This is a genomic window from Leptolyngbya sp. AN10 (assembly GCF_050565645.1).
Lineage (GTDB): Bacteria > Cyanobacteriota > Cyanobacteriia > Leptolyngbyales > Leptolyngbyaceae > Leptolyngbya.
This window is the reverse complement of sequence record NZ_JBNXVP010000004.1, coordinates 57,672-115,342: the sequence shown is the minus strand read 5'-3', so window position 1 is coordinate 115,342 and position 57,671 is coordinate 57,672. Positions and strand designations below refer to the sequence as shown.

At 47.0% G+C, this 57,671-nt stretch carries 47 protein-coding genes (2 of these 47 cut by a window edge); 26 read left to right on the top strand and 21 right to left on the bottom strand.

From position 1 onward, the window contains the following. The 5 genes from ACQ4M5_RS06975 to ACQ4M5_RS06955 all read left to right on the top strand — a co-directional run. Positions 1-833, top strand: partial view of a type IV secretory system conjugative DNA transfer family protein gene (locus ACQ4M5_RS06975; protein WP_430674859.1) — the final stretch only. It extends 1,066 nt beyond the left edge of the window; 833 of the gene's 1,899 nt are visible here — the last part of the coding sequence; its start codon lies beyond the left edge, outside the window; it ends in the stop codon at positions 831-833. 9 nt (positions 834-842) lie between these two features. Then, entirely contained in the window at positions 843-1,913 is a 1,071-nt protein-coding gene (locus ACQ4M5_RS06970) for a hypothetical protein (protein ID WP_430674858.1), read from the top strand. Between the two features lie 63 nt (positions 1,914-1,976). Next, positions 1,977-2,297 (top strand): hypothetical protein, encoded by a 321-nt coding sequence (locus tag ACQ4M5_RS06965; RefSeq protein ID WP_430674857.1) that lies wholly within the window; start codon positions 1,977-1,979, stop codon positions 2,295-2,297. 9 nt (positions 2,298-2,306) lie between these two features. After that, positions 2,307-4,310, top strand: a complete 2,004-nt coding sequence (locus tag ACQ4M5_RS06960; RefSeq protein ID WP_430674856.1) for a hypothetical protein — start codon at positions 2,307-2,309, stop codon at positions 4,308-4,310. 30 nt (positions 4,311-4,340) lie between these two features. After that, a complete protein-coding gene (locus ACQ4M5_RS06955) occupies positions 4,341-6,344 on the top strand; it encodes a spermidine synthase (RefSeq protein WP_430674855.1) in 2,004 nt (667 codons plus the stop codon). Positions 6,345-6,437: 93 nt separating this feature from the next. Here ACQ4M5_RS06955 and ACQ4M5_RS06950 read toward each other — a convergent pair whose 3' ends face one another. Beyond that, positions 6,438-6,905, bottom strand: a complete 468-nt coding sequence (locus tag ACQ4M5_RS06950; RefSeq protein ID WP_430674854.1) for a hypothetical protein — start codon at positions 6,903-6,905, stop codon at positions 6,438-6,440. Positions 6,906-7,117: 212 nt separating this feature from the next. Between ACQ4M5_RS06950 and ACQ4M5_RS06945 the strand changes: the two genes are divergently transcribed. The 7 genes from ACQ4M5_RS06945 (at position 7,118) to ACQ4M5_RS06915 (ending at position 22,130) form a co-directional block, all read left to right on the top strand. After that, a complete protein-coding gene (locus ACQ4M5_RS06945) occupies positions 7,118-7,399 on the top strand; it encodes a hypothetical protein (RefSeq protein WP_430674853.1) in 282 nt (93 codons plus the stop codon). A 19-nt stretch (positions 7,400-7,418) separates the two neighbouring features. Further along, the gene (locus tag ACQ4M5_RS06940; RefSeq protein WP_430674852.1) at positions 7,419-7,859 is read left to right on the top strand and encodes a hypothetical protein; all 441 of its coding nucleotides are present in this window, start codon (positions 7,419-7,421) and stop codon (positions 7,857-7,859) included. 16 nt (positions 7,860-7,875) lie between these two features. After that, positions 7,876-10,170: a hypothetical protein gene (locus ACQ4M5_RS06935; protein WP_017291919.1), complete on the top strand. Its 2,295-nt coding sequence runs from the start codon at positions 7,876-7,878 to the stop codon at positions 10,168-10,170. Positions 10,171-10,176: 6 nt separating this feature from the next. Next, positions 10,177-10,677, top strand: coding sequence for a hypothetical protein (locus ACQ4M5_RS06930; protein ID WP_430674851.1), 501 nt, complete (start codon positions 10,177-10,179; stop codon positions 10,675-10,677). Positions 10,678-10,741: 64 nt separating this feature from the next. After that, positions 10,742-21,241, top strand: a complete 10,500-nt coding sequence (locus tag ACQ4M5_RS06925) for a hypothetical protein (RefSeq protein ID WP_430674850.1) — start codon at positions 10,742-10,744, stop codon at positions 21,239-21,241. 214 nt (positions 21,242-21,455) lie between these two features. Continuing rightward, positions 21,456-21,737, top strand: coding sequence for a hypothetical protein (locus ACQ4M5_RS06920; protein ID WP_017291915.1), 282 nt, complete (start codon positions 21,456-21,458; stop codon positions 21,735-21,737). A gap of 102 nt (positions 21,738-21,839) precedes the next feature. After that, positions 21,840-22,130 carry a hypothetical protein gene (locus ACQ4M5_RS06915; protein WP_017291914.1) on the top strand — a complete coding sequence of 97 codons (291 nt, stop codon included), beginning with the start codon at positions 21,840-21,842 and terminating at the stop codon, positions 22,128-22,130. A 249-nt stretch (positions 22,131-22,379) separates the two neighbouring features. On the opposite strand, the gene ACQ4M5_RS06910 is transcribed toward ACQ4M5_RS06915, so the two are convergent. From ACQ4M5_RS06910 to ACQ4M5_RS06900, 3 genes are all read right to left on the bottom strand, one after another. Beyond that, positions 22,380-22,628: a hypothetical protein gene (locus tag ACQ4M5_RS06910; RefSeq protein WP_144056453.1), complete on the bottom strand. Its 249-nt coding sequence runs from the start codon at positions 22,626-22,628 to the stop codon at positions 22,380-22,382. 152 nt (positions 22,629-22,780) lie between these two features. Further along, a complete protein-coding gene (locus ACQ4M5_RS06905; protein ID WP_036047167.1) occupies positions 22,781-23,071 on the bottom strand; it encodes a hypothetical protein in 291 nt (96 codons plus the stop codon). A gap of 12 nt (positions 23,072-23,083) precedes the next feature. After that, positions 23,084-23,665: a hypothetical protein gene (locus ACQ4M5_RS06900; protein ID WP_017291911.1), complete on the bottom strand. Its 582-nt coding sequence runs from the start codon at positions 23,663-23,665 to the stop codon at positions 23,084-23,086. Positions 23,666-23,778: 113 nt separating this feature from the next. Between ACQ4M5_RS06900 and ACQ4M5_RS06895 the strand changes: the two genes are divergently transcribed. Then, entirely contained in the window at positions 23,779-23,904 is a 126-nt protein-coding gene (locus tag ACQ4M5_RS06895) for a hypothetical protein (protein ID WP_263970855.1), read from the top strand. Positions 23,905-24,004: 100 nt separating this feature from the next. On the opposite strand, the gene ACQ4M5_RS06890 is transcribed toward ACQ4M5_RS06895, so the two are convergent. Continuing rightward, entirely contained in the window at positions 24,005-25,705 is a 1,701-nt protein-coding gene (locus ACQ4M5_RS06890; RefSeq protein ID WP_430674849.1) for a hypothetical protein, read from the bottom strand. A 349-nt stretch (positions 25,706-26,054) separates the two neighbouring features. Continuing rightward, a complete protein-coding gene (locus ACQ4M5_RS06885) occupies positions 26,055-28,187 on the bottom strand; it encodes a helix-turn-helix domain-containing protein (protein WP_430674848.1) in 2,133 nt (710 codons plus the stop codon). 209 nt (positions 28,188-28,396) lie between these two features. On the opposite strand from ACQ4M5_RS06885, the gene ACQ4M5_RS06880 reads away from it, so the two are divergent. Continuing rightward, positions 28,397-28,771 (top strand): hypothetical protein, encoded by a 375-nt coding sequence (locus ACQ4M5_RS06880; RefSeq protein ID WP_430674847.1) that lies wholly within the window; start codon positions 28,397-28,399, stop codon positions 28,769-28,771. A 30-nt stretch (positions 28,772-28,801) separates the two neighbouring features. Further along, complete coding sequence (locus ACQ4M5_RS06875; RefSeq protein ID WP_017291907.1) at positions 28,802-29,167, top strand: GIY-YIG nuclease family protein; 366 nt, start codon at positions 28,802-28,804, stop codon at positions 29,165-29,167. 91 nt (positions 29,168-29,258) lie between these two features. Here ACQ4M5_RS06875 and ACQ4M5_RS06870 read toward each other — a convergent pair whose 3' ends face one another. Beyond that, positions 29,259-30,119 carry a hypothetical protein gene (locus tag ACQ4M5_RS06870; RefSeq protein ID WP_430674846.1) on the bottom strand — a complete coding sequence of 287 codons (861 nt, stop codon included), beginning with the start codon at positions 30,117-30,119 and terminating at the stop codon, positions 29,259-29,261. A 167-nt stretch (positions 30,120-30,286) separates the two neighbouring features. Here ACQ4M5_RS06870 and ACQ4M5_RS06865 point away from each other — a divergent pair, with 167 nt between their 5' ends. The 6 genes from ACQ4M5_RS06865 to ACQ4M5_RS06840 all read left to right on the top strand — a co-directional run bounded on the left by ACQ4M5_RS06865 (position 30,287) and on the right by ACQ4M5_RS06840 (position 35,473). Continuing rightward, entirely contained in the window at positions 30,287-31,438 is a 1,152-nt protein-coding gene (locus ACQ4M5_RS06865) for an ISAs1 family transposase (RefSeq protein WP_430674845.1), read from the top strand. 164 nt (positions 31,439-31,602) lie between these two features. Beyond that, positions 31,603-32,031: a hypothetical protein gene (locus tag ACQ4M5_RS06860; protein WP_430674844.1), complete on the top strand. Its 429-nt coding sequence runs from the start codon at positions 31,603-31,605 to the stop codon at positions 32,029-32,031. A gap of 936 nt (positions 32,032-32,967) precedes the next feature. Then, positions 32,968-33,534, top strand: a complete 567-nt coding sequence (locus ACQ4M5_RS06855) for an SMI1/KNR4 family protein (protein ID WP_430674843.1) — start codon at positions 32,968-32,970, stop codon at positions 33,532-33,534. A 576-nt stretch (positions 33,535-34,110) separates the two neighbouring features. Then, positions 34,111-34,512, top strand: coding sequence for an ArsR/SmtB family transcription factor (locus ACQ4M5_RS06850; RefSeq protein ID WP_430674842.1), 402 nt, complete (start codon positions 34,111-34,113; stop codon positions 34,510-34,512). Positions 34,513-34,547: 35 nt separating this feature from the next. Then, positions 34,548-35,192, top strand: a complete 645-nt coding sequence (locus ACQ4M5_RS06845) for a cation diffusion facilitator family transporter (RefSeq protein WP_430674841.1) — start codon at positions 34,548-34,550, stop codon at positions 35,190-35,192. A gap of 2 nt (positions 35,193-35,194) precedes the next feature. Beyond that, positions 35,195-35,473, top strand: coding sequence for a cation transporter dimerization domain-containing protein (locus ACQ4M5_RS06840; protein WP_430674840.1), 279 nt, complete (start codon positions 35,195-35,197; stop codon positions 35,471-35,473). A 43-nt stretch (positions 35,474-35,516) separates the two neighbouring features. On the opposite strand, the gene ACQ4M5_RS06835 is transcribed toward ACQ4M5_RS06840, so the two are convergent. Beyond that, a complete protein-coding gene (locus ACQ4M5_RS06835) occupies positions 35,517-35,879 on the bottom strand; it encodes a hypothetical protein (protein WP_017292294.1) in 363 nt (120 codons plus the stop codon). Between the two features lie 301 nt (positions 35,880-36,180). Between ACQ4M5_RS06835 and ACQ4M5_RS06830 the strand changes: the two genes are divergently transcribed. Beyond that, the gene (locus tag ACQ4M5_RS06830) at positions 36,181-36,939 is read left to right on the top strand and encodes a tetratricopeptide repeat protein (RefSeq protein ID WP_144056483.1); all 759 of its coding nucleotides are present in this window, start codon (positions 36,181-36,183) and stop codon (positions 36,937-36,939) included. 12 nt (positions 36,940-36,951) lie between these two features. On the opposite strand, the gene rppB is transcribed toward ACQ4M5_RS06830, so the two are convergent. The 12 genes from rppB to ACQ4M5_RS06770 form a co-directional block, all read right to left on the bottom strand. Continuing rightward, complete coding sequence (gene rppB / locus ACQ4M5_RS06825; protein ID WP_430674839.1) at positions 36,952-38,337, bottom strand: two-component system sensor histidine kinase RppB; 1,386 nt, start codon at positions 38,335-38,337, stop codon at positions 36,952-36,954. Continuing rightward, the gene (rppA, locus tag ACQ4M5_RS06820; RefSeq protein ID WP_430674838.1) at positions 38,327-39,085 is read right to left on the bottom strand and encodes a two-component system response regulator RppA; all 759 of its coding nucleotides are present in this window, start codon (positions 39,083-39,085) and stop codon (positions 38,327-38,329) included. The genes rppB and rppA overlap by 11 nt, the downstream gene beginning before the upstream one ends. An 81-nt stretch (positions 39,086-39,166) precedes the next feature. Next, on the bottom strand, positions 39,167-39,940 hold the full coding sequence (locus ACQ4M5_RS06815) for a CemA family protein (protein ID WP_430674837.1): 774 nt from the start codon (positions 39,938-39,940) through the stop codon (positions 39,167-39,169). Between the two features lie 12 nt (positions 39,941-39,952). Beyond that, the gene (locus ACQ4M5_RS06810; protein WP_430674836.1) at positions 39,953-41,059 is read right to left on the bottom strand and encodes a M23 family metallopeptidase; all 1,107 of its coding nucleotides are present in this window, start codon (positions 41,057-41,059) and stop codon (positions 39,953-39,955) included. A 254-nt stretch (positions 41,060-41,313) separates the two neighbouring features. After that, positions 41,314-41,814, bottom strand: coding sequence for a hypothetical protein (locus ACQ4M5_RS06805; RefSeq protein ID WP_430674835.1), 501 nt, complete (start codon positions 41,812-41,814; stop codon positions 41,314-41,316). Positions 41,815-41,854: 40 nt separating this feature from the next. Then, complete coding sequence (locus ACQ4M5_RS06800) at positions 41,855-44,995, bottom strand: efflux RND transporter permease subunit (RefSeq protein ID WP_430674834.1); 3,141 nt, start codon at positions 44,993-44,995, stop codon at positions 41,855-41,857. Further along, positions 44,988-48,122 carry an efflux RND transporter permease subunit gene (locus ACQ4M5_RS06795; protein WP_430674833.1) on the bottom strand — a complete coding sequence of 1,045 codons (3,135 nt, stop codon included), beginning with the start codon at positions 48,120-48,122 and terminating at the stop codon, positions 44,988-44,990. The genes ACQ4M5_RS06800 and ACQ4M5_RS06795 overlap by 8 nt, the downstream gene beginning before the upstream one ends. 35 nt (positions 48,123-48,157) lie before the next feature. After that, entirely contained in the window at positions 48,158-49,822 is a 1,665-nt protein-coding gene (locus ACQ4M5_RS06790) for an efflux RND transporter periplasmic adaptor subunit (protein WP_430674832.1), read from the bottom strand. Positions 49,823-49,984: 162 nt separating this feature from the next. Then, on the bottom strand, positions 49,985-50,938 hold the full coding sequence (locus tag ACQ4M5_RS06785) for an RNA polymerase sigma factor, RpoD/SigA family (protein ID WP_430674831.1): 954 nt from the start codon (positions 50,936-50,938) through the stop codon (positions 49,985-49,987). Between the two features lie 174 nt (positions 50,939-51,112). After that, positions 51,113-51,586, bottom strand: a complete 474-nt coding sequence (locus ACQ4M5_RS06780) for a DUF2808 domain-containing protein (RefSeq protein ID WP_026149163.1) — start codon at positions 51,584-51,586, stop codon at positions 51,113-51,115. Between the two features lie 55 nt (positions 51,587-51,641). Further along, the gene (locus tag ACQ4M5_RS06775; protein WP_144056481.1) at positions 51,642-51,971 is read right to left on the bottom strand and encodes a hypothetical protein; all 330 of its coding nucleotides are present in this window, start codon (positions 51,969-51,971) and stop codon (positions 51,642-51,644) included. Positions 51,972-52,219: 248 nt separating this feature from the next. After that, on the bottom strand, positions 52,220-53,122 hold the full coding sequence (locus tag ACQ4M5_RS06770) for a cation diffusion facilitator family transporter (RefSeq protein ID WP_026149162.1): 903 nt from the start codon (positions 53,120-53,122) through the stop codon (positions 52,220-52,222). A 204-nt stretch (positions 53,123-53,326) separates the two neighbouring features. Between ACQ4M5_RS06770 and ACQ4M5_RS06765 the strand changes: the two genes are divergently transcribed. Next, positions 53,327-54,148, top strand: coding sequence for a C39 family peptidase (locus tag ACQ4M5_RS06765; protein WP_036047277.1), 822 nt, complete (start codon positions 53,327-53,329; stop codon positions 54,146-54,148). A 14-nt stretch (positions 54,149-54,162) separates the two neighbouring features. After that, complete coding sequence (locus ACQ4M5_RS06760; protein ID WP_017292278.1) at positions 54,163-54,981, top strand: C39 family peptidase; 819 nt, start codon at positions 54,163-54,165, stop codon at positions 54,979-54,981. Between the two features lie 20 nt (positions 54,982-55,001). Here ACQ4M5_RS06760 and ACQ4M5_RS06755 read toward each other — a convergent pair whose 3' ends face one another. Further along, positions 55,002-55,730 carry a ZIP family metal transporter gene (locus ACQ4M5_RS06755; protein WP_026149160.1) on the bottom strand — a complete coding sequence of 243 codons (729 nt, stop codon included), beginning with the start codon at positions 55,728-55,730 and terminating at the stop codon, positions 55,002-55,004. 382 nt (positions 55,731-56,112) lie between these two features. On the opposite strand from ACQ4M5_RS06755, the gene ACQ4M5_RS06750 reads away from it, so the two are divergent. Beyond that, the gene (locus ACQ4M5_RS06750; protein ID WP_017292276.1) at positions 56,113-56,493 is read left to right on the top strand and encodes an ArsR/SmtB family transcription factor; all 381 of its coding nucleotides are present in this window, start codon (positions 56,113-56,115) and stop codon (positions 56,491-56,493) included. 72 nt (positions 56,494-56,565) lie between these two features. Continuing rightward, positions 56,566-57,671: the 5' portion of a heavy metal translocating P-type ATPase gene (locus ACQ4M5_RS06745; protein WP_017292275.1), read on the top strand. 919 nt of this gene lie beyond the right edge of the window; only the first 1,106 of its 2,025 coding nucleotides appear in the window; the start codon lies at positions 56,566-56,568; its stop codon lies off the right edge, out of view.

The window sequence follows — 57,671 nt, the reverse complement described above, 5'->3', positions numbered from 1 at the left end:
TGAGTCCAACAATCCTGAGCGTGTTTTGCGGCACATCGACAATTCCGCTAACGCTTTCTGGAAAGCAACTGTTAATTCTTGGCATGGACCAAGAACGCCGCGATGTGGTAGCACCGCTGCTTGCCACAGTTCTACACATGATTGTTACCAAAAATGCGAACCCGAACCGCAAAGATCCGCTCGTGCTTGCACTCGATGAGTTGCCGACTCTCTACATTCCGGATCTGGTCAAATGGATTAACGAGTTTCGCGAGTATGGCTTATCGTGTCTGCTTGGCTTTCAAAACCTAGCACAGCTTGAGAAAGTCTACGGTCGCGAGACGGCGAGGGCAATCTTTGGGGGGTGTGCTGGAAAAGTCATCTTTAATCCCCAAGAATACGAGTCGGCTGATGTCTTCTCGAAGTTCCTTGGCGAAGAGCATTTGCAATACAAAGGTCGATCGCGCAGCATCGGCGGAAAAGGGGGGGCTAGTACGAGTATTTCACAACAGGAACGAACCCGTAAGCTGTTCGCTCCCGAACAGTTCCTGCGATTGCCGCAAGGAACGTGCATTCTGCTCAATCGAGGATACAGCAACAAAGATGAAATTTCTCTACCGCTTCGCTGTACCATCAAGATTCCAAAAGCGGATACTCAGCGAATGGAGATGAGCCAAGCAAAGTGGCAGAAAGTAAAAGCGCGACTAATCAAAAAGAGTTCACAAACACGAATTGACGATGCCGCAATGCGGTTGCGAAAAGAGTATTTTCTAGAGACTTACCCGTTAGAGAAAAAAGTTGACCCGAATGTTGAAGAAACAGCAGCCTGGGCGATCGCGGCTGGATTGTTGTAGGAGGGCGAGATGGCAGACGTATTTATCGACAAAGGTGACGCGCAATCAGCAATTAATAGCTATCTGCATATGTGGGAACGCATTGCAGAAATTCTGCTACTGCTGCGCTTTCTTCAGTTACAGGCACAATCGAGATCCACCCAAATTGGTGTAAAAATCGAAGATGTCCCTCCGGAAATCGAAGTGCGGCATGAATCTCCAAACGAGCTTGCTGGAACAGCGCCCCACTTGTTGAGGGCAGGAACAGCACCAGCCATTCAGATTGAAGGCGGTTCTGAACCGATCGCACTGCCACCTAGAGTAACAGCCGCACTGCAAGAACTTGCTGGAACGAATCCTCATTTGCTAGAACCGAGAACAACGGTGGGTCAACTGACAGGAAGCGTCCCCCCTGCACTCTTGCCTTCCCTTACAGCCGCAATTCAGCCTCAAGTCCTACCGACATCAACAGAACTCGAATACTCAAAACACCGAATTCTTGCAGATACTGTTGCAAAACTTACAAACGCCTATGGAAGTGAAGGGCATTATGCTGCTGAGAACTATACTATTTCTGTAGATCAGAGTATATATACTATTTGCAACGAAGAAGGTCATGAGGTTCTTGTCTTTCAAGTCGGCGACAACGGCGAGTATCACGTCATCAAGAATGACCTCTCGTTCTCGCAAGAGCATGACATTATTGCTTCGCGTCTTAACATTGAGATACATGGACTTGATTCCATCACAAGCGATCGCACGTTCAGCGAACAAACACAAAATTTAGGCGGTCTAGCACCACGAGGAGCAAAGGCAGCCTATATTGCGAACTATCTGCTCGATGGCTACCATACTGACAATTTTAGCCGCCCGAACAGCAAATATAGTATTAGCCGTGATGCTCACGGAACGTTAACGATTACGCGCAGTGAAGACGGCTACTGTTTGCTCAAAGCAAAAGACGGAGAAATTTTAATTGCAAATCTCACCCCAGATGAACAGCAGGGCTTTAGTCAAATTTATCAGAAAGCGCGTGAGAATCCGGCAATTCAAAAACAGCGCCCCGTACTTTCATCTTCGGTATCCATTGAACGGGAATGAGTTTTCGCCTGAATCAAATCTGTTTTAATGAAGTCCACCTTGTCAAGCTCAACAGTAACCCCTATGAATTTATCCTTTCAAGCTCTTGCCGTATTAACAAAAGAACCAGAAATTCTTGCTGAAGTCACAGAAGCAAACAATCAGTTGCCCTTTGCGCCTGACTATCAACCAACCCACATTCAGATCCGCTTTGATGATATTCCGTGTCTTGAAGTTGTTGATGGAGTTGCAACCGTACTCGTTAATTGCCCGGTGAACTACAAACCTCCGTTTACTGCATTCTATTTTGACCACTCGCTCGCACTGTTTCTCATCAACGGCGAAGCGATCGTCGATCGCACTCACGCAATGGCAAATCTCGATCTTCAGTTAAACCCAACCTAGCAACTTTCTATGAGCAGCGAACAAGATATCTCTCCACTTGAGCCACAACCGGCTGCTGACTCTATCAGTAAGACTTCGATCGACGAACTTGTTCGTAATTTATCTGGACGAGCAGGAATTGATTTCGAGCCAGGAGAACTCAGAATTCAGCTAGGGCGAAGAGTCGTCTACGGAACGGTCGGTAAAGAGCAACGCAGTGATCTTGATGAGGCTAGAATTGTATTGCTCAAAGCGGCAATCATGAAGCCTGTATCAACCGAGCTGAATTCGAGCGAAGCGGAAGCTGGAACTCCATCTACGATCAAAATCAGCGTTGGTAAGACTGTTCTATTTGAGCAGACTGGAGGTGTGGTCAAGATTAATGCGTTTGAACTTCCTGAGTTGGAGATTGCAAATCCTGAAATCTTGGAGCCTGAAACCACGACCGAATTGCCTAGTGCTTTTGAAGAAGCTTCAATCGAAACAGAACGACCTGTTATCAGCAGCACTCCGATCGATCTAAACGGTACAGATGAAGATAGAACACGCCAAGCAGTTTCACCAACACTTGTAGAACCGATTTCAACACCGTTGCAAGCACAGGAACCGTTAAATCTAGTGTTATCTGAAGTTCTATCGGAACAGTCACTTGACATCATCGAAGGCAAGCAGAGCAATCAAAGTCCCGAAGCCTCATTCTACCAAGTTGCTCGTGAAGTAAACGGATGGAAGAATTGGGCAGAGCAGCGAAGCCTGAGTATTGACGTAGCTTTACAGGACATACTTGATCGCGTGACCGCTACATTAGGTTTAAATTCGACTCAAACTGAAGCTGTGATTGATCGAGTTTGGCAAGAACCTGTACAACAGTTCTCGGACGAGCAATCGCTCCACGCCTGCTTGTCTGTGGTGAGTCAGGTTGCTGAGATAAGTCGCCCGATGGACGAGGTGATTGATAGAGTTTCTCCACTCACTGCTAATCCCACAGAACAAGAGACATTCAACCATCGACAAGCATTGTTCGATCAACCTGAAACTGTACTTGATCCAAGTAGAGATCTTAGTTCTCCTGAAGCCCCAGTGGAGATTATCGTTGAGTTAGCGATTAATCAAGTTGAACTTCAGTCGCCTCAAGCTTCCAGTTCGACAAATACTCTATTTCCAGAGAGTGAGGCATTAAAACCGTCCGCGCTCAATACGATCGCGATCGTCACTCAACAAATTGAGGCGCTGCCAACCAGTTCAACAAAGCAATTCTTTCAACGATTAACCGCAGATATTAAGCAGCAAGCGATCAAAGCAACAACCACTATTCAGCAGGGTCTAGAAAGCGAGCAGTTTCAATCACTCAAGGCAAAGGTTCAATCAAGAGCAAAAGCTGACACGGAAAAAACACTTCAAGCGATCGGGCAGGGCATTGCATCTGCTGGAAACTGGATTGCCTCGCTTCCTGAAGCAAAACGAGAGCACCAGGCTGCACAAACAGTGCTAGCACTCTATCAATATGGGTTTGACCGCACACAGGAGCGAGCATTTCGCTACGAAGGATTCCAGGTTCGCCTTGAAGGACGCAATCAATTTATCCTTAATGATCAAGCCGGAAATCTTTTACTCAAATTTAAGGCGGAAAAACCGTTAATCGGAACAGAGCCAAGAATTACGATTACTGGGAAATCTAACTCAGGTATTTCCAGGGCGCAGTACGAAGCACTAGAACTCGTTCAGCAAACACCCCAGGCTCTACGCCGAGGCACCAATGAGGCTGAACAGCAGTATGCACAGAAGGTTCAATTTGTTGTTGGTGTGGTGCGAGAACTTGGACCCGGAAAAGGCAATCACTTTGAAGTCAAGCAGGAAGACGGAGGAGCATTAACCGTTCAGGCACTAGACGGACGCAAATATAGTGAAATTCTGCGTCTTGAGCCGACTGGTCGAGTCGAATCTGCCTTATTGAAGCGTGATGTTGAGCGCTTCATTGCTGCTCATCAGAAGCTAGCGAAATCGAAAGATCAATCGTTGGAAGCTGTCCGTTAAGTTAATAACAACCTTGTTTAGGATTAAGCCGTGATTATTAAGCTTTTATTCTCTACAACCGTTTTCCTAAGTGCCTTTCTGCTCTTCTGGCTTGAGCTATTCTTTGCCAAATTGCTGCTACCCAACTTTGGAGGTGGATCTGCAATTTGGACCTCTTGCCTTGCTTGTTTTCAGCTACTACTCTTATTGGGGTATCTTTATGTACATTGGGCGAATCAGCGAAAGAAGCTGACTCGTCGATTAACACATTTAGTGTTGATTATTCTTTCGCTTTGGGATCTGCCAATTCATCTCAAGCCGTGGGATTTTGTCGGACACCCTTCGCTGCAAATCATTGGTACAATTCTTGCCTCGATCGGGTCGCCGCTAGTCGTGCTTGCAATGAGTTCCTCGATGCTACAGGGGTGGTTTGCCACACCTGACCGTAAGCCTTATTTTTTATACGGAATGAGCAATATGGGTTCTCTGGCTGCTCTGATCGCTTATCCATTTGCAATCGAGCCAACATTCACCCTGAGCTTCCAATCGATCGCGTGGTCACTATTGTTCGTTCTGTTCCTCGGACTGATGGAGGCTTGTCGAATCGTGAGCCGCAACAACCAAGCTTCAGCCAAAGTTACGCATCAGTCCGCTCCAAACCATCTCCGTATTCAGTGGCTGTGGTTCTCATTTGTGCCCTCAAGTTTACTCGCTGGGATAACAACTTACACTACCAGTGATATTGCACCGAGTCCGATCGTCTGGGCAATTTTTCTAGGGCTATATCTCACAACGTTTATTCTCGTTTTTCTGCCATCCCCTTTTCTGTTTCCGGCTGAAGTTAAACCAATTATCTTAATGATGGTGATTTTATCGCTTGGACTTTACTATATGAGCGGCTCTCGCATTTCACCTCAGCTTTTAAGCTTAAACATTGTGATTTTTCTCGGAGTCATTTGGTCATTTCATAGTGAACTTGCTCGGCTACGCCCTCCAGCCGCGCAACTAGCTGAATTTTATGTGTTTGTTGCACTTGGGGGATGCCTCGGTGGATTGTTTAATGCCTTGGTTGCACCATTGATTTTTCCTCGATTGATCGAGTATCCCCTGATGCTAGCAATCTCTGCCGCATGGTTGAGATTACCGAATGAGTGGGCAAAGTCGTGGTTCAACCCCCTCTGCCGAGTGCAAGCTTTGCCTGCCTTTCGATATAGCATTAGCATCTGTCTCGCTATGTTAGTTGTGATTCCAAGACCAGAGCCAAACTTTAATGTCACAACCGTTGTGCGAAGTTTTTATGGAGCTTATCAAGTCGGGCAAACTCCGACCGTTCGCATTTTGCTGCATGGCTCAACCATACATGGTGAGCAAAAGCTTGATAAATCGCTCAGCCAGGTTCCGGGCAGCTACTACAGTTCTGGAAGTCCGATTGATGATGTCCTGCAAACGATTAGTGATCGTGCTCATGTTGCCGTTGTAGGTCTAGGAGCGGGCGAAGTTGCGAGCCACAGCAAGCCACAACAAAACTGGACATTCTACGAACTTGATCCATTAATTGTTGAAATTGCACGATCGTCGTTTACATACTTATCTGAGATGCAAGCCAATCACCGAATTGTTACCGGAGATGGCAGGCTAGAACTTGACAAATCACCAGAGCAGTACGATTTGATTGTACTTGATGCGTTCTCATCAGATGCCGTTCCGATGCACCTGCTCACGATCGAGGCTCTAAAGCTATTTCAATCAAAGCTTAAACCAAATGGGACGATCGCTTACAACATCACGAATGGCTACATTGATTTAGAAAAACCACTAGCACAGTTAGCATCATCATCAGGACTTTTTGGCATGATGCGTCAAGACCGCAGAGATTTTGGAAATCAAGTTGAAGTTGGATCTCCCAGCGATTGGGTCGTATTAACTTCTAACCGAAACCAAGTTGCCACACTTAAGCAGCACAAATGGCGTGACCTTCAACGCGGAGCGATGGCAGTCTGGCGCGATGACTTCTCAAATCTCTACAGTGCAATGCGTCATCACAAGTCCAATTAGCGGCGTTTGTTCACATCAAGTGCTGTTTCCGAAGCGCTGTTGAAGCACGCCAGAAATCGGCGCGAATCTTGACAGTTATTTCCGATGCAGCAGTCATCGACAAGTTTTCCTCTTAGCAATAGTTTCGGAATGTAGTCTCTTCGCTGCGTGATTTGTAGTCCAACTGAGTGCCGCGCTAATGCCTGCTGATAGTCTCCGCGACGTTGATACAATTCCCCAGATAAGATAAGCTTTGTCGAGGTCTACATAGTGTGGAAAACGAGCGATGACCGCTTCGTAGCTCGATAGTGCCTTGTCGTCAGCAGCTCTGGAATTGAGACCTCGCAGCCATCCTCCTTTGTAGTAAAAATAGTCAGCTCGCTGCATCTGAGCTTCGGGCGTATTCATGTCTTTAAGTTCATCCATTCGACTGACTTCTGATAGCTCTTGAACTCCTGCTACAATCAGCGCGAATGGGAGCCATGCAAGCCCCAGCAGAACGATGCTAAGTACGCCAACGAGAGAAAGAGACGATCGTGGCGCGGAGTCCTTCAGAAGCAAGTAGAGCAAAAGTGAACGCATGGCAAGATGGGGACGATTGACCTTTCCATCATGTCCTCGAATTGGAGAAATGTCGATGTGATTCTGTACAGAAGTGGAACAATAACAAGTATAAAAACATAAATCGTTAGACAGGGCGCTGTCGCGTTGCAATCAGCATCATCGATAATATGAACATTCGTGTTGACGAATTTGTACAAAAATCATCTACACATTCTATGTGAATCGACAATATGAACAATTGTTCGTTGCCTGCATATGATGCTACTGATCAAGCTCTCGTCCTTCACCAAGTCAGCTTGATTCGCACATTGTCCATTCGCTTTGACGGAGTTGAAGTTTACCGGATTGTTGATGGAGTGGTAGAGGATGAGCGTAAGCTAAATCCTACCTATCAACCTTATAACATCACAATTCAAACCGATGCACGCGACGAGCCGATCGTGTTTGTATGGGACGCAACTCAAAATATCTCGGTTAACTCTTTATCACACGTCGCGATCGCTGGATTTTGAGCAGTCAGGAGAAGTTAAGATGTCTGATTCGTTGTGGCAACAAATTATGCAGCAGGTTCGGCAGCACTCCGCTCCTGAAGTGATCGAGCAATCCTTAGACGATCGCGATTGTGAATCGCTTAAGTTGCCAAGTATCTCTCAATCTGCGATGAGCGTTCTTGAACCTTATACCGAACTGGTTTGGGATCTCAATCAGGCTCGACAAAAGCCACCGTTTCCGCCTGCTTATGTCCCCAAATCAGTCACAATTTTGTACGAAGATATGCCGTTTATTCGGTGGGAAGATGGACAATTCACGCTGATCCGAAATTGTCCGAATGCCTACCACCCTCGATTTACGGAGATTCAATTTGACGATCAAACCGCACTGTTTCTGGTATCGGGCGAAGCAATCGTGAATCGAATCGGAGCAATGGCAACGTTTGCCGAACAGCTAGAGCAGGCAGTCGTTCAAGGATAGCATTTTGGAGGTTTCGATGAGTACGTTTGAAGACAAATTAGCGACTGGCAATCCGAATCAACCTGCAACTGATCGTGTGCTTGATGAAGTCGCTAAACGCCGTGGTGTAAGCCGCGACGACCTCAGCAATCTCAGAATCGAATATGGAAGTCGAGGAAGAGTCGTGTATGGTAATACAGTTCGGGGCGATCGCACTGGATCGCATAGTTTGATCGATGACACGATTGCAAACATTATTCTTGCCGCATTCAACAATTCGCCCGATACTAATGTAGTCAATCATCCAGGAAACCCATCAATTCTCATCAAGCTTGGCGATGAAGTTCTGCTGCGCGAGGAAAAGAGTGGTGCTACCTCAGTTAATCTACTTTATCAGCCTGAGCGTGAGTTCGAGCCTGCCATCCAGCAATGGATGACTACACTTTCTCCTTCAACACCTGAATTTCAAGCAAGCCGGGTGATTAACCAAATCGCACTGGCAATGAACACTGATCCGCAAGTGCTAGCGAATGAAATTGAAATTCGCAAAGTTGGAGAGGTTGTGTACGGGTCCGGCGGCGAGACAAATCACATTGACTCATATTATGCAAAGCAGCTTTTATCGCTTCTACAGCAAGACGTGAGTGCAACCCCTGCGAGGTCGGTTGGAACACTTCGCCCAGACTATCAGATTTTTCGCGGTGATGTACTGCTACTAGAAACTCAGTGGAGTCTAAGTGGCGGTGAAGAGGTATTGATTAACCAAACTGGATTGCAGCAGTCCATTTCTTCGATTCTTGAAGTTGATCGATCTGCACCATCGGATCATAATTGGGCAATCAGAGCCATTACTGAACTCGAACAAAAAACACTAAGCACTAAGCAAACCGAAGGAACAAGACACACGATTTCCATCTTGCGAGATACACGAGTTCGACTGAGTGAGCTAGAGCATCAAGATCGTGCTGTAGATGCTCAGGAACTACAGGAGATCGTCTCAGAAATCACAGCAGGCGCAGATGTAGAACTCGATCGATTAAATGATTACTTAGCCACGAATCAAAACGAACATGGGATTCCACTTTCAACTGATCAAATTTGTCAGATTGCAGATGATCTTCAATCGATCAACCTTGCGAAAGAAAGTTTAGCGGCGGACATCGATGCCATTCTCGATCAGAGATCGCAGAGCACGGTGCAAGCATCGCATCCTAGATCTGAACCCACGATTTCTGAAGTCGTTGAATCAGCCAAAACTCTTGTTAATCCCTTAAACGAGCAACCCTCAAAACTTCATCGGTTTGAGGTTGCAGGCTATACTATTTCACTGTCACCAGAGGGGGAGACTGATCGCTTAACGATCAAATACGGTGACAGAGTGCTTGTTGAAGCGATTGGTGCTCAGATTCTTTCTGAACCAGACACACCTCAAGCCGCACAAGAAATTCAAGGATGGACCCGTGACGCAGCAGGCGTGTTTCAACTGGAAACTCGAATCAAGCAGGAGCCTGTACCCAAAGAGCCACTTGGCGTAAACGTGCCAGCATTAGAAGTCACACAAGCTGAACTGGAGCGAATGCCCGAAAATAGTCCCAAGCGATTTGTCCAGTCGTTTGTTCAGTCGCTTCAAACGCAAGTTCAATCGATTCAATCGCAAATCGCACCGCTTAAAACAGTACAAACATGGCTCCAAGCTGGAAAAAACTGGTTCGCGACTCGCTGGCAGGACGCACAGAACTATCGGGCAGCCCAAGCAGCCCATCAGTTGTTTGTTCGCGGGTATGTTCGCACTGGAGAAGATCGCTATCGCCACAATGGATTTGCGGTAACTCATACCGGAAACAATGATTTTCGAGTTAACAATCCTGAAGGTGAACTAATCTTACGCTTTCGCATTGATGCAGCGTCTCAAGCAATCCATGTGACTGAAGTAGCAGCAGGAAGAATCAATTCGGAGCTGATTTCAACGCTCAAGGCAGTACAGCCGCTTGAAGTCGTGCGAGGCGGTGATGTAGCCGAACGGCTTCATTATGTCAACAGCTTGAAATTCGCGGCGATCGCAGAACGAAGCTTGCAGTTGCAGGCAAACTCGGTTTTTGACGGCAACTACTACCGGATCGAACGTAACGACGATACTCTTACCGTTACAGCCCAGCATCCACGCCCTGAACTTGATCAATCTCGAATTCTGCTCACGGTTCGGAAAGGGCAAATTGTTCACTCTGCTCTTTCGCAGCATGATTTTGAGCGGCTAGATATTACTCCACAACACAATCCTCAACGGCAGTCTTCTCAATCTACACGACAACGACAACAAGTTGAGGTTGGGTGAATTCCAATGAACGACATTGCTTTTGAACAGTCTCCGTATGAGTCATTTCTCAATTTTGGGACAGCTTGGTGTCCAACTTGGAGCGAGCGGAGCCGAGGCTTTCATTGGAACTTAGTGTTAGCACCCCCCCGCACCGTTAAGATTGAGTTTGAAGATGACTACTGTTTACTCTTAGTGCGACGAGTTGAATGGCATCTTCAAGATTGGATTGAGCAATATGGGGATGAGATGGGTGTTGATCCTCGCGATCGCAAAGCCGTTAAGCAAGCAACACTGCAACTCATTGAGTCTCGATTAGGCATTGAACAACTCGATTCAAGCATGAGCAATCGCGAAATTGCAACCGCGATTGTGAAGACAATCCAAACAGATTATAGAACCCATCTTTTTCCGCACAATCTGCTGTTCCCCGTTACAACGCTTACAGCTACGGAAAGTCGAGATTTCGCAGACTGCATTCGGTCTGAAATTACTTTTGACGGTTGGCTTCTCGAAGCCATTCCTTAACAATTCACTCGTTTAGAAGCTAGCTGCTGTGAGCTAGCTCGTTCTTCGTTTAGGTTGCTTCATTATGGTCGCCCTACAATCTCAATATGCTCCACGCAGCGAAGGAACAGGTATCGACACGGTTACACCTACCAATATGACCACGGCGCTAGCACTGAGCCTTGATCGTGTGGAGCAAGTCACTGGGTTAGATGTGGATACCTATGTTGCAATCAGGCTAGGAATCGATCGCGAAACTTTATACAAGCGATATGCTGCTGAGCAGATTGACACCTTAGCAATTACCTACCTCAATCTAGAGCGTGGCAAGGTTACGCTCATCGGTAACGATACAGGCACAGGCAAAGGACGGATTGTTTGTGGATTAATTCAAAGTGTGATCGCACCGATTGCACTGCCTGACGTATCGCAGCTCTCTGAATCAGAAAAAGAGCAAGCGATCTCTCACATCCTTGAGACCGCACAGACAGCAAACCAGAATCAGCAAATTGCGGTTTTTCTCACTGCTAAGCCAGAGCTATACGTAGATATGCTAGGGCGCGATATGGTAGATACGGGAATCAAAGATCGCATTCGTCCTTTCTTTACAAATGCAGGCTTAGATTTAGAGCTAAAAGCACCAGATGGTCAAACGCTGGGGTTTATTCGCACAGGCAGTTCAACTGAGCGATCGCGAGAAATGCAGCGATTGATCGATCAATTTCATAAAACTGGAAAGATTGGCGACTACAACGTAGTATTTACAACCTACGATCAGCTAAAGGAAAAAGGCTCAATTCGCCGTCAGTTTATCGAAGCGATCGCCCCTGCTGCAACATTCATTCTCGATGAGTGTGACTTGGGCGGCGGTGCGTCGGGACCTAAACCCGATTTAAACGCAAGCGAAAAACGGCAAAAAACTGTGGGCGCTGACTTTCGCACGACATCAGGATTTCTAACCGAAGTGGTTTTACCAAGCAGTCGCAACTACGCATTGCTATCTGCTACGGCATTCAAAGATCCCTATGTTTTAGCGCGGTTGCTTTATCCGAAGAGTGAAATTCAGCAAACAGGCTTATCCGATGAAGCGCTAGCTGCAACGCTCGTTCGGCAAGGTACGCCTGCTCAGCAAGATTTTACTTCTAAGCTTGCAATGGCGGGTGAACTCGTTCGGTTGGAAAAAAGCATGGAGGGTGTGGAGATTGCCAATACGCTTGTCACAGTGAATCTCGACAAGTTTCAGCAGTCGATCGAGGTGATGCGGCTGATTGTCGAGTTCGATCGCGCCAAGCGGCTCGCCGTTCAAATCCTCGAAGAAGCAGCTTATGTTCGTGCTGAACGAGTCAAAACTACTGATCCAAGCGCTGGCGAAGCTTCAGTGACCAGCACACTCTTTACTAGCACTGCCTACAACTTTGCTCAACAACTCCTATTTGCGCTGTCGAGCGAAGGCATTGCCAATAAAGCGATCTCCGAAATCGAATCCGGGCGCAAACCAATTATTGGCTTCTACAACACGATGCAGTCGGCACTAGAGTTTTATCTCGACGTTCAATACGGTGAAATTTTTGAAGCAATCAAAGCAGACTACCGAGAGCAACATTTCGATCGCATTCGCATCGAGCATCCCGATGTTGCTCCGGAGATTTGGGAAGAAATTTTTCAGAGCCAATATTACCCAGCCATTACCGCTGCAACAAAGCGCGAGTATCAAGCCTGGATTGCCTCCAACCCGGAGATCGATCTTCATTTCGGGGACTTACTACTATGGCAGCTTGAAAAGTGTCGCTGGGTGACAATTGGAGATGCTTACGGTGAGAAAAGTCGCTACCGCATGACCGACGATGAATTAGGGATTGGCGCGATCGAAATCGTGAATCAAATTCAGCGGCGAGTCGAAGCACTCGATTGGTCAGGCATTCCAATTTCGCCGATCGATGATATTTTGCACCGCATCACCCAACGCGGCTACTCGATTGCTGAGATGTCTGGGCGAAGTTTAGGCTTGGACTACAGCAGCGGCAGCCCTCGTCTGAAAACAGTGGACGCACGCGATGTACAAGTTCGCACCGATACGAAAGCCGCTTTCAACAATGGTACGTCTGACGCACTCATTACAAATATTACAACCGGATGGAGCGCTCACGCGAGTCGAACGTTTCAAGATCAGCGACAGCGCGTTTTGATTGTCGGACAAGCGCACCCGGATGTGAATAAATTTGTGCAGCTTTTAGGGCGAGCGAATCGTACCGGACAGCTTAACCCAGTAAAGCATCCGCCCGATCAAATCGTTGATGGACGACCGACTTGGGGACAGGTCACAGAGCGCTACGGAATTCCCGGTGCGTTCGGGCTGCCACGATGTGAACTGGTGGTTGCAGACGGCATTCCTTATGTTCAGCGCATTGTGTCTGAACTGAATCGCAAGATGGATTCGCTCAACGCAAATACGACTGGAAATCGACAGTCAGCTCAGTCGTTCGACGGTCCGAGCTTCTCGAACTCAGCAGGCGACACGGTTGCGGCTCAACTGGTCAAAGATGACGATGAATTGAATGAAGCGCTCGATTATCCGCTAGTCAATTCTGAATCGAATGATGGTGCCGCGAAAAAAGTGACTGGGCGTGCCATTTTTCTGCCGCTCGAAACACAAGCACGATTGTTCGCAACCTTAACCGAGCGATTCAATGCCTACATTACTCAGCAAGAAGCGCTCGGCGAATCTCCGCTCGAACAAAAGACGCTAGATCTCGAAGCACAAACCCAGGCAAGAATGGAACTCATCGAAGCCCAATCAACTTCACCCCTGTTTGGTGGACCCGTGACCGTCGAGCGAGTGTTAATTAAAGCCCTGCGAAAGCCATATTCTAGCGAGCAGATTCGTGCTGAGATTCACGATCGGTTAAACCTCGACGACGCGCCCACACAGTCCGACGATTTTGCCGCTGGATCAGCCCTGCGCGAAGCTGCACTTGAGCAAATTACGGTTCGCCTCGACGACGCTGACGAGCGAGTTACTCAGCAGATACAAAACTACGAGCAAAAACTCGATCAGCTTGCTGAACGGCTGTTGCCCAAAGCAGGACTGCTTCGAGAGCGCACACAGTTGGATTCAGATATTAAAGCGCTTTCTGGACAAACAGACGAGCTAGTAGACAAGGCAGTAAAACAGGAGATTAAACAGAAACAATCTGAATTAAAAAAAGTTGAGTCGAAACTGAAGAAGCTAGAAAAAATCGAACAGGAGCAAGCAACGCTGAGATCGCGCAAACAAGATATTGAGACCCGCTGGCAATCGGTTAGAGCACTGCTCTCGGATTACCCGCCAGGACAATCAGTTTCAATTCGGACATCGAACGGAGCAATGCTCGGAATTATGCTCGATTGTCAGCGCAACGAAGGAGTGAGATCTCCGGTTGCGGGGAGCGCTTGGAAGCTGACGATCGCGGTTGTCGATAGCAGTCGTGAACTTACTCTCATGATTGGCGACGTGCTGCCCCCGTCTGGACGTATCACGCTGCAAGCAATGGATTTTGGCTTAAGAACCGATCCAAACACCGGAGATATTGAACTATTGCCTGTGCCAGCGCTATTTGATCGAGCACAATCTGAGACGCATGAACTGCGCGAAATGCTAACGGGCAATTTGCTCAACGCCAAAAACGGGGGGAAGTACGTTAGCTTTACTACGGCTCAGGGTGTCGTTCGTCAAGGCATTCTGCTACCAAGAGAATCAAACGTTGAAAAAGAGCTTGCCTCAGCCCCGATCGTGGTCGGCAATTTTGCTCAAGCTCGACAACTCATCAGTGAAGGAGCGGTGTTACGAACCCCGGACAACTTAACGCTGCAAAAAACCAGCCGGATCATGGACGATAACACGCGCAGAGCCGGAGTGGAAGTCGCAGTTAGCGCGTCTCGTCGCGGCGGTGGACACTACTATACCGATGTCGAGCTACTGAAATGTACACTGAACCGCGAGGGCAAACCAGGATTTGCAAAGCACTCCGACAAAATGAAAGCCTTTGTTCCTGATGAAAATTTAGAAGCTTTTGTCAAGCTTCTATCCCAGACAGGCACACCGCTACAAGTGACTCAGACCGCGTTCAAGGAACGCGCTCGCGAAGTAACCGGACAGGAGTTAAAAACATTTGCAGCCATTAGCAACGATGACTTAGGCATGGCTGAATTTCAAATTCCAGTTGAGCAAATTCGCGCTGAAATCGAACAGCATCGTCTGAAAAACTCGACCCTCATTGCAGAGTCGATCGACGAGATCGGCGATGAGCGGTCCGACATTGACGTACTCATCGACGCTTATCAACAGTATTTCGCGAACGGCGGTCAGTTTCAAGATATCCGGCAGGCTCGGCAGTTTGGCATTGAACAACTAGAGCAGTTAGGACGCAGCACGAATTTTCTCGATCGCACGATCGAAGAATGTATCGAGAGCGGCATCGTGCAGCAAGCGAAGCAGATTGCCGGATCTCATCGTGCGAATCCCCTGGCTGCTTTTGACGCTTTAGTTGAACTCTATAATCGCCAACCGAACCTCACTGCTCGTACCAGTGATAGTATTTTGTTGCAGCAGTACAGTACTCCGGTTCCATTGGGGTTACTGGTGCAGGAATTAGCACAAATTCAGATGGCTCGAACAGTTTGGGAGCCGACAGCCGGAAACGGTGCATTGCTGACGGCAACGACGCGATCGACGCAAGTGTTGGCAAATGAAATTGATTCAAGCCGCGCAGAACGGCTACGAAGTCAAGGGTACGAAGTCACCGAGCGTGATGCGACCGAATTTAGATTACCGACTCAGGTAGACGTAGTAGTCGCAAATCCTCCGTTCGGCAAATCCGATGATCACATGGGAAGCCCGAAACAGTGGGAGGTTGATTTAGGCAATAACCCAGCACCAGGAACTCGTGCTTATCCGACCACTCAAATGGATCACGCGATCGCGTTTAAAGCTTTAAGCGCAATGAACGATCGGGGTCGAGCCGTGCTAGTCCTCGGTGCGCCAATGGATCAAAAAGTTGGTAGGAATCCTTCCAAAGCTTACAACGGCAGTGACAAGCGAGCCTTCTTTTTTACGCTGTACAACAACTACAACGTCACGCAGCACTTTACCGTTTCAGGAGATCTCTACGGCAAGCAAGGCACTTCATTTCCCGTTGATGTCGTGGTTATCGAGGGGCGAGGAAAATCCGCGCTACCCTTACCCGCTGCCCAAAATCCACCCGTGTATCGAGAGTGGGCACAATTAAGAGCGGTTTTGGCACAAGCGCTAGAACGCAATGGAACGATTGCCGCACCTCAAGTTACTCGCAGCAGTGAACGACCTCAAGCAACTAGATCTGCAAACATTGAGTCTGAAATCGTGCCATCGGATATAGCAGCACCTGAGCAAGAATCAGAGCAGTTGGACAATCTAGAAAGCAATCCAGGAGAGGAAAATGAGGCTGCGACAAGTTCTCCACACCGTTCGTCAAGAAGCCAACCGAACAATCCCACTCCGATCGATCTTCCGGTTCCAACTGTTTCAGAAAGTACAGCGATCGAGCCGCCAGAATCACTTCAGATTCCCCGCGAGCAACTGTCGCTATTAGAGAAACAAGCTGCAAGATTTTTATACGACTCTGGAATTGCAGAAGCAATTTTAGAGGGCGATCAGTTTAAGCTTGGTGTGGATCACGAAACTTATCAACCTCTAGCAATTCAATGTCAGGAAAATCGCTTGTCGTTCACACGCTGTCGAGAGATTGATGGTGATTTTATCTTAGATAGCGAAGCGGTGTTCCAAATTGAACCGACAGGACACCTCCGCTTTGTTGAAGTCGCATCGCCACTTCCCACAGGTCAAGTGGTGCGAAGCCCGGATCGTGCATTTGCAATGTCCCTGATTCGGGCATTGTACGACGGTGGTTTTGTCGAAGCTACTCAAGCCGCTTATGAGCGATCGCGCCCAGAAGCAATTGCACTGCGGCTCGCAAATTCAATCCTCAGTCTGCTGGGACGTGACATAAATACTGTGCTGTCCCGACAAGTCGAAATCGATGGTCTTGACTATGTTTTCGAGTCAGGACGGCTGCTTGTTCCAGGTAGCAGGCGATTTTACGACTTTATCAGTGTGATTGATATTTCAGAATCGCTTGCGCGTCCAGTATTTTCCGTTGAAGATATGGACAACCAGCCGATCGCGACTGTTTTTGATCAAACCCATCTCAGACGACTGCGAGCCGAAATCGAAAGCGAAGATTTTGTCGTATTTCTGCCAGGTGAACCAAATGCGCGATCAATGACGATCGAGGAACTGGTCGATAACAGTGCTGTTTTAGGGGCGAATCGCCTCAACGAGCTATCGATCGTCAGCGAAGCAGTGATTCAGTCGGCTGAAACGGCAAGCGCGGGCGAGAGAGAGATTGCTGCCAAAGCACATCAGCGAGTGCCAGTCATAGCGTTTGAGCAAACCCCTCAGCAAGTCGCATTAGATCGACTTTATCGTTTTCTTGCAGGAGACGACAGTAACGCTGTACTGCCATTGACAGAAGAGTTAACCGAGCTTGAGCAGCAGCTTGCAGCAGCATGGCGCGAAGACTGTGCAGACGTAGTTAAAAGCGTTGCCGATAAAGATGCGTTCCTAGATTTTAATCCGGCAGCATTACCTTATAGCCCGGAGGTTGAGCCGATTCTAGACCGCATCGAACGATTGATTGAAACTTTGGACTGGTCTCCGCCTAAGCCGTGGGCAACGGCACAAGGGATTAGAGGGTCTGACATCGCTCGTCAAGTAGCACGGCTCATCTATACTGCCGATCGAGACCAAGTGTTTTCACAGTCGTTTGATCGACTGCGTGAGTTTATGTTGAATGACCCTGTGCTTGGTATGCAGTCAAGCGTTTTAGCAGGAGCACCAGACTTAGAAACCGCGCAAGCCGTTCTTGAGCAGCGATTTGATCAGATCCTGAGTGATTGGCTCAGGGAGAATCCCGATCAGAATCAGCGCTACCATCGCCATCTACTGCTTCCAACGGAACAAGCAGCAGTTCGACAACAGCTACGTGAGGCGTGGCAAGACAGTATCGGAATCACGACCTCAACCCCTGTGACCAAAAGTGCAGATACAAATAATACGATTTCCGAGCGCGTTCAGCCAGTAACCACATTAGCTGAACTTCAGAATCGTTATCCTAGCTATACCTTTGATCAGAACCACAGCAGACTTGATCGCTATTCTGACATTACGCTGTTTGTATATGATCCTGATGGAGCGCTTGCCGCTCATGTCAATGTTTCGCAGTTTGGAAATGTGGCTTATGCTAACGCACAGCAGCAAATCGAACGTCATGAAATACTGCGTGCTACTGAACCATTTCCAGCGCTTAGAGCAGAGTTTCCAGCACTGCGCTTCGAGCAACGCCTCAGCACCGTTGGGATTGTAATTGATGCGTTTAGCAAGGAAACTCGCGAACGGGTGACGATCGGCAGGTTGACCGATAAAGATAACAATCCCACGCCTCATCAACTGGCTGAGTTTATTGAAAAGCTCCGCAATCTAGGCTACTCGACTGGCGTGAAACAAGATGCGACTGTCACAGATCCGGTCGCAGAAGTAACCTCGATCGTGCTCGAAGACAACATCCTTGAGGCACTGCGGAAAATCGAGATATTGCCGTTTCCGCTCAATCACTATCTTGAGGAGAAGATTGCCACTCCGGATGCGATCGTACTCATTCAAAATCCAGCACTCGGCTGCCACGAGTGTTTCGGTGAGATTGCAACATCTGTAGCTCGACTGACAGGCGGACAGATACGAACAATGGAGATTGAAGATCTAGAAGTTCCGTTTAGCCGATTCCCAAAGTCAAGACTCGATCAAGTGGTTGAGCAGTTGCAATTTCAACAAGAAGTGGTCGTTGTTCACGGGAAGCACGATCGCGACATATTCCCGATCGTGCTTCTAGCTCCGGAGGAGATGCCCTTACTGAGCGTGGATCAGCCCACGCTCAGATATGAAGGCGGCATTGTTGTTTTCAATCGGGAAGAAATTGCAGCGATCGCAGAAACATTCGCTCAACAACATCAGTATTCTCGTGCAGAACTGAGAGACAATTTAAGCCGCATTGTGTCTACTACGCTGCCTGCTCAACAAATCGAAGCTGCGGTCACAGCGTTGCTTGATGATGACTGTCGAGCAACGCAATTTTCACAGTCGTCACTCAACGTATCTACACCTAGCGCCGAGCAGCAAGAATGGGAGGCGTTTGTTCAGGCGAATACCAAAACGTATGGTCGTGGAGAAAAAAACGCGATCGAGCGCTTCGCTCAGATTCAAGCTCGCATCAGGCAGACTTTAATCCTGCCAGATACCCTCGATCACAAAGCGGTCAAAGTTTCACTACAAGCACTCAAAGAAGTGGTTGCAACAAAGCAAGGGCAACAGGTTCTTCGCAATCTGACGACAGGCGAAAATGCTCATGTTGATGGAAGCACTTTGGCTTCGCTCTTAGTTCAAGAGGCTTCTGAAATTCGTCGATCGTATGTTGAAGCAAAAATCAATGCGATTGAACCACTGTTACAGGATTTGCAAGCACGCTATTCTGAGTACCGATTTCATCGATCGAACTGGGCAAAAACCGAAGGCGAAGTTTATCCCTACATCAACATTTGCGATACCGCCGATCAGCGCGTCGCTTCAATTTACTTCGTTGAAGCAACGTCAAAGTCAATTGAGAACGCTGAAGCGAAACTTCAAGAACATCGAGCCACTGTTGTTCAATCGACTCCACAACGAGAATGCGATAAAGTACCTGCGGCTGCGATCGATCAAATCCGCCATCATCTCAATCAGCTCGCTGAGATCGTCACACGCATTGACGCAGCACAACAGAATGACCAACAGATAAACGCCAACGGTCGCTATGAATTCGAGGCAGTGGGCGGACAGCAGCGCGAGCAGATCGATCGCACGATCGCGATTGCCACTGCCGCGTTTGACCAATTCCGAAATCTCGCTCCCACTCGCAACATCGATGCTGATCGCGTATTTGCTGAACTCGGTGGAATTCCAACTGTACCTGCATTATCTGAACTATCACAGGCTTGGGCGCAACAGCATTCTCATGCCCATGAAATACCGTTAGAGCACCAAACTCTCACTCCAGGTTATGCAACGATTGAAACAACGTGGGGAGTATTAACAGCAACCGTTACGCCCCGCAACGACGACTTCTTGCAAGTTGAGGTCATTGGTTCGACGGCAAATTGGCATGAGTATCCGAGTGAAGTTTACATCGGCTATGTCAGCGTTGACGAGTGGAGCGAGATGGACAAGAATCTGAGTAATCTCAGCGCTTTCGCTCAGTTTGTGATCGAAGACCGACACACTCAGTTTCTCCATCAACTTGACCAAGAGCGCGATCGCATTCAATCTAACCTTGAGCGATGGCTTAATGGTCAGCCTGAAATTGAACTTGAATCTGTACTTGCGTCAGATCAGGCGCGTGAGGCTTTGATTGATCGGTTTCAATCGATTTATCCAGAGCGCGATCGCGTTGATTTAACGGTTGAGTTTCGTCGATTAGCGATTCTCTCGATTCTCGCGCCCGATCGTCTAGTTGAATTCATGCAATCCGCTTCGCTATCTACTGCATCAGATCTAGAGCCACAAACCACACTATTTACGTCTGTAGAGAATTCTAGCGAAGCAGCGCAGCCCGACGAGCAGCAATTAACCCTACTGTCGTTAGACCAATGGGCAATGACTGACCAATTCACCGATTGGGACGACCCAGCCACACTTCCAACTCCCGTCAATGAAGAAACTACACTCGCGCAGAATTCTGAGATACAATCGTCTGTTCTTTCGCCTGCGAATCTCAAAGAAGGCACAAACCCGACTGAGGAAACGGGTCCTCAAGGAACTGGAAGAAGTTCTGAAGAACTGCATTCGGCAACACAAAACACTGTAGAAATTGATCGGCAAATCACGTTGCCTGATGTTACCGAGCCTAAAGTTCAATCAACGTTATCTCCTGCCACTCAGACAGTTCTTGCAAGTCAAGTTGCGATCGAGACCATCAGCGCAATTAATCCAGAGGCAGCAAATCAACTGGCACCAATGCTACAAGCACATGATTCATCGCCGACGCTAGAGCAGATGCGGCAGTGGTGGAGACAAGCCCTCGAAATTGGTCGTCCACCTGAGCATTTGCAGAAAATTAAAGAAGTCGGGATTGCGGTGAAAACAGGCACTGGTCAGGCAACCACAGAAGATTTAAGCCAAATGCAGCGTGACCAACAGAAGTGGCAGCAAGTCAAAACGTTGGTCGATCAAGCACACCGATTTCTTGACCAGATTGGCAAAGACGAGTTCCAAAAAGATAACTATCGGATTCAGCGCTCTGGCAACCAACTGACCATTACAGACATTAAAGAAGGTCGGGGTGACATTGTTCGAGTGGATGGAGAAACACTCCGATCTAAAGTCATGAAGAAAGATGTTGAGCGATTCGCAACAGTTGATAAACTGTTGCAAAAGTTGCATCGAACAACTGCAAGTGCAGCGATCTCGGAGCACAGTTCATGAATTCTCTTTCATCGGTCTGTGATGCGCTTAGCGCTCCCTGTATTCAATCGCTTCGAGACGCAAACGCAGGAGGAATTTGTACAAATTTTTCCTGCTATCTTTACTGCAAATCTGAAGATGGATTTAATCTTAGAATGTTTTGGTGTTTTTGTACAAAAGTGCTAGCCTTGAGGGAAGAAGACCATTTTTCTGCTGAAGAAGCGAGGCAAGGCTGATGTACGGGAACAACGAGTTTTCCGCAGAGTACCAACAACTGATGGATCAGTTCGCGTCACAGATGAGCGACCTGGAGCGTGATCTGCTTCAGCAGATTCAGCGTTTGAACTACGAAAGCGCGAATGCTGCGATGCGTGAACGAGTTGCAGACGCTCAAATTCTGGCAGATTATCGGTTAGATCCACAGATCGGAGCGCGAACCGCAGCCTATCAAGCACGAATTCGCCAAAGTTATGTGAATGGCATTGATCGCGGTTATCAATCTGGCATGAGTCTATAACTCTAGCTCAATCATGAGTGATGAATGAGTATTCGGGGAAGCTGTTGAGCAGGACACGATCGATGCTGATTCACCACTCAACCTCCTACTCGCTTAAGCTATATGGATTTTCTTTGCGAAGTCTTTCTCGAACAGGACTGGGACGATGCTCAACAGGCACAGCAAAAGCGTGATCTGCGTGTAGCTGAACTCGAACATCAGGGCTGGCAATGTACGGTAGGATTGTTTTACAACGTCTTGACTGGGAGCCGCATTTATTTAGTAGAAGCGACTTTACCGCCTCCGCTCTCGTCAGAACTGACACAGCCCCAGTCTAAGCCTCGGTCTCACTCGCTGCGTCCTCAACGCGCAACGCCGACAAAGCCCCGTTCTGCTTCCTATGAGAATCGTTAGAGCTACTTGATCGCGAAAGAGTGCGAGCAGCGGTAGCCTCGCTTCCCGTAGGGTTCGCTGTGCCAGAAGTATCGCATCAATGCCGCTACGTTTGAGATATCTCAAGCTTCCCTCAAAGACCAGGCTTACTAGCGATCTAGTCTTCGGGGCAGGGACTACAATCTAAGCTAGAAGAAAATACAAACCCCATACCAATGTCGAGTGCCGTTCCAACGATCGGAACGGTTTTTTTGCTTAAGGAACAGCACTTCAGCCGAGATAAATTTCGCCTCCCTGCTCAATAATCTGCGCGATGCGTTCTCGAAGGGCAATTGCGGGCAGAACAAAATGAGCAATGGCATTCGGCTGGGGAGCATCGAATTGATTTTCTATCAGATATAAATAACCTAGCTCCTGGCTCTCACAAGCCGTCATCCAACCATATTCTGGATCTTTTATTGTGATTCCGGTATGAGTTAAACAGTACGCAACAGGCGGGGGCAACTGAGGAGACTTCATTAGGATGCGTGAAAAGGGCAATAAAACTATATTACCTAAGACCAAGGAGCAACTACAGCAGCGGTAACTTTGATAATTCTGCTGCATCTGTGAATCGATCGTACATCCAGGAAAACGCTGCCTAGACGCTTCGCGTCACGTGGACAAGCGGCTCAATCAATCTCTCCTAACGGTGTATCAAAGATTTGAATTCCTGGCTGTTCTAGCACAAACCCCACGTCGGTCAGTTCCCCCATTCTCCCCGTGATGATCGCCGTCCAATTTCGATACTGCTTAGTCCCCTCGACGAGGTTGTTCCAGATCCTCGGTCGTACACTCACGCTGATAATCGCACTGCCGGTATCGATCGTAAAACTGCGCCAGTCGTTCTCAACCACAAGCGCGTCGGGGAGTTGCGTGATTTTAATGGTTAAGGGATCGAGCGCACCCGGAATCGAGGGCATCATGCACCTCCCTTAAACTGTAGCAGGAGTGCTCAGCTTGTAGTGTGGCGGCTTGTCCTGAACCTTCTCGGCTTTGCCTGCTCGAATGGCGTGCATTAACGTCGCTCCCAAGGTTTTTCTCGCTCGCGGCAGGTCGGCTTCATCGAACTTGTCATAGAGGGCTGCAATCAAGTCATCGGTTGTATAAATTCGTGCTGGGTCTTGCTGCATGACTTGAACGACCGCATCACTAAGACTGATACCCTTAAACTTGCGCTTCAGTTGCTTGGCATCAAATGCTTGGGGTTGGCTTGACTTCTCTTTTGCTTCGGTCTTAGCTTTCTTCGTACTTGTTCTGCGAGAAGGTTGGGTCGGCGTTTCAGTTGCCGCCTGATCCAATAGTTTCGTCACAGATTCAACGATGTCCTTTGCGGGGACGACTTCGACTTTTGGTGCTTCCTTAAGCAGGGCATTCAGGGTTTGAATGGCTTGATCGACTTCAGCACTCACGGAAGATGCGATTCCTGACACGATCGTTTCTCGATCGTTCATCAGGCGCACTCGCTCTTGTTCGAGATGCTTTTTCGTTTCATCGCTTAACACTGCGTAAGACATAGCGGCTTGTTCAGAACTAGATTGGTTTGATTGTAGTACTAGGATAGTCAAAAGAATGACGGCGAACCATTAAGATAGTTGAGACCTTAACCGCTGTTATTACGCTAAGCCTTATGTCTGATTCATTCGACAGTGCCGAAGATGCAGAACTCGTCCAAGCTGTTCAGGAAAGTCTACAGCAGATGTCGAGCACGTCCCGTGTGCCAGAGGCATCGAGCTTGAACACCCGCAGGATGTAGCCGCAATTCAACAGCTTTATCAAAAAGCGCAAGGATTGCTCAGCCATCTTTCTCCTGATCCTCTGACCGTAGCGCGAGTGACTGGCGTATTGCTGGTTTATCAATTACCGGGAACAGACCCAGACGAAGTGACATGGTTTGAGTCTGAGCTACAAAACTCTTCAGACCTGGAATCGATCGAGGAGCTAGTGGATTCCATCTTCCGCCCTGATGCGCTGTAGTCTTGAAGAGCTTGCAGCCAGGAGATTGCTTCTGCTATCAAAATTGGATCACTAGATAATAGATAGCTGTGCATACGTTCAACCTGATGAGAAGTTGGCATTGCTGCTGAATCAGCGTGTTGTACTGCGCCTTGGATCACATCATGCCAAGCTTCAGCAACAATCGATCTGGGTGGAAGAACAGGACTGATTGCATCGAGCACGTTTCCGTGTGGCGCAGCTATCGCGTAAGGTGCTTCGTCCGAAGAATTACCGCCATTACCAGGTAATAAGCTTGGAGGGCTAATGCTCGTAGTTTCAACACAATCCTCTGATTGATTGATGCTCGATTCTTCAGTTTCCAGACTTAAGAACTGTGGATGCCAGAGATCTTTATGTCGATAAAGCGATCCGCCTCCAATGTGGTATTGCAGCAGTTTCTTAAATCGTTCAGTTGCTTTACTGGGTAGAGATTCTTTGTTCAACAAATCTGCGATCGCGTTCCGAATCTTTGATCGTGCAGATTCCGATTGCTGTTGATTCCAGTCTGGTAATTCACTGATGTGACGATCGTGGTTTTTGATCTGAGCTTTGTATTTTCCATTCGCATCGCCATAATGAAAGTAGTAACTAGCTTCGACACACCGCGCCCATTCTGCAGCTCGATGCTCAATCTCATGCTGATGCCGACACCATTCTTCGTATCCCGGCAGCGATCGTGCGACTCGCACAATTTCATCGATCAGGGCTTGTCCGCTCAACGGCTTGCCCCCTGCAATGACATGATGAAACACATACGATCGCATGGCAATCCGCCCCAAAAGTCGATTGGTTTGTCCATGTCCTGTCCAGCCAAGTTCAATTTCTGCATTCAAGTCATTCAGATACTTATCTGCCTTGCCAGAAATGCGAAATTGCTGGCGACGGAACTGCTTTAGGACACGCTTAATTGCGCCGGAGTTGATTGTGTTGCGCGATCGAGCAAAGTTCCAATGCTGTACAAATGTGGTGCGATCGCTCCAAATCGGTTGAAAGTCTGAATTTAACAAGTAGGAGCCGATTTGCAGGGGCAGCCGATGAGCGTTGAATAAACTGAAACTGCCATCGTTCCGATAGAGTTTAGGATTTGGAAAGATTTCAAGTTGTCCCAGTTTCACGATGAACCCTGCACTTTCAAGCAAAACGGAGATCGCGATCGCGCACTGCCAAGAGCTTTGTGGCTCCTCGAATGGAAGATAGATATGTAGTCCACCACTGTAGCTCGAAGTACAAACAAGATAACTGACCAGCCCCAGTGGTTCTAAAGCGCTGATCATGCGAGCGATCGCAAACGGATCTCGTTTCGGGTGATAAGAGCTGCCTGCATCGATGTCGAGCATCGCATATTGAGTTTTTGTCCCGAAGCGCACACCGTAGAGGTAAGACCCTTGAGCAATTTGGCGATCGCTCAAGGGGTGACGGCTTTGTGTCTGCCAATTTGGAGTGTGTGACGGCTCTGAATAAGTTGCCCAAATGTAGTCATAGCGATGTGGGAATAATCGCAGAAACAGATCTTCCGACTCTTGAATTGATTGAAAGATAGGTGAAGAAGTTGATAACACAGGACTGACGCAGAATGATACTGAAACCTGCAAGGCAAGCAGAACGACTGCGCGGAATTATGACAGATCCAATTTTTCGGCGTTTTAGTGCGGATCAGTCTTGATCAGACTGATCAGATGTCATAAAAGCCCCGAAAGCCTTATAGCATCAAGAGTCCGAAAAAAGATTATGGGAGGATTTGGGGTAGATCATGGGAGAATACGGAGCTAAATTGGGAGGATTTGGAGTCGTTTGTCATAAGCATCAAATGCCCGTGTGATGCGAGTTTAAGCTCGATTTTGACCGTTAAAATTTTTATGACAAGCTCGATTTATGACAATCAATTGAGCGTAAAAATCTGGCAATTAGTCATAACTCCAATACGCGCCGGAGGGCAGTTTCAAGCTCAGGTGTGATCGGACGCTTACTCGACTCGATTTTAGCGATCAGACTTTGATCCACATCGATCGTTCCCGCTAGCTTTGCCTGAGTCCACTTTCTGGCTTTGCGAGCTGTTTTCACTTCAGAGCCGGTCAGTTTTTCCGTCGCAGAATTGCCGCCTAACTGCTTCTGTCGAGGCTGCTTTGATTGAGTCAGTGCTTCCATGCGTTGAGGAATCGGATTCGGTGGCTTAATCACCAGTTTCTGCTCTAACCATAATTCAACCCAGCCCTTTGGTTTACGTCGCTTTTGATCTGGATTCAACCATTCTGGAAAGGGTTTCACGTAGAACATGGGGGTTGTGTCTGGTTGTCCACTTGATTCTGGTGAGTAGTCTTCTGGATGCCAGCCTAGATTCAGGAGAAGTTTGAGTGCGTGATTCCAGCGATCGAACAGCGATCGTGATTTTTCGCTACTTTGTCGGGCTTCTCGAACTGCACTTTCGGTGAGAACGGCTTCAAGCAGCGATCGGACTTTATATTCATATGGGTTGCGATCTCTGGCTCGAATCCGAACATCTAACGTCAAATGAATTGCTAAACGTAGCGTTAACTCATCGTGATAGGGATCAAGTTTGAGAATGTTCAGCGCAAGATAGCCGAACTGGTACAACGCTTCCTTTGCTTTACTTCCAGCTTGATTCAGGAAATGTGCTGTCCACAAGCCCGGACGTACTGTGATGTAAACCTCATTGGGCTGCTCGATTTTGCCAGTGGTTAAGTCAAACTGTCCATGTACATCGATCAGAACTTCCCACATCCTGCCAACCGGAGTACTTGCATCTAGTTTTTTGTTGCCTCGTCCTTCAATCCAGACGGCTTTAACGAGCAAGCAAGATAAGGCATAAGCAATGCTGGCAACTTCATTTCGCTTCGTGGGTAAGGTCGAACTATGATTTCTATCCCAACCCAATTCAGCTACAATATCACTGGCTTTTAGGGTAAACGTACTTTCCCACGGCTTCCCTTGACGCATAGCGTGAGCCGCGAAGATGAATTGCAATTTTACGGTATTGAAGCCAAACTTGTTGATGATTTGTTCGGCTGCTTCCCAGGGTAAAGCTTCAATGTCACCCGGACTTGTAATGTAGTGTTCGAGAAAATTGCTTTGATTTGTTCTTGACGCATAGCGAAAATGCGCGATGCCGCTGGCATCTGGCTTCCAAAGATCGGTTTGAAGCTGGGCTGAGATACTGCTGACGATCGGTAAACCTGTCGGAATCGCCGCGATCGCATCGACCTGTGATAGCCGAACTTCGGTTGGAGGAGACGGCTTTTCAATCTCGCCACTGTGCAATCCGAGGAGTTGCGCCAGGGCAACCAACGGATAGTTTGGTAAATCTAGATCGCTCTGAATTTGGTTGACCAGCGTTTGGGAATAGAATTCTTCAAGCCGATGGATCTTGCTTTGAACGGAGATCGAATTCTGCCCAAATAGATAATCAGAAAGTTTCTGCTGTAGCACTTCTGGCGATTCAGGAGCAGACTCACCACTATCTACCCGCTTCAGGTCTTCGAGCGCCCAGACAACTAAATTTGACCAAATCTCCTTTGCTGCTTCTTCCCAAAGATGGCGTTGCTCAAATATCGTCTCGACTAGCGATTTAACTCGGCTCAGCAGCGTTTCACCTTCAAGATTGGTTCTGATCGTTGCAGGAACGCTGTCATTTGCAATCACCTCAAAGTAGGGTAGATTCGTCTCGATCGCAGATGAACCGCTGGTTGAATTAGAAACTCGCTGCTGATAAATCGTGACAAGTCGCTGAGTCAGTTGAACTGTAACCAGATCGAGTAGCGGCGATCGAGTTTTAAGATATTGAGCTGTAACTTTGATTTGTTGGGCAGTTGGAGGAACTTGAGCAACTCTTGGTAAGACAGGCAGTGAACTGTTTACATCTAGAGAGTCAGCCATATCAGGGATAGCGCTGCTCGCCGAGTTTAATTCGAGTTCTTGTGGGTTCTGTGGATGCCCGATCGACAACTGAGGCAACCCGTCTGGGGCGATTGCTTGTTTCGGTTTACGGCTCTTAGTAGCACGACTGCGAGAATTGCCCGGTTTCACGGCTCGGTCTCCGATCGTCAGAAATTTTTCTCAAAGTATTTGTGTCTATGCTACCACTCCACTTCCTGCAACTTCTGAATCGGTTGCGTCGAAGCGCAAAGCTGAATACGAGCGTGAGTCAGAAACGTTTTCGATGCGATAAAAGGTTCTACCATATCGAAAACGTTTTAATCGGCTCCTGGAATCGCAATTTTCGATATGATAATGAAATGAATCACATCGAAAATATTTCCGTAAGCCCTCATCTCCAAGCGGAACGTCGTCGGCTGCTTGACGCGATCGCGCAGATCCGAAAATCTGGCGAAGTTGCACCTGCATACTACTGGCTTTCGCCGCAAGTTGAAACGAAGGAGAGTGGTAAGACCTATGAGTACATTAAGCTCAACGTCAAAAAGCCAGGAGACATGAAGGTAAAAGCGCGATCGCTCGGTAAACCCGGCAGCGAAAGACATCGAGAATGGCAGCAGGCTCTGGCGCGTCGAGATGCGATCGTGGAGCTGGAGCAACAAATTACGCTCGTTGAGAATTTGCTCGATCGCCAGAAAGCGCGATCTGCGATCGTGACCTTACCTCAAAACGGGTAAAGATATCGGAATTAAAAAGAGCAGCGTTTTATGAATGATGAGCTTCGAGCAAAAGCGGACCGAATGCTTGCAGTCTTGTACTCAACCGATTTCGATCGCGGTCATCCGATCACTAAAGAGCTAGAAGGATTGCCCAGCCATCCTGGAATCTATGCGATCAAGCATAGATCTGGAGAAATTCTATATGTTGGAAAAGGAAAAGGATTGAGAGAACGTCTGAAGAATGGGCATAAGGCGTTTTTCTGGGCTTGGGTTGAAGGCATTCAAACAGAGGAGGTGTCGATCGCTTTTGTTTCCCTTCCGTTCGAGGATTGGTTACAATCGTTGGAAATAGAGGTGTTAATCCTCCAAAAGCTCAGACCACGGTATAACTCTCAAATTAGGCAGGAAGAGTAAAATGCTTCAGCAGCTTAAGACAGAAGAACATCTTTCACCGGAAGTTGCCCAAGCCTTTTTGGAAGGGCTGCCGATGCACGTTCGAGAAGCATTAGAAGCGAATGCACGAGACATCAATTACCCGGTGTGGGCTGTGGTCGAGATGGCAATCTCCGGGTACTTGAACGAAGATGCGCTCAGCTTCAGAGACTTGAATCCCGCTGAGAGGAAGAAGGCGAGCCAATTGATCGAGGAGAGCTGTTAAGCAATCGTCCCCACTGAGAAATTGAGCTTTCGATGTGATAAATGTTGGAATCATATCGAAAATTGATTGGGTTGCGCCTCTGAGTTGAGTGAGAAAGCTCCTCCAATTGAAAGCTCTCCCAGTTTCAAAGTCCCGCAGAATGGGGGATTTAGCGATTATCTTGAATGTCAAGCCACTGGTGCAGTTTTTTGGGCGCTTGTGCCTACCTGCTGGGGATTCTAAGCCCTGCCCACTTTCAGCATCGCATTCAGAATTATCAACAATTTTCGCATACAAACCACCAACACCACTTTCTTGGCTTTGCCGCGTGCCAACACAGTTTGCCATGACGCGCCCGACTCCGGGAACGCTCAACAGCAGTTTCTGGTGCTGCCGCCACTTGTGCGATTGCTGCACTTGCTGTTCAATCTCTGCCTCTAACTCTTGCAGTTGCTCGTTGAGCCATTCAATGTGCCGCTCCACACTGGATTGTTTTTGCTCAAGGTTTGCAACGTTTGGTGGTTTAACTGCTTTTGAGGAGCTGGAGTTTGCGTCGGTTCTTGATCGCGCCACACAAACAGTGGAATACTTAATTCTCTCAGCAGAATTACTGCCGCGATCATGAGCAGACCAACGATCGATCCGGAGATAATGCCCGTGCTCAATTTGCCAGAAGACTTGGTTATATCGCCAAGCTGCAAGCGCGATCGTCACAATTCCCAAAACCACCAAGCTTAGCCCCAAATTCTGCAAATTGAATAAGGAATGCGCCTCTGCATTCTGTCAAGTCAAACTCAGGTTCAGTCAGGGTAAACGCATACATATCTTAACAATGAGTGAAGGGATAAAACGGAAGGCTTAGGATTCGATAGCCTTAAGTTTATGTTGAGGTTGCTATGCCTGAATCAGCGATGACCAGCCTGAAAACTCACTTCGCAGATCTGCCTGATCCGCGTGTTCAGCACAGCATTGAGCATTTGTTGATAGACATCGTGATGCTCACAATCTGTGCCGTAGTCTGTGGTGCGGAAAGTTGGGTCGAGATCGAGAACTATGGGCTTGCGAAACAGGAGTTGCTGGAGACGTTTTTAGAATTGCCGAATGGAATCCCATCGCACGACACGATAGAGCGAGTCCTTGCTCGATTGCGACCAGAGGCATTGCAGCAGTGTTTTTTGAACTGGGTACAGGCAGCCTTCGAGATCAGTGGTGGGAAGCTAATTGCCGTGGATGGCAAAACGCTACGAGGCAGCTATGAGCGAGGGGGCAAGCAAGGCATGATTCACATGGTAAGTGCTTGGGCAGTACAAAATCGTACCGTACTGGGGCAACGCAAAGTGAATGAGAAATCGAATGAAATTACCGCAATTCCAGAACTGTTGGGTGTACTAGATCTTGCAGGAGCTATTGTCAGCATTGATGCAATGGGCTGCCAAACCGCAATTGCCCAACAGATTGTTGAACAGCAAGGAGACTATGTGCTGGCGCTCAAAGGCAATCAAGGCAGCCTGTTTAAGGATGTGGTGCAACTGTTTGACTATGCCCGTCAGCAGCACTTTCGAGGCATCGAGCATGACTGCTATGAAACTCAAGAGCAGGCGCATGGACGGACAGAAATTCGACGCTACTGGGTGATGGGACAAACTGGCTATCTTGTCAGTGCTGAGAACTGGGCAAAACTTAAGACAATTGGTTGTGTCGAGTCTCAACGCCAAGTCGGGGAACAAACCACTTATGAAAGACGCTACTATCTGCTCAGCTTGCCCCTAGACGCTCGGCAATTTGCTCAATCTGTTCGAGGGCATTGGGGTATTGAGAACCAACTGCATTGGATTCTAGATGTGGCATTCCGAGAGGACCAAGTCCGCCCAACGCAAGGCTACAGTGGTGAAAATTTAGCAGTAATCCGCCATCTTGCGCTCAATCTCCTGACTCAAGAAAACTCAGCGAAAGGCGGCATTCGTGCCAAGCGACTCAAGGCGGGCTGGGACGACCAGTATCTCTTAAAGGTGTTAGCTCACTCATCTAGTTCTTCTCTTCAATTATGAAGAAACGTGTGCATTCACTCTACACAGGAATGTGAACCATTTATCCTCGAAAAAAATGATAGAATTCCAAGAGATAATCTGGACGACATTCGGATCTGAGCTTAAACTGCTTACTGATGGTGATTGAAGACAACGTTCAGAAATGGACGTTATTTTAGGTGTAAATGATGTCGTTTCAAAGATACTTAGTGCTAATTGGTTTTTTGGCAACTGCCAACAGTGCCTTGGCAAGAAGCGTTGCTGACTTTCACGCCGAGACCTCAAAGTCTAGCTATAGCTCCAGCTTAGATCAACCCAAGGGCGATTCAGGTAGACAAATCGCTGATAGTTCTCAAAGAACAAAAAACCAGGACAATAGTAATATAGACAAGGAGACGAGAAGAGAAGAAAGGGATTTGGCAAGAGAGGGAAAGAAAACTTGTGAGATCTCCTATGAGCGTCGCAATGGAAAGAAAAAGAAATGTGAACTCTCAATCTACGAGCAAGCTCTGCCAGGTATAAATTTTGAGGCGACAGACGAAAAAGTAATCGATGAAATGATCAGAGAACTTCGGAAAGATCCAAGATCTCAAAATAGCATCATCGTAAGATAGCTTTATGTGATTCTAGCGTATCATTTGATTCTGATTTTCTTTATCTTTACCCAGATTTGCTTTTGTTCATGGAAAGTTTAAGTAGGTTTGTGCATCCACTGATTGCTGTTTCAACTTTGCTGTTCGCAGGATTCGTCAGTAGTAACCCTTCAACCGCAGAAGAAAAACATGCTGAATCTAAAGTAGCTCAGCTATCTGGGAGTCAATCACTTTCTAATTTCAATCAGCCTTACTCTGTTAGTTAGATTGTTTCTTTTGCCTACAATTGTGTGATTTCTGTAGAACAACCAAATGCTACACCACCAGTAGCAAACTACCGTTCATCTTTGACCTGTAGCATTGGGAGACCTGCTGGGTTTGTTCTCGCTCTATATCGGTCAAATGTGAATTTTCCGACAGATCTAAGATATATAGGTCCCAACAGTCACTCCTGTACACTTACTGCATCGTCATGTACCACCCCAACATACGCGCGATCTATCGATAGAACCCAGCATCTTTGGGTTTATGCAGGAGTTAATATCTTGGGATCAGATGGAGTAATATACACTGTCCCTAATGCTGGTCAAGCAGTTAGAACTTATAACGAGAAGGGTGCTGCTTATCCATTGATAAGACCAACACGCACAGATATGTCTGTTGTTCCATTTCCAGCCGATCCGCCCTATGTTAAGTATGTTGAAAGGGCACCTAATTTTGCTGATGAGCTACGGCGAATTTACACGACAAAAAATTGGACTATTCCAACTGATGCACAAGCTCATCACATAAAACCCATAGCATGGGGAGGAGGAAACGATCCATCGACAAATGGTGTGTTCCTTGGACCGGCAACTCACCAGCTTTTTACGACTTGGTGGGCTAGCTTTAGCAATTTGAACTGGTAAATCTTCAAATGTTCTTCGAGCCATAGTTGTATAGCTATCGAAATGACTTATGTATACATGGTTCTCAGAAAAAGTTGACCAGGCACAGCAAGTATTAAAGGCTCAAAATATTAGGTTAGAGCTTAAATTCAATTCTCCTGCTGACCAAGACGAAATCCGGCGTTGTGAAGAAAGGCTTGGGTTCACCTTACCTCATAGCTATAAGGAGTTTTTGAAATTTAGCAACGGAGCAAATCTTTTTTGCAGCAATGAGCCAAGATTTGAGATCACTCTACCCTGGCTAGCCGATAGTGGAATTCTAATTCAAAGCACAGACACTATCGTTGCATTCAATCAAAATCAGGATGAAGTTTACGTCGAAGATGGTAGTGAGAAGAAATATATTGCTTTCTGCTATCTAGGCTATGTGGCTACAGGTGATTTCTGCAGTTTTGATGTCACATCCAGTGTTGATTCAGAGTACAAAATACTTGACTGTCAACATGATTTATTGTTTGAAGATTGGCAAGCGGAACATATTATTGCCAACTCTTTTGAAGACTGGCTTGCTCAAATCTTTGATGAAGTGATTTACAATCACAATCGTCCAGAGTATTGGATTCCATCACCTTTATAGCAGGGTACGTCGTAGTGTATTAAAAGATACATTGCTTTACATTAGCTCAGAAGATTAAAGAGAATCACGAATCACGTACTGCACTTTAGATAAATATTTTCTCTGCCTTGCTCACAGAATCATTGGGCAGATTTCTCCTTTAATTCATTGTGGATGCCGTTTGAAGTCAGAAATGCTCAGATTGCTTTAAAACTTCCTTGTCCTCAAGTGCGGTGTCTTCTCCAATGTAGTGATTTGGCTTTTGTCGCCTAATTTTGCTGTAAGGCTCACCAATTTTGATTTCCATACATGAGCCTATAATATCCTGCAGTCATTGTTAAGATACGTGTGCGTTTGCCCTGCAGGTTCAGTTGAGTCAGAAAGAGACCAAATCGAGCCAGCGCAAACCCAAAGCCGATCAGTTCGCTGTTTGCAGTCAGCGCCCGTGAAGTTCTTGCTAAAAAAATTCCTGTGGGTATCGCGTCATCTTGCTGGCATTGATCGAAATGTGAACGACCTGTCATTGATAAGAATGATTCCCATTCTTTGCATATACTGGAGATTCAATCTGTGATCTCAGTCTTAATGTCCTAGTGTATGAGCAAGTCTAACTCTCCTAAAAAGCCACGTGCTCAAAAGATTGATGCGCCAACCTGTGAAACTCATTTAGTGCATTTAGAGAATGTACGTCAGGTACAACAAGCTGTATTGTCTATTTTGCAGGCACAGCGAATGGCAGAATTCTTTACCGTGTTGGCAGACCCAAATCGCCTCCGAATTTTGTCAGCCTTGGCTTTACAGGAACTCTGTGTATGCGATTTGGCAGTGGTTGTAAAGATGGGGGAATCGGCTGTGTCGCATCAGCTTAGAGCGCTTAGAGCGACGCGGCTGGTGAATTACCGTCGGGAAGGGCGAAACATCTATTATCGTTTGGCAGATCATCATGTGGTGAATTTATACCGGGAAGTGGTAGAGCATTTAGATGAGCCAGAAGCCTAATTTTTGCAGGCAAATTCTCACGATAAAATTCAAGCATGAGTGCTAAATCTGCCCGTTCCTACATTGTGTTGTCGATCGTTGCTGCAATGCTGACGATCGCGCTAAAAGCATCAGCCTACTTCTTCACTGGTTCAGTCGGGTTGCTCTCAGATGCGCTGGAATCGTGCATTAATCTGATTGCTGCACTGGTTGGTTTCTGGGCACTCTCCTTTGCCGCGAAGCCGCCTGATGCTGAACACGCTTTTGGGCATTCCAAAGCGGAATATTTTTCAAGCGGTTTAGAAAGCGCTTTGATTATGGTGGCTGCGGTGAGTATTGCCATTGCTGCTTGGGGAAGACTATTTGATCCACAGCCGATCGAGCAAATTGGATTGGGACTTGCACTGTCATTGGTGGCAACAGCAATTAATGGCGGTGTTGCTTTCGTCTTACTTCGCGCTGGACGACGACTGCGATCGATTACCCTACGAGCCGATGCCCATCACTTACTTACCGATGTTTGGACTTCAGCCGGAGTCGTAATCGGTATCTTCGTTGTGGAGTTAACTGAATGGCTGGTTCTCGATCCGATCATTGCGCTAATTGTTGCTGAAACATTATCTGGGCAGGATTTCGGCTGCTGCGTGAAACCGGATCAGGTTTGCTGGATCGATCGCTGCCCGCTCATGAGCAACAAATGATCATGGATCGGCTCATCCCTTATCAAGAAAGCGGCATTCAGTTTCACGCACTATTAACGCGGGTTGCGGGAGCGCGTCGCTTTGTGTCCTTTCATGTCTTAGTTCCTGGAGACTGGACAGTGCAGCGCGGTCATGATTTGTGTGAGGAACTTGAATTAGCGATCGCACAATCACTTTCCGGAGCGCACGTTATTACTCATTTAGAGCCATTAGAAGATCCCACATCTTGGGCGGATCAAACTTTAGAGCGATCCTTTAGAGATGAAATGCAAAATCCCTAAAGTCTGACTTCAGGGATGAAAACTTGCATTGATGCTGAGAAATTTACCGAGTGCAAGTCATTCTTGCATTGCGCCACATTACATTGCGGAGATGATGGGGATTGTTCACGACAGGCGGCTTTGCAGAGGCAGCATCACCTGTACAAGAGCTTGATCGGGAGACAGGATCAGCAGGAGATTGAACGTCGATCGATTTCACTTCGCCTTTGTCAGCAGCAGCTTGAGGCTTAGGATCTTGAGCCTCTGTCACGGGTTGAGCAGTCGGTTTGGTTTGAACTGTCCGAGACTGACCGAATCTCCAGATTGCAGGTTGACCGCTGACGGTGATCGGGCTTGCAATTGCAGCACCCACTGAAACAATAGACGTTGCAACTAACATTGATGCTGCAGTGATTAACTTATTCATGCGAGTGTTCTCGTTTGTGTTTGGATGATATTTATCAGTTTGCCTTTTGCAAATGAAAGAACGATGAAAAAACATGTCGCTAAGTAACTTTTTCGCCACATCTCAGAACTGGGGCAGAATCAACTTTACACATTCAAATTGGTTTAAAGTTCATCCGTAAATCACGCCAGCATTGATGCTGGTCTTCATAAACTTTACAAAACTTTGCTCTGTAGATTCTGAAATTGCAGCACATTGGCTTGATTCTTTCTAGAATTTTGGTATTGTGATGGTGAAATTTATGCGTTTGATTCATCAATTTATGCTGACCTCTGCTCTGATGGCAGGCGTGAGTATTCTCGCTCCAGTTGGTCAAGCATCTGCTCGATCGCAGAACTCCACTCCCGCTCAGAGCGTCAATCTTGTGAATCAGGGCAAGCAACGCGCTCAGCAAGGAGACCTTTCAGGCGCGATCGCACTTTACACTCAAGCCATTCAAGCGAGTCCAAAATACGGAGATGCTTATCTTCATCGGGGGTTGGCGCTGCATGATTCTGGCAATCTACAACGAGCGATCGCAGATTTTGAGCAAGCTGCAAAGCTAGAACCGAACAACCCTAAAGCGCTCTACAATCGAGGTGAATCTCGATCAGACATCGGTGATTTACAGAATGCCTATGCAGATCTAACTCAAGCCATTCGATTGCAAGCGAACTATCCAGAAGCATTTAATACTCGTGGTGTGGTTCAGGCAGGACGTGGAGATTTAAAGTCAGCGATCGCCGATCTCACTCAAGCAATCAAGTTACGTCCAAACTATGCGGATGCGTTTTACAACCGAGGGAAAGCTCGAACTGAGAGCAAAGATGTTAACGGCGCGATCGCAGACTTCACTGCTGCGATTCGACTTGATTCGGACTTAGCAGAAGCTTATGGGAATCGTGGTCTGCTGTATGCTCAAACCGGGAACAAGAAATCGGCACTACAAGATTTGCAAACGGCTGCAAAGCTATTTCAACAACAAGGAAATCGAGAAGGCTACCAAGAAACGCTGTCATACATTCAACAACTTCAACGGTAGAACGAATCTATCTCAGACGCAATTAAGTTTGATTGGCAGAGAACGACTAGATTTAAGCGGTAGGCGGACAGTAAATGTAGTGCCGCTACCAATTTGACTTTGAACCTGAATACTTCCGTCATGAGCCTCTACGATTGCTTTGGCGATCGCGAGTCCTAAGCCTGTTCCGCCACTGTTGCGCGATCGATCTGAATCGACTCGATAGAAGCGATCGAATACGTGTGATAAATCTTCCGCAGCAATTCCAATTCCGGTATCTTGAACCTGAATCACGGCTTGCTCGCGCTCTTGATACAGCTTTAGAGTGACTTTTCCCGTAGGAGTATATCGAATCGCATTGATGACCAAATTAGACAGTAACCGATAAATTTGATCCTCGTCTGCAATAATCTCTAGCGGTCTATTGGTTTGAACTTGCTCGATCAATGCTAGATTCGATGCTTCTGCTAAGGCTGAAAATTCATCGATCAGGTCAAACATCAAATCATTTAAACAGAGTCTCTGGGGTTGAAAGGTTAATGTGTGCTGTTCCAAACGAGATAGAAGCAGCAAATCTTTAACCATTCCTAGAAATCGGCTGACCTGACGCTCTAGTGTTGTAAAGGCTTCTCGCGATTCAGTTTCGCTGACTGTAGGCATTCGTAGGACTGAATCGATCGTGGCTAAAATTGCCGTGATGGGTGTTCGGAGTTCATGAGCCGCATCCGCCGTAAATTGCTGCATTTGTTGATAAGACTGTTGCACTGGGCGCATGGCTAATCCAGAGAGCCACCAGCTTGAAAGTCCTACCAGCAAGACTGAAATCGGTAAACCAATCAGCAGCATATTTTCAAGAGCAGCGAGACGACGATCGACTTCTCGCAGCGATCGTCCCACCTGCAAATAACCCCAGACTTTCCGATCAATGGTATGTAGTGGCAGCGATATTTGATGAAACCGCTCGCCTTCTTGATTTTGCAGCGTCTGCCATTCAATCCTTCCAGAAGTCTCTGGCAATCCTTCTGAGCGCAGTCCACTTGTTGCGACTAGCTGATCTGAACGACTGACAAACCGCAAATAATAGTTACTCTGATAAACTGAAGCGATTCTACGATCAAGGGCATTCTCTGAGCTATCTGCACCAACATTCAATTGAGGACACGGACGATTTGCAAGACACAAATCAGGGAACATTCCTTCTAGCCTTTGCGGAATCTTTTCAGGTTCAGTTAAAGACTGTTCCAGATTCTTATGAAACGCTTTTGCAATACCTTGTAACTCTTGATCTACTGAATAGAGATAGGCCCGTACCAAAACTTGATAGCTGACTAATCCAGACAATCCCAACAGTAACGCCATGACTGCTGAGTAACAGCCTGCAAGCTGTAAGCGAGTTCGATCGAGTATTTTATTCCGCATAGCGAGGATTCAGCCGATAACTTCCACCCGGAATCGTCTCGATCAAATCGCCACAATCGATTTCTGCTAAACGCCGACGCAACAGACGAACTTGCGCCGCAACTACATTACTAATCCGTTCTGCATCGAGTTCGTAGAGATAGTTCAAAATTTGATCACGGCTCATTGCTTGCCTCGGATGCTTCATGAAATATTCCAGAAGCTGAAATTCTTTTTTAGAAAGTCGAGTGCTGCGGGGTAGCGCATCTGGGAACTGACAGCTTAAGGTACGATTGCCATATTCCAAAGTGAGATAGCCAACTTGAAGCTGCTGGGTTTGGAACTGAGGCGCTCGACGCTGCAACGCTCGGAGCCTTGCCAATAATTCTTCCATGCGAAACGGCTTGATCAAATAATCATCGGCTCCCGCATCGAGTCCAAGCACTTTATCTTCCCAGCGATCGCGAGCGGTTAGCATCAAAATGGGCATGGCGTTCTGTTGCGATCGTAGCCGTTTGCACAATTCTAATCCAGTCAAACCGGGTAGCATCCAGTCGAGAATTGCCATTGTGTATTGAGCTTGCTTGAGGCAATACCACGCTTCGTCGCCATTCTGCACCCAATTCACAATAAACTGTTCCTGCTTCAGGGTGCGCTGGATCGCCGAGCCAACATCGAATTCATCCTCAACCAGCAAGATTTTCATACCTGCAAATTCTGACTCAACGCTTTGAGACTGTACCAGTGAATTATTATAGGCGGTGATCATACTAAAATCCGCAATCGCAATATAATTCTCAGTTTGACAAACCGCAATGAAAATCGAGTGAATTTTAGTCAAATCTACTGATTACTCGTTCATCCGGTGATAAGTTGCCACAGCAGATGGAGAATTTCGATTTAGATAGCGAAAAATCCAATACTTTCCAATCGCATCTAATATCACTGGAAATGTTGCAATAAACAGTCCGGTAAAGGCTCGATTCTCAGCGAGTCCATAGTGATCAAAAACGGATTTTAACAAGATTTCCCAGCCATAAGAGGAATGAAACCCGACAAAAACATCAGTCACAAGAATAATCAGAAATGCTTTTGCAGAATCGCTTAAACCATCTGCTAAATTGCTGAGAAACTGTTTCAGCAGCTTGAATTGAGGTTGAGTTTTCAATACAAAGACAATAAACACGATCGCAGATAGCAAGTCTGCCACAATATTTGACAGAACTTGGACGTTCTCCTGTCGAACACTTGCGGCGAATTCCAGTAGCTTTTCACTCCGCCGTTCTGCGATCGTCGGTAAAGCATCTTCTGAACCTCGAAGCAAAGCCTCAAACCGCAAACGACTTTCAAACGTCCGAAATTCCTTTAGGATGCGTTCTTCCTGAAAGGGACTGAGAACAATCTCCGAGGAATTGAACACAGTGTGTTGAACAACAGGACGCATCAGTACAACTTCAGCCATTTGATTGACCAAAAGTGGAATGACAAGCAACAGCAGAAAATAGCGTAGAGCCGCAACTGTTCGTTGACGAGATGCTTGAAACTCTGCGATCGCGTTTGATTCTGTATTGGGATCAACAACTTGTTGAACTCGCGCTAAAATTGCTCGCCATCCCTTGTTCACTGCATTCTACCTTTAGCTCTGCGGTCTAGTGGAAGTTTGAGCCACTTGCAGCGTTTTGACTAACTGTGCCATCGCGGTTTCTAGTTGAACTCCTGGATCAAGGTTTTGCCAACCTATTGCAGTCGTTTGCAGTCTCGTAGGAGTTTGAACCGCTTGCAGTGTGGTGGAAGTTTGAGCCGTTTGCAGTGTTTTGGCTAACTGCGCCATCGCGGTTTCTAGTTGAACTCCTGGATCAACATTTTCCCATCCTGCTGCGGTCATTTGCCGCATTTCAAAGTGCAAATTTGGTCCGGTTGCAGTTCCAGTCTGTCCGACTCGACCGATGACTTCTCCCTGCTTTACCATCTGTCCTGGTTTCACCAGAACCTCAGACAAGTGAGCATAAAAAGTTTCTTGAGCTGCATTTTGATGCTGTAGTGCTACCGAGAAACCGTATCCACTGACAAAGTTAGCGATCGTCACTTGTCCGGTCATTGCTGCTACTACAGGGGTTCCCATTTCTGCACCAATATCTGTCCCAGAGTGAAAGCGGAGTGTGTTCATAATCGGGTGCATCCGCCAACCAAACAAAGACGTGATCGGGGCTGGAATTGAAAGTGGGAAGAGCAAAGTCGAAGTTTGACCGCTCGATTGAATTTTAGGCAGAATGACCTGATTGTAGTGATTGAGTGCAAGCTGAGTTTGATTGTTCGGCTGAACAGTTGGCAACGGTTGATCCGGTGCAGAACTAGGATGATTGGCAACAGAACTTGAAGGTTCTTCTGGCAGTGGAGTACGGTTATTTGAACTTGCTGGATTTTCAACAGGAGCACGACGGGCAACTGTCGGAACTGGAGCAGCAGGAGCGAGTTCACGCTGAGTTGCCCCTAAACTGTAATCGGTACGATCGATATATGATTCAGAAGAAGTCGAGGATTCGACTGAACTGGATGATGTTTGCGGGACTGAATCTACGATCGCGGGTTTCGGGGTAGTTGCTCCAAGAGAATCGATTGCTGACTGTGCGATCGCTCGATCTGGGTTGAGCAGTGAGAAACTACTAAGGAGCAGAACGCCATATCCTAAAGCGGCAGAATAGTTCGATCGACCACTCAGCCAAATTAATTTAATTTGATTCATTCAAATGATCCAATTTGGAACAGTAGGTTAGGAGAAGTAGTACGTTGTAGCGGTATAAAGACTGTATCTGTGAAAGCACAGAAGTGGTTAAGATACGATTTCACTACTGATACTCAATGTATAGAAGCAGAATGAAATCAGCGTGAAATCCTTTACTGAATTGTTACTTGTTATTGCAAAAACAGAGCGCCGAACGCCTGCGAAATTGCAAATCATTCAGAAACCTGTTTTGCTGTGGAATCACGAGACTCGAACTATTGCTTGAAGCTAAATCGCCCGTTCATCTTCTTGCCCGCAACATCTGCCAAAATCGCAACTTGATACTCTCCTGCGGCTGCACCCGGAAGCACTGCCTTGTATGCCTTCTCTGCCGCATCATATTTCATCTCTAGTGGCTTCTGAGTCCCATCAGGCATTTGTACTTGAGCCGTCACTTTCGCATCCGTCACAGGCTGATGCGCCTCTCCTTTTTGAAGGAGCAGATCAAGACTGATTCCATTCCCCGTCTTGTGCGTAGCAAACTCTAGGTGATACTCACCCATTTCAACGACTTGACCGCCTTTGCCGTCTGCACCTTTGTGATCATGCCCATCTCCTTCTTTGTGTGCTTCTTTAGTTGCCGATTCAGCTTGAGTTGTAGAAGCAGCTTCAGTCGGCTTCGTCGCGCTTTCGGTCTTTGCGGCTTGATTGCCACCACTACAAGCACCAAGAACCAACAAACTTGCAGTGCTAATTAGAATTAACAGAGTTTTCATCGATTTCACTCCTTGATAGAACAAACAAAAACAATTTGGGTTAGCTATTGGGCACACCTGGATTAGCATAACTGCTATCCGGTGGATGATCTTGAATCAACTGATTCGGTGTCTTCGGAACTATCCATCGATTAAACAAGGAATAGAGCGCAGGCAACACGAGCAATGTTAATGCAGTTGAGGTAAACAAACCGCCTAAGACGACGATCGCGAGTGGCTGCAAAATTTCCTTACCAGCACCGCTACCAAGAGTCAACGGAACCATGCCTAATGCAGACGAAAAGGCAGTCATCAGAATCGCAACTAACCGTTCGAGCGATCCTTCAACCAAGACTTCCTTTAACGGTTGTCCTTGCGCCAATCGCTGATTGTAGTTCTCAACTAATAACAATCCGTTTCGAGCCGCTACTCCAAACAAAGTAATAAATCCGACCATTGATGCAACAGAAAGAATGCCTCCAGTCAGCGCGATCGACAAGACTCCACCCACTAAGGCTAACGGCAAGTTTGCCAAAATCATCATCGTAGCAGGGATAGATTTTACCGCAAAGTACAACAAAACTGCGATCGCCACAAGTGCCACTGCGCCCGTTAACAATAGCGTTTTTGTTGCACCTTCCTGTGCCTCAAACTGTCCGCCATATTCAACATAGTATCCTGCAGGCAGTTGAACGTTTTGTTTAACCTTAGTGCGGATCTCTTGAATCGCTGAACCTAAATCTCGTCCTGCTACATTGCTCGAAATCACAATATAGCGAGAGACGTTTTCACGATTGATGGTGTTCGGACCTTTGCCGTTATCGACTTTGGCAACTTGAGCTAGCGGAACTTTCTGTCCATTCGGAGTATCGACTAATAGATTCCGAATGACATCGATGCTATTGCGATAAGGTTCTTGAAACCATACAACAAGATCAAAGGTTTGCTGATTTTCTAGGACTTGAGAAACAACCTTGCCGTTCAGTCCAGTCTCTACCAGATCAGACAATTCCCCAATCGTAATGCCGTATCGTGCAGCCGCATCGCGATCGAACTCAATCTGAAGCTGTTTCACAGGGACTTGGGGTTCAAGCTGTAAATCTGTTAATCCTTTCACTTCGCCCATCGCGCTCTGGATTTGCTGTCCAAGTGTGCGAAGCTGATCGAGATCGGGACCGAAAATTTTCACTGCGATCGCGCTTCTGACTCCAGATAGTACTGCGTCCATCCGGTGAGAAATGAATCCACCAATGTTAGAAGCAACACCCGGAATTCTCTTGAACTCTTCGCGAATCTGCTCGATGCTTTTCTCGCGGTCTTTTGCGCCTTCTTCACTCAGTTGAACATCTAATTCCCCAGAATTTGTGCCTGCTACCTCGACATCGCCTTGAGCGCGTCCAGAGCGAAACTGCACGGTTTCAAAGTTGGGGTTTCCAGCTAAAGCTTGTTCTAGTACTAATCCGGTTTGATTGGTTTCTTCGAGTGATGAGCCAGGATATAGTGTTGCTGCGATTACAAGGGCACGATCGTTAAATTCGGGTAAAAAGACCTGACCTACACCCGTCAGAATCACAAGCGATGCAGCAAAAGCTGCTAGTGAACCAACAATAATTGTCTTGGGATGTCGGATTGAGAATCGGAGTGCAGGACGGTAGAGTTGTTGGGCTTTATGTTCTAACCAAGTTTCGGTACTGGGAAGCCTGCGATTTACGAGCAACAAGGCGCACATTGCAGGAGTCAACGTCAATGCAACCAGCGTCGAAGCAAAGATACACAAAAGATAGGCAACACCCATCGGCGTAAAAATTCGCCCCTCAACTCCAGACAAGGCAAAGATCGGTGCAAAAACGACTGCAATGATCACCGTTGCAAATAGAACGCTGACCCGAACTTCAACCGAGCCATCAAACACAACTTGGAAGGGATTGCGCGGATTGTCGGATAGTTGATTTTCGCGTAAGCGACGGTAGACATTTTCCATATCGACGATCGCATCATCGACAACTGATCCGATTGCGACTACTAATCCACCGAGCGTCATCGTATTGATGCCTTGTCCCGTCCAATTGAGAATCAACATTCCCAGCAGCAAGGACACCGGAAGCGCACTCAGACTAATCACAACAGTACGCCAGTTCATTAGAAACAGAATCAGCACAACAGAGACAATAATCGTTCCGTCTCGCAATGCTTCTTCAACGTTTTTTATCGACGCTTCAATAAAGTCTTCTTGTCGGAATGTAGTTGCGATTTTGACATCTTTTGGCAAGCTTTCCTTCAATTCTTCGAGCGCCGCTTCTACTGCTTTTGTGACTGCTGGAGTGTCCGCAGTCGGCTGTTTATTGACGGTCAAAACGACGGCTTTCTTGCCTGCAAAACTTCCATCTCCCCGCTTCAGTGCTGAACCGATTTGAACATCGGCAACTTGCTCTAGTAGGATAGGCTTACCGTCTTTGGCTTTGATCACCGATCGCTTCAGTTGCTCGACCGATTCTACTCGTCCAACACCGCGCACTACAGTTTCTTCGTCGCGTGTAATTAAGAATCCTCCAGGTGCATTACTGTTTGCGGCGGAAGTTGCTTTGACGACATCATCAAGCGTCACATTGAAGGCTTTGAGTTTGTCAGGATTAATCAGCACTTGATATTGCCGCTCATCGCCGCCAAAAATCACTACATTACTCACACCCGGAACTGCCAATAACCGATTTTTCACTTGCCAATTTACGATCCGCCAAACCTCCATCAGCGGAGTTGCTTCAGAGGTAAACGCATATTTGACTGTCCATGCCAGTGGAGAACTGATGGGTAAAATCTTAGGATCGTTTACGCCTTGAGGTAATTGTCCGCGTACTTGCTGCAAACGTTCCGCTACAAGCTGACGTGCTCGGTAAATTTCAGTGTCCCACTTGAATGTTGCTTGAACCGCAGACAGTCCAACGGCTGAGGACGATCGTAGGCTATCTAGTCCGGGTGTTCCATTGATTGCACTTTCGATCGGGCGTGTCACTAAAGCTTCGACTTCTTCCGGTGCGAGTCCGGGCGCTTCTGCTTGAATTTCGACTTGCGGCGGCGCAAAGCCTGGAAACACATCCAGCGGCATTTGGGATAAGTTAAGAAAGCCCCATACACTCACTAGAATAGATGCCAGCACGACCAGCCAACGCTGTGCGATCGACCATTTAACGATTGAGTTAAGCATTACTATTTATCTCTTTCAACATGCCAGGAGTATCAGCCTGATCAATAGAGGATGACTTCGGGAACAATACTTTACCAAACTTGGCGTACAAAGCAGGCAGCATTAGTAACGTGAGTGCTGTTGAGGTAAACAATCCACCGAGAACGACGATCGATAACGGCTGCAAAATTTCCTTACCAGGTCCACCTTCGGAAATTAGTGGAAACAATCCCAAAGCGGAAGTAAACGCAGTCATTAGAATTGCGTTCAGTCGTTCCTGAGAACCTTTAATGATTACTTCTTTGAACGGCATTCCTTCGGCAAATTTGGCATTGTAGTTATCGACGAGCAGTAGTCCATTACGAGTTGCAACTCCAAACAGTGTCACAAATCCGACCAGAGACGCGATCGACAAAATTCCTCCAGATAATGCGACTGCAATCACACCTCCAACTAACCCGATCGGTAAGTTCACCATGATCATCAGCGTGGAAGGAATCGATTTCACTGAGAAGTACATCAAAATAGTAATCACCACGAAGGCGATCGCGCTAAAGAGCAGAATGTTTTGACTCGCACGTTCCTCCGCTTCAAATTGTCCACCGTATTGCACGAAGTATCCCGCAGGCAATTGTACGTTCTCTCTCACTTTTGCCTGAATGTCGTTGACCACTGACCGCAAATCTCGCCCCTTCACATTCGCCGACACAATAATCAATCGAGAAACGTTCTCGCGATTGATTGTATTTGGTCCAGTTCCCCTCACGACGCGAGCAACTTGCGCCAATGGAATTTTCTGACCGTTTGCTGTATCAACTAACAAATTCTCGATCGTTTCTAAACTATTCCGTGCTTCTGGCTTCAACCAAACGACTAAATCAAAGGTCTGCTGATTCTCCAAAACCTGAGAGACAACGCGCCCATTCAGAGCCGTCTCGATCGTTTCAGACAATGCCCCAACCGATAAACCATATCGACTGGCAGCCGCTCGATCAAACTTGATTTGAACTTGTGGAATGGGGACTTGAGGTTCAAGCTGCAAATCGAGAATGCCATCAATTGACTTCATTTGAGCTTCGATCTGTTGTCCGATCGTGCGAAGCTGATCGAGATCTGCACCAAAGATTTTAACTGCGATCGCACTTCGCACCCCAGACAATACCTCATCCATCCGGTGTGAAATGAAGCCGCCAACGTTCGGAGCCGCGCCAGGAATTTTGCCAAACTCTTCGCGCATTTTCTCCATACTGGCAGCGCGATTCTTCATGCCTTCTTCGCTCAAGCCAATATCTAAGTGAGCTAAATTCACACCCGCTGCATCTCCATCCCCCAATGCTCGACCAGAACGCAACTGCACATAGCTATAACGTGGATCGTTTTTCAAGGATTCTTCTACCACAAATCCAGCTTTATTGGTCGCATCGAGAGAAGAACCTGGATAGAGCATTAATGTATTGACGAGCGTTTGCTCTTGAAATTCGGGTAAGAAAATTCGACCCAATCCAGGAATGATTGCGAATGAAGCAGCCGTTATGCCCAAGGCAGTCGCAATAATTAACGTCGATCGCCGCATTGAGAAAATTAACAGTGGCTCATACAAGCGCTTGAAAAATCGTGCTGTCCAAGTTTCGTGATTCGGCAAACGTCCACTCGGTAATAACAATGCACATAGCGCGGGTGTGATTGTTACCGCCGTCAAACTTGATGCAAGAACTGTTACCAGATAGCCAATTCCCATCGGCGAGAAAATGCTGCCTTCAACACCTGTCAAGGCAAAGATCGGAGCAAAGACAACAACTGTAATTAGAGTAGCTCCAAACACAGAATCAGTTAGATCAGCACAGCCTTGATAAACGACTTCCAAAGCAGGGCGAGGATTTGGAGATTGACGATTTTCGCGCAGGCAACGAAACGCATTTTCGGCGTAGACGATCGCATCATCAACCGCAGATCCGATCGCGACTGCCAATCCCCCTAATGTCATTGTATTCAAACTTTGACCGAGTAGACTCAGTGCTAACAATCCCAGCAACAACGATAAAGTTAGGGCAGAAATACAGACAGCGAGAATGCGCCAATTCATCAAGAAGGGAATCAAAATGATCGCTACAATGATGCCGCCTTCGACTAATGCCGATCGCACATTATCCACAGAAGTTTGAATGTATTCTTCCTGCCGAAACGTGCGTGTCACTTTCGTTCCTTTGGGCAATCCAGGCTCTAAATCTTTGATTGCCGCTTCAACTCCACGGGCAACACTTGGCGTATCTGCCATTGGCTGCTTGTTCACCATCAAAATGATGGCAGGCTGACCGTTGAGACTACCATCACCGCGCTTAATCCCCGATCCAATCTGAACTTCCGCTACATCCATCAATCGAACCGGAGTGCCTTGACGAGAGGTAATCACAGATTGCTTTAAATCGTCTAAATTCTCAACCCGTCCAATGCCTCGCACTAAAGTTTCTTGATCGGATGTAATTAAGTAGCCACCGGAAGCATTACTATTTGAGCTTCTAACTGACTCAGAAATTTGGTTCAGCGATACATTAAATGCTTTAAGCTTCTGAGGATCAACTAACACTTGAAACTGTCGCTCATCCCCACCAAATGCCAGCACTTGGCTCACACCTGGAACTGACATTAATCGATTTGTGATTTGCCAATCGATCGCACGTCGTAACTCCATCATCGAGGTCTGCCCGTCAGTCGTGAAAGCATATTTCACCACGGTTCCGATCGGCGAAGTCGGCGGCGAAATCTGCGGCGCTGCGGCTCCTTCCGGTAGCTTACTTTGAGCAAGCTGCAATCGTTCTGTCACTAACTGCCGCGCTTTGTAGATGTCAGTTCCCCAACTAAAGACCACTCGAACTACGGAAATTCCAGCCGCAGACGACGATCTTACAGTTGTGACTCCGGGCGTTCCATTGATCGAGCTTTCGAGCGGCAAACTAATCAGCGATTCGACTTCTTCGGGAGCGAGTCCTGGTGCTTCAGTTTGAATTTCGATTTGCGGCGGAGCGAATGACGGCAGCACATCAAGCGGCATCTGAGTCACAGTGCGCCCAATCCAGAACACAACAACGATCGCGCCAATCACAACGAGCCAGCGCTGTGCGATCGCCCACTTCACAATGGCGTTTAACATAACAGGACTATCTTTGAAAGGTTAGGGACAGAGGGTTAAGCTTCTTCTCGCTGATTCTTGTCGTCGGAATCGTGAACAATTTTTCTGAATGGAATTACTGGATGTCCACCTTCTCCATTGATGATTTGTGGATGCTCCCAGCCGTGAGGATTATTTGCAAGTTGCATCTGAGCAATTGCAGATTGCATTCGTCGTCTTGCGACATACATTCCACCAAAAAAGGTTCCAAGTATAACGACTCCGCCACCTGCTGCCATTGCCCAACCCGGAACTGGGAGTGCAGAATTAGTTGTTTCAGGAGCTTTCTCTTCACTATGTTCGCCTTCTGCCTCGCTGCCACCCCGTAGCGATTGTGCTTGAAGCTGATTCGCTCGTTGGGTCACAACCATATCCCCATCAAACAATCCTTTAGTGATTTCGACCTGATCGCCTGAAGTTCGTCCTAGCTCAACATCAACGGCTTTGAAGTCATTGCCATTCTGGACATAAACCATGTTTTTCTTGTTGACTTCGACGATCGCAGAACGCAGCACAGCTAACACTGCGACCGGAGTTTTGTCTGTTAATACTTCAATCTGAGCAAACATTCCAGGCTTGAGCATTCCACTAGAGTTATCGAGTTCTGCTCTGACTGGAACTATCCGAGTTTCACCCTCAACCGTCGAACCAATGGTTTTAATTCGTCCGGTAAATGACTTATTTGGCAAGCTTGCCACTGTTATTCGTACTTGCTGACCTTCGGAGATTTTTTCTAAATCTTTCTCGTAGACATTGGCACTTGCCATCACTGCTTGACTATCCACGATCGTCATCAAGACTTTCCCTGCATCTTGAGCGGATTCTCCAGGTGTCGTTTCGCGACTAGCAACTGTTCCTGAAATTGGAGCCGTAACCGTAATCGTGCCGTCAGGATTCGCATTTGCACCAAGTTGACGTAAGCGAGTCTCGTAGGTTTGACCACTCAGTTCAACTTGCGATCGTGCTGTTTCCAATGCTGCTTGAGCGCGTTCTAACTGTGCTTGTGCTTCTGAAACCTCTAATCGACTTTCGGCTCTCGAATATTCTGCCTGTGCTTGCGTCAATTTCGTTTGAGATTCGCGCGCGTTTCGTTGCGGCAATGCACCTTGTTTCGCGAGTTCTTGGTCTTTGGTGTAACTTTCTCGCGCAAAGTCTAGCGAAGATCTGGCTTGTTGAATTTCTTTTTCTGCGATCGCTCTTTGTCGATCGAGATTCTTTTGCGCCAATCTCAGATCAGCCTCTGCTTGCTGCACACTCCCAACGGCTGAAGTTCTGCGGTCCTGAGCTTCGGTTCGCAACGTTGCTAAATCAGGACTCGAAATGAGTGCGATCGCTTGTCCAGCTTGTACCTTATCACCGGGTTGAGCGAACATCTGAATCACCGTTCCCCCAGTCGGATTCGTCACTTGCACCCGCTTGTTAGGCAGGGTTTCAATTTGCCCTGTCGTTTGCACGCCAAACGGTAATCGCTGACGAGTGACTGGCTCTACTTTTAATCCCATTCGCTTCGCCGTTTCGCCATCCACCTTCACGGCTCCGCCCGTCTGAGTTGCGTCTTCTTTGAAGCTACCAGCGCCGTGATCGTGTCCCGGACCTGCTAGAACCATTGTGGGTGTCGTTGCCAGGAGCAAGCTGAAAATCACGCTCGACAATACGGATTTAGAACGGCGAATCGATTTCATGGAGAGTCCTCGCTCAGATAAGGTCAAAGGAAAAGCAGCCTCACTTAACTAATGTTTCACAGTGCGATGAAAGTAGGATGAAAAAACTTGAAGTTTGATGTCGTTATATACGGAATTCGTTGCAATCCTCTGAAAGAAGTGCTGCAAAAATACGCTTGACATTCAAGACATGAGATAAAGCTGTAAGTGCCCTCTCTGACGCAAATCTCCAAGCGCTTGCCGCTCCAATTGTCGAACTCGCTCTTTGCTGAGATGTAGCTGAATGCCGATTTGAGAAAGAGATAAAGCCTTTCCATCGACCAGCCCAAATCGCAGGGTGAGAATTTTTCGCTCTCTTTCAGATAGACGACCGAGCGCAGATTGAATATCCTGTTGCAGCATTGAGCGGGTTAAATCCTCCTCTGGTGAAGCGTATTCAGATTCGAGCAAATCTTGTAGCACCGCTTCTTGAGCCTTAGAAATCGGCTGATCAAGCGAACGAGGATACTTTGCAACAATGAAGTATTCTCGAATCTGTTCCGGTGATAAGTTGGTTTCCTGGGCAATTTCTGAATCTGTAGCAGTCCGTCTAAGTTGCTGCGATAAAGTTCGTTGAGCCTTTTTGATTTTGTTCAGCTTTTCAGTCACATGAGTGGGAAGCCGCAGAGTGCGCGAGTGAAGAGCCAAATAGCGAGTAATTGACTGTCGAATCCACCAATACGCATACGTTGAAAATCGATATTGCTTCGCTGGGTCAAACTTCTCGATCGCCCGTTCTAGCCCAAGTGAGCCTTCTTGAATCAGATCGAGTAAGTCAACGTTTCGCTTTTGGTAGCGCTTCGCGATCGACACCACAAATCGCAAGTTTGACTCAAGTAGTTTCCGTTTTGCTTGATTTCCAACCGCGATCGCTTCAGTGAGGTCGGTTTCAGTTCGCTTTGCTGCGGTTGCCCATTCTGCGATCGACGGCTCTCGTTGTAACTGATCCGCGATCGTGGCTTTCAACTGCTGAAGTTGCATGAAAGTTTGAACTTGCTGACCGTATTGCAATTCTTCAGCCGCGCTGAGCAGGGGAAATCGACCAATATCGCGCAAGTAAAGCTGCATTGAATCAGAAATCGTGTGGTCTGTCTCCATAAAATGCCTCAAAGCAGCAACCTGACAAAAAACATTCAAAAAATCTGAAGCCTCCAAGCTGGAAACTTCAGATAAAAATTGGTGTGAGACCTAAGCCTCGATTCGTTCAAGTCTCAGTCTCAAGGAATCATTATGATCGATCGTGATGAAAACAGTGTGAAATTTACGATCGTTTTAGATGCGACCATAGCGCGTTGTGACTTGGGTGGTTCCTAAAGCGATTTCAGAACCGAGTCCAACCACCTGACTACTGACTGAAAAGAAAGCCGTCGGCAGTGCATTGGGGTTTTGAACATTTCGCAATTCAACTCTGAGACTCGTATCGGGTTTAACGGGTTGAGCAAATGTGATCGTTGCCATTTGTCCATTCATAGAAACAGTTGCAGCGATGGGCTTGTTGAATTGGTCAAAGACTTGAATGTTTTTGCTGAGTCGAACAGAGTCTTGTGCTTCAACCATCAAAGCTGAAACTTCTTGTCCCATCACATGAACTTTCAGCGAGTAGTTTCCAGGTTGAAACTTAGCATTGTTGAGATCAGAAGAGCTGCCCGCAAGATGAGGAACTTTCGCATTGCTAGAAGCTTGAGCGGCAGTACCAAAAGCAAGCAGGACGATCGTGGCGGTTGCAACTGAAAGAAACCGTTTCATGAACATTCTCCTAAGTTGTAAAAGAGTTTAAGGGTGAGCGTTTGAGAGAATCTGTCTACTGATTCGGACAAGCCTGCACAGCGGCTAATGCCTCTTTTGCTTGTCCTCCTGCGGTTACAGGTCGCAGTGTGCAAGAACCTCTACGGCTGGCTTTAGCGAACTGTTGAGTTGAAACAGCAGAAACAGATGAGGGTTGATCTGGATTAGCGTTGCTTTGTGGGTTGACTTGTTGACTAGATTGGTCACGCTGCTTAGTCTCGAAGGATCGCATTACTGACTGTCCGGTAGTTCCAGCCGAAACACCGCGCGGATTCGCAGATGCAACTGCACCGAAGGATACGATGCCGATCGCTAGAGCAGCACCAAAAACAAATCTCTTCATCATAAAGCTCCTAGTGTCCTGACTAAATCACCAAAGAATAAGCGGGGGAATCACTTGTTTGATTCACAGCGCAAATAAAATAGAACAGGTGTTAATGTCATGTTCTATATCTTCAATAATGACGGTTGGGAATGAAATAATAATGAAAAAATGAAGCAAATTCAGGTTAACTGTGAACTAATGAGGTGAAACGACTGAGCGGTAAGAGTGTTTAGTTGAGTGCGATGATGCGATCTCCATTCCAATTTTGACTAAACTACATTCTCTGGCGCGAGCGCACAGGGCTGTCCTGAATCTCCCAACTCAATTTGAATCGTTGCGTGTTCGATGCTGAAATTTTCATGCAGGTCATGATAAATTTCAGCTAAGAAGGCATCGCCTGGATGACCATTTGGTATGACTAAATGAGCCATCAATGCTGTTTCTGTCGTACTCATTGCCCAGATGTGCAGATCGTGTACTCCGGTAACGCCCGGACGCTCTAAAAGATAGGTTCGCACGGCTAAAGGTTCAATGCCTGCGGGAACTGCATCGGTCATCAAACTCAAGGCATCGCGAAAGAGTTGCCAAGTGCTGACGACAATGACGATCGTCACAATCAAGCTCGTGGCTGGATCAAACCGTTGCTGTCCTGTCAATACGATCGCAATTCCTGCTAGTACAACTCCCAGCGACACGCCCGCATCCGCCGCTAAATGCAAAAAAGCGCCGCGAATATTCAAATCGCGCTCTCGCCCTGACAAAAACATCAAGGCACTAATTGTATTAATCGCAATTCCGATCGCTGCTACGATAATCACTGTATCTCCCTCAACTGGAGCCGGATCACGAAATCGCTGAATTGCTTCCCACCCGACTCCACCTGACACGATAAAGAGAAAGACTGCATTCGCGAACGCTGCCAGAATTGACGATCGACGTAATCCAAACGTATATCGTGTACTCGGTTGCCGTTGAGCTAAAAGACTTGCTCCCCAAGCTAGGAGTAATCCTAAAACATCGCTGAGATTGTGCCCTGCATCTGCTAAGAGTGCTAATGAATTCGCAATAATGCCATAGACAGCTTCAATGATGACAAAGGTAGTGTTTAAGGCAACACTGATCATGAAAGCGCGATTGTAGCTCGTGACGCTGTGAGAGTGGTTGTGTGACATCGTAATTCTTTTACAAACGTAGATTAGAGCCTTGTTCAAAGCTTACTACAGGCGGGAAGATAGCAAGCACCAATGAAAATAGGATGAAATTTTCCAAGTTTTGCTAGCTTTAGTAAAAAGAAATTGCGATCGAGAAAGTACAGCAATGTTTGGGAAATCTGGATTAGTCAGTTGGTATCTATTCAGGCAGTCAAGCATCGAACCATGAAACTCAAAGTTCTCCAAAACACCTTCTTTAAGCAATCGACCGCAAATTCGGCTCAACTTCCAGCCCAATCGAAAGGTGCTGTCGCAGCCGGAACTGAGTTTGAAATTCATTCTTGGAAAGCGATCGAGAAAAATCATCTTCGGATTGCGCTTCTGGATGAATTTCTAGGAAATCCGCCTCAAAATACTTGGACAGTATACACACCGCACGTCCAGCTTATAAATTCACGCGGCACGATTGTTACACCCCAGACAGCAAACCAGCTTCCTAGAATTCCAGATTTAGGACTTGGACTACCGAAAACAAAGTTATTGAATGTGCCTTATCACACTCAGCTTAACAATGCACTCAATCCAATGGGAGCTTGTAACGTCACTTGTTATGCGATGGTGATGCGTTATTTTAAGATTCCAAAGCGTACCAATGCGGTGCAATTTGAAGATGAACTGTATCGTTACTTAGAAAGCCGTAATCTTTCACGTCATGATCCAGGAGATTTAGCGGAAATGGGGCGTGAGTATGGATTGAATGTCGATCTCACGCTGCGGGGTAGTTTGATGGACATTCGACGAGCGATCGCGCAAGGAAAGCCTTGCATCGTTCACGGCTACCTCACCAGTTTCGGTCACATTATTGTGGTGCGGGGCTATGACCAAAAAGGCTTCTTTGTGAATGACCCATTTGGGGAATGGTTTGAATCGGGCTATCGCAACGATTTATCGGGCGAAAACTTGCACTACTCGAATCAATTGATTCAATCGAAATGCTCATCGGAAGGATCGAACTACCTCTGGCTACATCGAATTTCAAAAGCGTAAATCGAGATAAAACAATGAAACTCAAAATTCTACAGAATACAATTCTTAAGCAATCCACTGCAAGTTCTAGTCAACTCCCCGACACTAAGAAAGTTTCTGTCCCCGCAGGTCAAACCTTTGAACTGCATTCTTGGAAGCCAGTCGATCCGAAACATTTAAAGATTGCGATTTTGGAACAAGCGATCGGCAACCCTGCTAGTAACGAATGGTATGTATTTGTCGAACACGCGCAACTGATTGATAATCAGGGGACGCTCATTCCGATTCAAATTGAAACGCCCAAGCCTCAGCCAGAGCGAGTAAAACTGCCGACGCGGAAAACGTTGAATGTGCTGTACAAAAGTCAGATTGACAATGAGCTAAACCCGATGGGAGCTTGCAATGTGACCTGTTATGCGATGGCAATGGTATACTGGCAGCGAAAAGGACAGAGCGACAGTTTTGTACAGCTCGAAGACGAACTGTATCAGTACATGGAAGATCACAATCTATCGCGTCATGAGCCGTTAGATTTGATCAAACTGGGTGAAGCGTATAGGCTGAAAGTTGATTATACCAGTCGCGGCAGCTTGTACGATATTCGTAAAGCGATCGCGGAAGGTAAACCTTGCATCGTTCATGGCTATTTCACGAGTTTCGGTCACATTATTGTGATTCGGGGCTATGACGAAACCGGATTTTGGGTAAATGACCCCTATGGAGAATGGACAGAATCGGGATATCGCAACGATCTCAGTGGAGAAAACTTGCACTACTCAAACGAGTTGATTCAGTCGAAATGTTCTCCAGAAGGCGAAGATTTTATCTGGTTGCATCGAATTTCAAAAGCCTGATTTCCTGTAGATAGCAAATATTACTTCGTTAGCATTTCCAGTAAGAAGATCATCAGAAAGCCAGCAAAGAAGGTTGCGGTTAATAACGGTGACTCTTCGATTTCGTGTGCCTCAGTCAGTAACTCTTCTGTCACGAGAAACAACAGCGCTGCGGTTCCGAACGCAATTAAGCCTGCTAATGCTACCCCGGTAAACGCTTGAGATAACAATCCTCCGGTCACTGCACTCAGCACAAACAGCAGGCTCAAACCCGCAAGTACGATCAGCGTCTTTCGCTGTGGGATGCGTTTTCCAGTTAAATTTGCAGTTGTTGCAATTCCCAGTGACAGTAACTCGATCGTCAGTGCAACCGTAAGCAGAATGCCTTCTTTTGCGCCTGCGACAAACCCGATGCCCAACATTAACCCATCGATCGCTAAATCGATTCCAGTTGCCATCAAAAAACCACTTGGTAGCCGTCCGGCTTGCCCTTTTTCGGCGGATTCGGCTCGACTTGTCCAAGAGCGAATGGTTAACATCAAAGCGGTTCCAAGCGTAAACCCGATCGCGGTCGTTGCGATTTTATGCTCATGAACTAAATCCGGAATAAATTCCGCTGAGACGACCGCAAAAACAACCCCTGCTGCAAAATGTAAGACTGCGCTCCGTAGATTTTGTCCCGGAATGCGAACCGTAGCTATACCACCCGCGAGAAGCATGATGACGGCAGGGATAAATGAGAAGTTAACAAGCTTCCACAATAGATCCATTGTTCTCCAGTCAGGCTTTAGAGCGTTAGGTGGATAGACTACCAGAAATTCTTGCTTCCGCTTGCTACCTTCAAAGAAGTCGATGAATGAAGAAAGCCTGAAGGCTAGAAACTACAAGCTCAGGCTTTCTCAGTAGGGTGTGTGAGGAGTGACAACTGCGCTGAGGCGATAGCCTGAATCAGTGCAGCGATATTTCTACTTTAATCAGTAGGGATGAAACGCTGATGAAATTTTTGTCTAACTTGAGCAGAGAAATTATGGCAACAGAATCGAGTTCAGAAATTGCGTAAAAAGCTTGATCTGCGATCGTAATCTGGACTATATTATTAAACCAATATCTGAATATTTATTCAGATATTAAATTGATTCTAGGTCAGCCGCCGTGAGTAACCTTTCTCAATCTTCCGAGCTTCTGAATTGCGAAGTTCCAGTCGTACATCTCGATCAGGTTCGTCAAGTTCAGCCGGGTTTACTAACCATGACCCAAGCGCAACATATGGCGGAATTTTTCGGTGTGTTAGCCGATCCGAATCGATTGAGATTGCTGTCAGCTTTAGCAAAGCAAGAACTGTGCGTTTGTGATTTGGCAGCAGTGCTGAAGATGAGTGAGTCGGCGGTATCCCATCAACTGCGAGTTCTCAGGGCAACCCGCCTGGTGAACTATCGCAAAGAAGGACGCAACGTTTACTACAGTTTGGCAGATCATCATGTTCTGAATCTTTATCAAGAGGTTCACGCGCATCTTTCTCACTCTGAAGCCTAACCCGTTGATTTTTTTACGAAACATCTGAATTTTTGTTCAGACATTCAAAAACACACTCACCAAGGAGACTCAATGAAAGCAAGAAAACCAACTCAGTCAAGCTGCTGCGGTCACGACGACCACCACGATCATCAGCCGCGCAAAACGGCTCATGACCACACCGCAGGACATAGCCACGACGACCGTCATAGCCACAGTCACGACGATGATGACCATGATCATAGTCATGGCGGTGGGGATCTCAAGCAGGAAATCATCGTTACTGCGATCGTGGTTGTTCTGTTCTTAATTGGCTTTATCTTCGAGCAACAATTGCACAATACGCCCTATTCAATTGCGGAATATGCTGTCTTGATTCCGGCGTATCTCTTGAGCGGTTGGGGCGTTTTGAGTAGTGCTGGACGCAATATTCTGAAAGGGAAAGTCTTTGATGAGAATTTCCTGATGACGATCGCAACGCTAGGCGCGATCGCGATTCATCTATTGCCGGAGGCGGTTGCGGTGATGCTATTCTTCCGCATTGGGGAACTGTTTCAAGAATCTGCGGTGGGTCGATCGCGCAAATCAATTAGCGCGTTGTTAGAAGTCCGTCCTGATACCGCAAATTTGAAGATCAACGGAGAAGTGAGACAAGTTTCTCCAGAATCCGTCAAAGTTGGCGATATGATTCTGGTCAAGCCTGGAGAGAAGGTTCCGCTTGATGGTGAAATTTTAGACGGCAATTCGCAGGTTGATACCTCTGCGCTGACAGGTGAATCGGTTCCACGTACTGTTAAACCTGGCGAAACGGTTCTAGCAGGCATGATTAACCAATCGGGTGTACTCACGATCAGAACGACAAAGCTGTTTGGCGAATCGTCGATCGCTCGAATTTTAGAGCTAGTCGAGAACGCCAGCAGCAAGAAAGCCGAAACCGAGAAATTTATCCGTAAGTTTGCCAAAATCTACACACCGATCGTAGTGTTCTTGTCATTGGCAGTGGCAATCCTTCCGCCATTGTTTATGAACAATCCAACTGATGCAGATCGCTTCCGTTGGGTCTACAATGCTTTGGTTTTGCTGGTGATTTCCTGCCCATGTGGATTGGTAATTAGTATTCCACTCGGCTATTTTGGCGGCGTTGGGGGTGCAGCAAAACGAGGTGTGCTAGTCAAAGGCTCCACTTATCTAGACACACT

Bases quoted from the DNA above. Each gene is read 5' to 3' on its own strand.
- ACQ4M5_RS06915 (WP_017291914.1), top strand. From the start codon at position 21,840: ATGGATTTTCTTTGCGAAGTCTTTCTCGAACAGGACTGGGACGATGCT.
- ACQ4M5_RS06895 (WP_263970855.1), top strand. From the start codon at position 23,779: ATGTCTGATTCATTCGACAGTGCCGAAGATGCAGAACTCGTCCAAGCT.
- ACQ4M5_RS06950 (WP_430674854.1), bottom strand. From the start codon at position 6,905: ATGCGTTCACTTTTGCTCTACTTGCTTCTGAAGGACTCCGCGCCACGA.
- ACQ4M5_RS06880 (WP_430674847.1), top strand. From the start codon at position 28,397: ATGAATCACATCGAAAATATTTCCGTAAGCCCTCATCTCCAAGCGGAA.
- ACQ4M5_RS06790 (WP_430674832.1), bottom strand. From the start codon at position 49,822: ATGAAATCGATTCGCCGTTCTAAATCCGTATTGTCGAGCGTGATTTTC.
- ACQ4M5_RS06930 (WP_430674851.1), top strand. From the start codon at position 10,177: ATGAACGACATTGCTTTTGAACAGTCTCCGTATGAGTCATTTCTCAAT.
- ACQ4M5_RS06795 (WP_430674833.1), bottom strand. From the start codon at position 48,122: ATGTTAAACGCCATTGTGAAGTGGGCGATCGCACAGCGCTGGCTCGTT.
- ACQ4M5_RS06835 (WP_017292294.1), bottom strand. From the start codon at position 35,879: ATGAATAAGTTAATCACTGCAGCATCAATGTTAGTTGCAACGTCTATT.
- ACQ4M5_RS06960 (WP_430674856.1), top strand. From the start codon at position 2,307: ATGAGCAGCGAACAAGATATCTCTCCACTTGAGCCACAACCGGCTGCT.
- ACQ4M5_RS06810 (WP_430674836.1), bottom strand. From the start codon at position 41,059: ATGAATCAAATTAAATTAATTTGGCTGAGTGGTCGATCGAACTATTCT.
- rppB (WP_430674839.1), bottom strand. From the start codon at position 38,337: ATGCGGAATAAAATACTCGATCGAACTCGCTTACAGCTTGCAGGCTGT.
- ACQ4M5_RS06940 (WP_430674852.1), top strand. From the start codon at position 7,419: ATGTCTGATTCGTTGTGGCAACAAATTATGCAGCAGGTTCGGCAGCAC.
- ACQ4M5_RS06850 (WP_430674842.1), top strand. From the start codon at position 34,111: ATGAGCAAGTCTAACTCTCCTAAAAAGCCACGTGCTCAAAAGATTGAT.
- ACQ4M5_RS06775 (WP_144056481.1), bottom strand. From the start codon at position 51,971: ATGATGAAGAGATTTGTTTTTGGTGCTGCTCTAGCGATCGGCATCGTA.
- rppA (WP_430674838.1), bottom strand. From the start codon at position 39,085: ATGATCACCGCCTATAATAATTCACTGGTACAGTCTCAAAGCGTTGAG.
- ACQ4M5_RS06755 (WP_026149160.1), bottom strand. From the start codon at position 55,730: ATGGATCTATTGTGGAAGCTTGTTAACTTCTCATTTATCCCTGCCGTC.
- ACQ4M5_RS06855 (WP_430674843.1), top strand. From the start codon at position 32,968: ATGTATACATGGTTCTCAGAAAAAGTTGACCAGGCACAGCAAGTATTA.
- ACQ4M5_RS06860 (WP_430674844.1), top strand. From the start codon at position 31,603: ATGATGTCGTTTCAAAGATACTTAGTGCTAATTGGTTTTTTGGCAACT.
- ACQ4M5_RS06780 (WP_026149163.1), bottom strand. From the start codon at position 51,586: ATGAAACGGTTTCTTTCAGTTGCAACCGCCACGATCGTCCTGCTTGCT.
- ACQ4M5_RS06785 (WP_430674831.1), bottom strand. From the start codon at position 50,938: ATGGAGACAGACCACACGATTTCTGATTCAATGCAGCTTTACTTGCGC.
- ACQ4M5_RS06760 (WP_017292278.1), top strand. From the start codon at position 54,163: ATGAAACTCAAAATTCTACAGAATACAATTCTTAAGCAATCCACTGCA.
- ACQ4M5_RS06830 (WP_144056483.1), top strand. From the start codon at position 36,181: ATGCTGACCTCTGCTCTGATGGCAGGCGTGAGTATTCTCGCTCCAGTT.
- ACQ4M5_RS06805 (WP_430674835.1), bottom strand. From the start codon at position 41,814: ATGAAAACTCTGTTAATTCTAATTAGCACTGCAAGTTTGTTGGTTCTT.
- ACQ4M5_RS06845 (WP_430674841.1), top strand. From the start codon at position 34,548: ATGAGTGCTAAATCTGCCCGTTCCTACATTGTGTTGTCGATCGTTGCT.
- ACQ4M5_RS06920 (WP_017291915.1), top strand. From the start codon at position 21,456: ATGTACGGGAACAACGAGTTTTCCGCAGAGTACCAACAACTGATGGAT.
- ACQ4M5_RS06840 (WP_430674840.1), top strand. From the start codon at position 35,195: ATGGATCGGCTCATCCCTTATCAAGAAAGCGGCATTCAGTTTCACGCA.
- ACQ4M5_RS06945 (WP_430674853.1), top strand. From the start codon at position 7,118: ATGAACAATTGTTCGTTGCCTGCATATGATGCTACTGATCAAGCTCTC.
- ACQ4M5_RS06865 (WP_430674845.1), top strand. From the start codon at position 30,287: ATGCCTGAATCAGCGATGACCAGCCTGAAAACTCACTTCGCAGATCTG.
- ACQ4M5_RS06935 (WP_017291919.1), top strand. From the start codon at position 7,876: ATGAGTACGTTTGAAGACAAATTAGCGACTGGCAATCCGAATCAACCT.
- ACQ4M5_RS06910 (WP_144056453.1), bottom strand. From the start codon at position 22,628: ATGAAGTCTCCTCAGTTGCCCCCGCCTGTTGCGTACTGTTTAACTCAT.
- ACQ4M5_RS06770 (WP_026149162.1), bottom strand. From the start codon at position 53,122: ATGTCACACAACCACTCTCACAGCGTCACGAGCTACAATCGCGCTTTC.
- ACQ4M5_RS06925 (WP_430674850.1), top strand. From the start codon at position 10,742: ATGGTCGCCCTACAATCTCAATATGCTCCACGCAGCGAAGGAACAGGT.
- ACQ4M5_RS06965 (WP_430674857.1), top strand. From the start codon at position 1,977: ATGAATTTATCCTTTCAAGCTCTTGCCGTATTAACAAAAGAACCAGAA.
- ACQ4M5_RS06800 (WP_430674834.1), bottom strand. From the start codon at position 44,995: ATGCTTAACTCAATCGTTAAATGGTCGATCGCACAGCGTTGGCTGGTC.
- ACQ4M5_RS06765 (WP_036047277.1), top strand. From the start codon at position 53,327: ATGAAACTCAAAGTTCTCCAAAACACCTTCTTTAAGCAATCGACCGCA.
- ACQ4M5_RS06905 (WP_036047167.1), bottom strand. From the start codon at position 23,071: ATGCCCTCGATTCCGGGTGCGCTCGATCCCTTAACCATTAAAATCACG.
- ACQ4M5_RS06875 (WP_017291907.1), top strand. From the start codon at position 28,802: ATGAATGATGAGCTTCGAGCAAAAGCGGACCGAATGCTTGCAGTCTTG.
- ACQ4M5_RS06970 (WP_430674858.1), top strand. From the start codon at position 843: ATGGCAGACGTATTTATCGACAAAGGTGACGCGCAATCAGCAATTAAT.
- ACQ4M5_RS06900 (WP_017291911.1), bottom strand. From the start codon at position 23,665: ATGTCTTACGCAGTGTTAAGCGATGAAACGAAAAAGCATCTCGAACAA.